The sequence below is a fragment of the Citrobacter sp. wls708 genome (assembly GCF_005281255.1).
GTDB lineage: Bacteria > Pseudomonadota > Gammaproteobacteria > Enterobacterales > Enterobacteriaceae > Citrobacter > Citrobacter werkmanii.
The window spans coordinates 690,233-747,903 of sequence record NZ_SZXE01000016.1 but is presented as its reverse complement, the minus strand read 5'-3'; the positions used below and the strand labels follow the sequence as shown (position 1 = coordinate 747,903).

The 57,671-nt window shown below is 48.2% G+C and carries 59 protein-coding genes and 1 pseudogene (2 of these 60 running past the window's edge); 41 read left to right on the top strand and 19 right to left on the bottom strand.

Features of this window, described 5'->3' with window-relative positions:
- Window positions 1–139 carry the 5' end (the start) of an amidohydrolase gene (locus FDW97_RS13230; RefSeq protein WP_137351141.1) on the bottom strand. It extends 629 nt beyond the left edge of the window, so the window shows 139 of its 768 coding nt (coding positions 1–139); its start codon is at window positions 137–139; its stop codon lies off the left edge, out of view.
- A 110-nt stretch (window positions 140–249) separates the two neighbouring features.
- Window positions 250–2,694, bottom strand: coding sequence for an acyl-CoA dehydrogenase FadE (gene fadE / locus FDW97_RS13225; RefSeq protein WP_038637538.1), 2,445 nt, complete (start codon window positions 2,692–2,694; stop codon window positions 250–252).
- A 239-nt stretch (window positions 2,695–2,933) separates the two neighbouring features.
- Between fadE and lpcA the strand changes: the two genes are divergently transcribed.
- Together lpcA and FDW97_RS13215 are read left to right on the top strand one after the other, a co-directional pair.
- Window positions 2,934–3,515 carry a D-sedoheptulose 7-phosphate isomerase gene (lpcA, locus tag FDW97_RS13220; protein ID WP_016149592.1) on the top strand — a complete coding sequence of 194 codons (582 nt, stop codon included), beginning with the start codon at window positions 2,934–2,936 and terminating at the stop codon, window positions 3,513–3,515.
- Window positions 3,516–3,626: 111 nt separating this feature from the next.
- On the top strand, window positions 3,627–4,394 hold the full coding sequence (locus FDW97_RS13215; RefSeq protein WP_069323846.1) for a class II glutamine amidotransferase: 768 nt from the start codon (window positions 3,627–3,629) through the stop codon (window positions 4,392–4,394).
- On the opposite strand, the gene dpaA is transcribed toward FDW97_RS13215, so the two are convergent.
- Complete coding sequence (gene dpaA / locus FDW97_RS13210) at window positions 4,365–5,105, bottom strand: peptidoglycan meso-diaminopimelic acid protein amidase (protein ID WP_038637546.1); 741 nt, start codon at window positions 5,103–5,105, stop codon at window positions 4,365–4,367. The genes FDW97_RS13215 and dpaA overlap by 30 nt on opposite strands.
- Window positions 5,106–5,454: 349 nt before the next feature.
- On the opposite strand from dpaA, the gene FDW97_RS13205 reads away from it, so the two are divergent.
- Window positions 5,455–6,216 carry a C40 family peptidase gene (locus FDW97_RS13205; protein WP_038637549.1) on the top strand — a complete coding sequence of 254 codons (762 nt, stop codon included), beginning with the start codon at window positions 5,455–5,457 and terminating at the stop codon, window positions 6,214–6,216.
- A gap of 36 nt (window positions 6,217–6,252) precedes the next feature.
- Here the strand turns inward: FDW97_RS13205 and flhA are convergent, their stop codons facing one another.
- From flhA to FDW97_RS13170, 7 genes are read right to left on the bottom strand one after another with little or no spacing between them, the layout of a single operon-like run.
- Complete coding sequence (gene flhA, locus FDW97_RS13200) at window positions 6,253–8,346, bottom strand: flagellar biosynthesis protein FlhA (RefSeq protein WP_038637552.1); 2,094 nt, start codon at window positions 8,344–8,346, stop codon at window positions 6,253–6,255.
- Complete coding sequence (gene flhB, locus FDW97_RS13195) at window positions 8,330–9,469, bottom strand: flagellar biosynthesis protein FlhB (RefSeq protein WP_069323849.1); 1,140 nt, start codon at window positions 9,467–9,469, stop codon at window positions 8,330–8,332. The genes flhA and flhB overlap by 17 nt, the downstream gene beginning before the upstream one ends.
- A complete protein-coding gene (locus FDW97_RS13190) occupies window positions 9,459–10,241 on the bottom strand; it encodes a flagellar biosynthetic protein FliR (protein ID WP_038637559.1) in 783 nt (260 codons plus the stop codon). Before FDW97_RS13190 ends, flhB begins: the two co-directional genes overlap by 11 nt.
- 1 nt (window position 10,242) lies before the next feature.
- Window positions 10,243–10,515: a flagellar biosynthetic protein FliQ gene (locus FDW97_RS13185; RefSeq protein ID WP_038637561.1), complete on the bottom strand. Its 273-nt coding sequence runs from the start codon at window positions 10,513–10,515 to the stop codon at window positions 10,243–10,245.
- Between the two features lie 12 nt (window positions 10,516–10,527).
- A complete protein-coding gene (gene fliP / locus FDW97_RS13180) occupies window positions 10,528–11,286 on the bottom strand; it encodes a flagellar type III secretion system pore protein FliP (protein ID WP_038637565.1) in 759 nt (252 codons plus the stop codon).
- Complete coding sequence (locus FDW97_RS13175) at window positions 11,283–11,654, bottom strand: FliM/FliN family flagellar motor switch protein (RefSeq protein ID WP_003838856.1); 372 nt, start codon at window positions 11,652–11,654, stop codon at window positions 11,283–11,285. The genes fliP and FDW97_RS13175 overlap by 4 nt, the downstream gene beginning before the upstream one ends.
- A complete protein-coding gene (locus FDW97_RS13170) occupies window positions 11,647–12,510 on the bottom strand; it encodes a FliM/FliN family flagellar motor switch protein (protein WP_038637570.1) in 864 nt (287 codons plus the stop codon). The genes FDW97_RS13175 and FDW97_RS13170 overlap by 8 nt, the downstream gene beginning before the upstream one ends.
- A gap of 593 nt (window positions 12,511–13,103) precedes the next feature.
- Between FDW97_RS13170 and FDW97_RS13165 the strand changes: the two genes are divergently transcribed.
- The 18 genes and pseudogenes from FDW97_RS13165 (at window position 13,104) to FDW97_RS13080 (ending at window position 30,204) form a co-directional block, all read left to right on the top strand.
- Window positions 13,104–14,090 carry a sigma-54-dependent Fis family transcriptional regulator gene (locus tag FDW97_RS13165; protein WP_038637572.1) on the top strand — a complete coding sequence of 329 codons (987 nt, stop codon included), beginning with the start codon at window positions 13,104–13,106 and terminating at the stop codon, window positions 14,088–14,090.
- 47 nt (window positions 14,091–14,137) lie between these two features.
- Window positions 14,138–14,491, top strand: coding sequence for a flagellar hook-basal body complex protein FliE (locus FDW97_RS13160; protein ID WP_038637576.1), 354 nt, complete (start codon window positions 14,138–14,140; stop codon window positions 14,489–14,491).
- Window positions 14,492–14,495: 4 nt separating this feature from the next.
- Window positions 14,496–16,147, top strand: a pseudogene (gene fliF, locus FDW97_RS13155) (flagellar basal-body MS-ring/collar protein FliF).
- A complete protein-coding gene (locus FDW97_RS13150) occupies window positions 16,125–17,141 on the top strand; it encodes a flagellar motor switch protein FliG (protein WP_038637583.1) in 1,017 nt (338 codons plus the stop codon). Before fliF ends, FDW97_RS13150 begins: the two are co-directional and overlap by 23 nt.
- A gap of 3 nt (window positions 17,142–17,144) precedes the next feature.
- The gene (gene fliH / locus FDW97_RS13145) at window positions 17,145–17,855 is read left to right on the top strand and encodes a flagellar assembly protein FliH (protein WP_137351140.1); all 711 of its coding nucleotides are present in this window, start codon (window positions 17,145–17,147) and stop codon (window positions 17,853–17,855) included.
- On the top strand, window positions 17,848–19,188 hold the full coding sequence (fliI, locus tag FDW97_RS13140) for a flagellar protein export ATPase FliI (RefSeq protein ID WP_038637588.1): 1,341 nt from the start codon (window positions 17,848–17,850) through the stop codon (window positions 19,186–19,188). The genes fliH and fliI overlap by 8 nt, the downstream gene beginning before the upstream one ends.
- Window positions 19,189–19,190: 2 nt before the next feature.
- Window positions 19,191–19,634, top strand: coding sequence for a flagellar export protein FliJ (gene fliJ / locus FDW97_RS13135; RefSeq protein WP_137351139.1), 444 nt, complete (start codon window positions 19,191–19,193; stop codon window positions 19,632–19,634).
- 126 nt (window positions 19,635–19,760) lie between these two features.
- A complete protein-coding gene (locus FDW97_RS13130; protein ID WP_233638876.1) occupies window positions 19,761–20,606 on the top strand; it encodes a class I SAM-dependent methyltransferase in 846 nt (281 codons plus the stop codon).
- A gap of 439 nt (window positions 20,607–21,045) precedes the next feature.
- Complete coding sequence (locus tag FDW97_RS13125; RefSeq protein ID WP_085047746.1) at window positions 21,046–22,209, top strand: DegT/DnrJ/EryC1/StrS aminotransferase family protein; 1,164 nt, start codon at window positions 21,046–21,048, stop codon at window positions 22,207–22,209.
- A gap of 75 nt (window positions 22,210–22,284) precedes the next feature.
- Entirely contained in the window at window positions 22,285–22,929 is a 645-nt protein-coding gene (locus FDW97_RS13120; protein ID WP_085047745.1) for an acetyltransferase, read from the top strand.
- Between the two features lie 115 nt (window positions 22,930–23,044).
- Window positions 23,045–23,287 carry an acyl carrier protein gene (locus FDW97_RS13115; protein WP_137351157.1) on the top strand — a complete coding sequence of 81 codons (243 nt, stop codon included), beginning with the start codon at window positions 23,045–23,047 and terminating at the stop codon, window positions 23,285–23,287.
- Window positions 23,288–23,290: 3 nt separating this feature from the next.
- Window positions 23,291–24,034, top strand: coding sequence for an SDR family NAD(P)-dependent oxidoreductase (locus FDW97_RS13110; RefSeq protein ID WP_137351156.1), 744 nt, complete (start codon window positions 23,291–23,293; stop codon window positions 24,032–24,034).
- Window positions 24,035–24,048: 14 nt separating this feature from the next.
- Window positions 24,049–24,792 (top strand): SDR family NAD(P)-dependent oxidoreductase, encoded by a 744-nt coding sequence (locus FDW97_RS13105; RefSeq protein ID WP_085047775.1) that lies wholly within the window; start codon window positions 24,049–24,051, stop codon window positions 24,790–24,792.
- Window positions 24,789–25,616, top strand: coding sequence for a transketolase (locus FDW97_RS13100; RefSeq protein ID WP_085047744.1), 828 nt, complete (start codon window positions 24,789–24,791; stop codon window positions 25,614–25,616). Before FDW97_RS13105 ends, FDW97_RS13100 begins: the two co-directional genes overlap by 4 nt.
- Complete coding sequence (locus FDW97_RS13095; RefSeq protein WP_085047743.1) at window positions 25,610–26,572, top strand: transketolase family protein; 963 nt, start codon at window positions 25,610–25,612, stop codon at window positions 26,570–26,572. Before FDW97_RS13100 ends, FDW97_RS13095 begins: the two co-directional genes overlap by 7 nt.
- Window positions 26,573–26,575: 3 nt before the next feature.
- Window positions 26,576–27,955 (top strand): AMP-binding protein, encoded by a 1,380-nt coding sequence (locus FDW97_RS13090; RefSeq protein WP_085047742.1) that lies wholly within the window; start codon window positions 26,576–26,578, stop codon window positions 27,953–27,955.
- Window positions 27,939–29,024: an acyl-protein synthetase gene (locus FDW97_RS13085; RefSeq protein WP_137351138.1), complete on the top strand. Its 1,086-nt coding sequence runs from the start codon at window positions 27,939–27,941 to the stop codon at window positions 29,022–29,024. Before FDW97_RS13090 ends, FDW97_RS13085 begins: the two co-directional genes overlap by 17 nt.
- Window positions 29,008–30,204, top strand: coding sequence for an acyl-CoA reductase (locus tag FDW97_RS13080; RefSeq protein WP_085047740.1), 1,197 nt, complete (start codon window positions 29,008–29,010; stop codon window positions 30,202–30,204). The genes FDW97_RS13085 and FDW97_RS13080 overlap by 17 nt, the downstream gene beginning before the upstream one ends.
- Window positions 30,205–30,866: 662 nt before the next feature.
- Here FDW97_RS13080 and FDW97_RS13075 read toward each other — a convergent pair.
- The 7 genes from FDW97_RS13075 to flgA form a co-directional block, all read right to left on the bottom strand.
- Window positions 30,867–33,290, bottom strand: a complete 2,424-nt coding sequence (locus FDW97_RS13075) for a glycosyltransferase family 2 protein (protein WP_085047739.1) — start codon at window positions 33,288–33,290, stop codon at window positions 30,867–30,869.
- A 232-nt stretch (window positions 33,291–33,522) separates the two neighbouring features.
- Window positions 33,523–34,566, bottom strand: a complete 1,044-nt coding sequence (locus tag FDW97_RS13070) for a glycosyltransferase family 2 protein (protein ID WP_170973678.1) — start codon at window positions 34,564–34,566, stop codon at window positions 33,523–33,525.
- Between the two features lie 67 nt (window positions 34,567–34,633).
- Entirely contained in the window at window positions 34,634–37,189 is a 2,556-nt protein-coding gene (locus FDW97_RS13065) for a glycosyltransferase family 2 protein (protein ID WP_137351137.1), read from the bottom strand.
- A gap of 56 nt (window positions 37,190–37,245) precedes the next feature.
- On the bottom strand, window positions 37,246–38,190 hold the full coding sequence (locus tag FDW97_RS13060; RefSeq protein ID WP_137351136.1) for a lysine-N-methylase: 945 nt from the start codon (window positions 38,188–38,190) through the stop codon (window positions 37,246–37,248).
- Between the two features lie 135 nt (window positions 38,191–38,325).
- Window positions 38,326–38,754 (bottom strand): flagellar protein FlgN, encoded by a 429-nt coding sequence (gene flgN / locus FDW97_RS13055; RefSeq protein WP_038637617.1) that lies wholly within the window; start codon window positions 38,752–38,754, stop codon window positions 38,326–38,328.
- 12 nt (window positions 38,755–38,766) lie between these two features.
- Window positions 38,767–39,054 (bottom strand): flagellar biosynthesis anti-sigma factor FlgM, encoded by a 288-nt coding sequence (gene flgM / locus FDW97_RS13050; RefSeq protein WP_038643000.1) that lies wholly within the window; start codon window positions 39,052–39,054, stop codon window positions 38,767–38,769.
- A 99-nt stretch (window positions 39,055–39,153) separates the two neighbouring features.
- Window positions 39,154–39,921 (bottom strand): flagellar basal body P-ring formation chaperone FlgA, encoded by a 768-nt coding sequence (gene flgA / locus FDW97_RS13045; protein ID WP_170973676.1) that lies wholly within the window; start codon window positions 39,919–39,921, stop codon window positions 39,154–39,156.
- Between the two features lie 82 nt (window positions 39,922–40,003).
- Here flgA and flgB point away from each other — a divergent pair, with 82 nt between their 5' ends.
- The 12 genes from flgB (at window position 40,004) to FDW97_RS12985 (ending at window position 50,082) form a co-directional block, all read left to right on the top strand.
- Window positions 40,004–40,351 carry a flagellar biosynthesis protein FlgB gene (gene flgB / locus FDW97_RS13040; protein ID WP_042310529.1) on the top strand — a complete coding sequence of 116 codons (348 nt, stop codon included), beginning with the start codon at window positions 40,004–40,006 and terminating at the stop codon, window positions 40,349–40,351.
- A gap of 2 nt (window positions 40,352–40,353) precedes the next feature.
- Complete coding sequence (gene flgC, locus FDW97_RS13035) at window positions 40,354–40,785, top strand: flagellar basal body rod protein FlgC (protein ID WP_006685942.1); 432 nt, start codon at window positions 40,354–40,356, stop codon at window positions 40,783–40,785.
- Window positions 40,785–41,672, top strand: a complete 888-nt coding sequence (locus tag FDW97_RS13030; RefSeq protein WP_085047734.1) for a flagellar hook capping FlgD N-terminal domain-containing protein — start codon at window positions 40,785–40,787, stop codon at window positions 41,670–41,672. Before flgC ends, FDW97_RS13030 begins: the two co-directional genes overlap by 1 nt.
- Before the next feature lie 26 nt (window positions 41,673–41,698).
- A complete protein-coding gene (gene flgE / locus FDW97_RS13025) occupies window positions 41,699–42,901 on the top strand; it encodes a flagellar hook protein FlgE (RefSeq protein ID WP_137351134.1) in 1,203 nt (400 codons plus the stop codon).
- 9 nt (window positions 42,902–42,910) lie between these two features.
- Complete coding sequence (locus FDW97_RS13020) at window positions 42,911–43,648, top strand: flagellar basal body rod protein FlgF (RefSeq protein ID WP_038637629.1); 738 nt, start codon at window positions 42,911–42,913, stop codon at window positions 43,646–43,648.
- Between the two features lie 30 nt (window positions 43,649–43,678).
- Entirely contained in the window at window positions 43,679–44,464 is a 786-nt protein-coding gene (gene flgG / locus FDW97_RS13015) for a flagellar basal-body rod protein FlgG (RefSeq protein WP_038637632.1), read from the top strand.
- Between the two features lie 56 nt (window positions 44,465–44,520).
- Entirely contained in the window at window positions 44,521–45,186 is a 666-nt protein-coding gene (gene flgH / locus FDW97_RS13010; RefSeq protein WP_038643004.1) for a flagellar basal body L-ring protein FlgH, read from the top strand.
- Window positions 45,187–45,199: 13 nt separating this feature from the next.
- Window positions 45,200–46,321, top strand: a complete 1,122-nt coding sequence (locus tag FDW97_RS13005; protein ID WP_087856483.1) for a flagellar basal body P-ring protein FlgI — start codon at window positions 45,200–45,202, stop codon at window positions 46,319–46,321.
- A gap of 8 nt (window positions 46,322–46,329) precedes the next feature.
- On the top strand, window positions 46,330–46,632 hold the full coding sequence (locus tag FDW97_RS13000; protein ID WP_110498852.1) for a rod-binding protein: 303 nt from the start codon (window positions 46,330–46,332) through the stop codon (window positions 46,630–46,632).
- A 98-nt stretch (window positions 46,633–46,730) separates the two neighbouring features.
- The gene (gene flgK, locus FDW97_RS12995) at window positions 46,731–48,107 is read left to right on the top strand and encodes a flagellar hook-associated protein FlgK (RefSeq protein WP_087856482.1); all 1,377 of its coding nucleotides are present in this window, start codon (window positions 46,731–46,733) and stop codon (window positions 48,105–48,107) included.
- Between the two features lie 18 nt (window positions 48,108–48,125).
- Window positions 48,126–49,055 (top strand): flagellar hook-associated protein FlgL, encoded by a 930-nt coding sequence (gene flgL, locus FDW97_RS12990; RefSeq protein ID WP_085047730.1) that lies wholly within the window; start codon window positions 48,126–48,128, stop codon window positions 49,053–49,055.
- A 25-nt stretch (window positions 49,056–49,080) separates the two neighbouring features.
- A complete protein-coding gene (locus FDW97_RS12985; protein WP_085047729.1) occupies window positions 49,081–50,082 on the top strand; it encodes a flagellar hook-associated protein in 1,002 nt (333 codons plus the stop codon).
- On the opposite strand, the gene FDW97_RS12980 is transcribed toward FDW97_RS12985, so the two are convergent.
- The gene (locus FDW97_RS12980) at window positions 50,079–50,558 is read right to left on the bottom strand and encodes a hypothetical protein (protein ID WP_137351133.1); all 480 of its coding nucleotides are present in this window, start codon (window positions 50,556–50,558) and stop codon (window positions 50,079–50,081) included. The genes FDW97_RS12985 and FDW97_RS12980 overlap by 4 nt on opposite strands.
- Window positions 50,536–51,486 (bottom strand): transcriptional regulator, encoded by a 951-nt coding sequence (locus FDW97_RS12975; RefSeq protein WP_137351132.1) that lies wholly within the window; start codon window positions 51,484–51,486, stop codon window positions 50,536–50,538. Before FDW97_RS12975 ends, FDW97_RS12980 begins: the two co-directional genes overlap by 23 nt.
- 552 nt (window positions 51,487–52,038) lie before the next feature.
- Between FDW97_RS12975 and lafA the strand changes: the two genes are divergently transcribed.
- The 8 genes from lafA to motA form a co-directional block, all read left to right on the top strand.
- A complete protein-coding gene (lafA, locus tag FDW97_RS12970; protein WP_085047726.1) occupies window positions 52,039–52,956 on the top strand; it encodes a lateral flagellin LafA in 918 nt (305 codons plus the stop codon).
- A 205-nt stretch (window positions 52,957–53,161) separates the two neighbouring features.
- Window positions 53,162–54,487 (top strand): flagellar filament capping protein FliD, encoded by a 1,326-nt coding sequence (gene fliD / locus FDW97_RS12965; protein WP_085047725.1) that lies wholly within the window; start codon window positions 53,162–53,164, stop codon window positions 54,485–54,487.
- 33 nt (window positions 54,488–54,520) lie between these two features.
- Window positions 54,521–54,913, top strand: a complete 393-nt coding sequence (gene fliS / locus FDW97_RS12960) for a flagellar export chaperone FliS (RefSeq protein ID WP_085047724.1) — start codon at window positions 54,521–54,523, stop codon at window positions 54,911–54,913.
- A gap of 4 nt (window positions 54,914–54,917) precedes the next feature.
- Complete coding sequence (locus FDW97_RS12955) at window positions 54,918–55,235, top strand: flagellar protein FliT (RefSeq protein ID WP_087856476.1); 318 nt, start codon at window positions 54,918–54,920, stop codon at window positions 55,233–55,235.
- On the top strand, window positions 55,232–56,404 hold the full coding sequence (locus FDW97_RS12950) for a flagellar hook-length control protein FliK (RefSeq protein ID WP_085047722.1): 1,173 nt from the start codon (window positions 55,232–55,234) through the stop codon (window positions 56,402–56,404). Before FDW97_RS12955 ends, FDW97_RS12950 begins: the two co-directional genes overlap by 4 nt.
- Window positions 56,405–56,411: 7 nt before the next feature.
- Window positions 56,412–56,882 (top strand): flagellar basal body-associated protein FliL, encoded by a 471-nt coding sequence (gene fliL, locus FDW97_RS12945; RefSeq protein WP_038637667.1) that lies wholly within the window; start codon window positions 56,412–56,414, stop codon window positions 56,880–56,882.
- A 20-nt stretch (window positions 56,883–56,902) separates the two neighbouring features.
- Window positions 56,903–57,619 carry a FliA/WhiG family RNA polymerase sigma factor gene (locus FDW97_RS12940; RefSeq protein ID WP_038637670.1) on the top strand — a complete coding sequence of 239 codons (717 nt, stop codon included), beginning with the start codon at window positions 56,903–56,905 and terminating at the stop codon, window positions 57,617–57,619.
- Between the two features lie 29 nt (window positions 57,620–57,648).
- On the top strand, window positions 57,649–57,671 hold the start of the coding sequence (gene motA / locus FDW97_RS12935) for a flagellar motor stator protein MotA (RefSeq protein WP_006685923.1). It continues 841 nt past the right edge of the window; only the first 23 of its 864 coding nucleotides appear in the window; its start codon is at window positions 57,649–57,651; its stop codon lies off the right edge, out of view.

The following is a 57,671-nucleotide window of genomic DNA, read 5'->3' as shown; positions in this document are numbered from 1 at the left end:
CGCTGGTAAACATCTCGGGCAACACAATCACATCACGTCCGGTGACGGTTTCCAGTTGTCGGTCGAAATGGCGCAGGTTGGCCGGGCCATCCATCCAAATCAACGGTTGTTGCAGCAGAGTAATTTTCAAACCAGGCACGATCGAGGCTCCTCGTTGAACAACATTTTGACACTGTAGCATGAGCTTTAACGAAAATGTGGCAATAAAAAGCCCCGCATTAAGCGGGGCTAAATGTTATGCGTGTGTCGTTATGCCGCTTCGACTTTACGCACTTTCTCTGGCAGCTTTACCGGCTGCGTCGCCAGCTCCTCGGGTTCGAAGTCATCCACGTTAATGCTGCGCAGACGGCTCGCTTCGGCTTTCACCAGAATCGCGGCTTCGTCTTTATCAATCAACCCTTTGGCCAGCGCGTTATGCGCCAGTTCGTCCAGGCGGGTAAACGGCAGATTTTTACCCAATTCTTTGCAGATCCGCTGGTGGATAGGGTCGGCTGCAATCACGTCCAGCAGAGCCTCTTCCAGCAAACCGACCGGGTTATGCTCGCTTGGCGTCAGGTATTGACCGCGACCAAGGCGAGAACGGGTGGCGCTCGGAACCTGCAAAATCTTCGCGACCTTATGATCCAGCTTGTCGGACGGTGCATGATAGTGGCGACCGGTCGGGAAGATAACCACACTCAGCAAACCGGCAACTAAACGGTTCGGGAAGTTTTTCAGCAGATCGTCCATCGCCTGTTCGGCTTTGTACAACGCATCCTGGACGCCCCAGTGAACCAACGGCAGGTCGGCTTCATTACGGCCTTCATCGTCATAACGCTTCAGCACCGCGGAGGCCAGGTACAGCTGACTTAACACATCCCCTAGTCGCGCCGAGATACGCTCACGACGCTTCAGGCTACCGCCCAGAACGGCCATGGACACATCCGAAAGCAGTGCCAGGTTGGCGCTCAGACGGTTCAGGTGCTGATAGTAACGTTTGGTCGCATCGGCGGTTGGCGTGCTGCTGGTTAAGCCACGCGTCAGGCCCAGCCAGAAACTGCGTACTTTATTGCTGCCAACGTGACCGATATGTTTGAACAGCAACTTATCGAACGCATTCACATCGTTATTCTGCGCTGCAGCCATCTCTTCCAGCACATACGGATGGCAGCGAATCGCACCCTGACCGAAGATCATCATGCTACGGGTCAGAATGTTAGCGCCTTCAACGGTAATGGCGATAGGCGCCCCCTGATAAGCACGGGCGAGGAAGTTGCTTTCGCCAAGCATGATGCCTTTACCGCCAGTAATATCCATGGCATCGATGATTGATTGCTGTCCACGGTGAGTACAGTGATACTTCACGATAGCCGACAGTACCGCCGGTTTTTCACCCAGCATAATGCCGTAGGTAATCAGCGACGCCGCAGCATCCATTACGTAGGCGTTACCGGCAATACGCGCCAACGGCTCTTCAATACCTTCCATCTTGCCGATAGAGATTTTGAACTGGCGACGAATATGCGCATACGCGCCGGTTGCCATTGCGACCGACTTCACGCCGCCCGTGGAGTTAGACGGCAGGGTAATACCGCGCCCCACAGACAAACATTCCACCAGCATACGCCAGCCCTGACCGGCCATTTTTGGGCCACCGATAATGTAATCAATCGGCACAAAGACATCTTTACCCAGTGTCGGACCGTTCTGGAACGGCACGTTCAGCGGGAAGTGGCGGCGACCAATCTGTACGCCCGGCGTTGAGGTTGGGATCAGCGCACAGGTAATACCGAGATCTTCTTCCCCACCCAGCAGTTTTTCCGGGTCGGAGAGTTTAAATGCCAGACCCAGTACGGTAGCGATAGGCGCCAGCGTGATATAACGTTTGTTCCAGGTCAGGCGCATCCCCAGCACCTGCTGGCCCTGCCAGTCGCCCATACAAACCACGCCGGTATCAGGGATCGCGCCTGCGTCGGAGCCTGCTTCCGGGCTGGTCAGAGCGAAACATGGGATCTCCTGACCGCGTGCCAGACGCGGCAGGTAATGATTCTTTTGCTCTTCGGTGCCGTAATGCTGCAGCAGTTCGCCTGGGCCTAATGAGTTAGGTACGCCGACGGTGATCGCGAGGATCCCGGAGACGCCGGAGAGTTTCTGCAATACGCGAGCCTGAGCATACGCGGAGAATTCCAGCCCGCCGTACTCTTTCTTAATGATCATCGCAAAGAAGCGGTGTTCTTTCAGATACGCCCACAGTTCCGGCGGCAGATCCGCGAGTTCGTGGGTGATCTGGAAGTCATTCGCCATGCGGCATGCTTCTTCCACCGGACCATCAATAAACGCTTGTTCTTCAGCTGTCAGGTGCGGCTGAGGATAGTTATGCAGTTTTTTCCAGTCTGGTTTCCCCTGGAACAGGTCGCCTTCCCACCAGGTTGTACCGGCATCAATCGCCTCTTTCTCTGTACGCGACATGGGCGGCATGACTTTACGGAAACCGCGGAACACCGGCGCAGAGATCATGGATTTGCGCATCGGCGTCAAGTTAAACGGTACGAGAATAATGGCCAGAGGAACCAGCAACCAGACTGACCACAGACCAGCCACGCCAAGCGCAGCCGTCCAGGCGAGCAAAATTAAGCTGCTGAGGAATAAGCTCACGCGGTGATAGAACAATACGCCGAGCAGAACAACCGTAGCGATAATACTCAAAATCATCATAACGAAAAGCTCCCTTGCTTGTAGGAGGTCTGACCACTTGTGATGATATGGTTGTAGTGGATGTAAATTCTTTTAGCAATGTGTTTACAAAATAATTACAACAAAGCTCACATTGTTGGTGTTTTAACCGGCACAAAAAATCAAAAGCCGCGGCCATTCCTGTGGCTTGTACTTCTCGCTGGTAGCGCTATCCGGTACACTGCATCCTGTCATTTACATTCATGCTGAAGGATATCCTCATGTACCAGGATCTTATTCGTAACGAACTGAGCGAAGCGGCGGAAACGCTGGCTAATTTTCTTAAAGATGACGCCAATATTCACGCCATTCAGCGCGCGGCGGTCCTGTTGGCAGACAGCTTTAAAGCCGGTGGTAAGGTACTTTCTTGCGGTAACGGCGGTTCCCATTGCGATGCGATGCACTTCGCCGAAGAGCTGACCGGGCGCTATCGTGAAAACCGCCCAGGTTATCCGGCTATCGCTATCTCTGACGTTAGCCACATCTCCTGCGTCAGCAACGATTTCGGTTACGATTATGTGTTCTCCCGTTACGTTGAAGCCGTGGGACGCGAGGGCGATGTCCTGTTAGGCATCTCTACTTCGGGTAACTCTGGTAACGTGATTAAAGCGATTGCCGCAGCGCGTGAGAAGGGGATGAAAGTCATCACCCTGACCGGTAAAGATGGCGGCAAGATGGCGGGCAGCGCGGATATCGAAATTCGTGTGCCGCACTTTGGCTACGCTGATCGTATTCAGGAAATTCATATCAAAGTGATCCATATCCTGATTCAACTGATCGAAAAAGAGATGGTTAAATCATAAGAAGGCGATTGCCGGATGGCGGCTGAAGCCTTATCCGGCCTACATGAGCTCCACGTAGGCCTGATAAGCGCAGCGCCATCAGGCAGTTCACGGTTTTAAGGTAGGTGATGTATGTGCGAACTGCTCGGGATGAGCGCCAATGTGCCAACCGATATCTGCTTTAGCTTCACCGGGCTGGTTCAGCGCGGCGGAGGGACCGGGCCGCACAAAGACGGCTGGGGTATTACGTTTTATGAGGGTAAGGGTTGCCGTACGTTTAAAGATCCGCAACCCAGCTTTAATTCGCCTATCGCCAAACTGGTACAAGACTATCCCATCAAATCCTGTTCCGTGATTGCCCACATTCGTCAGGCGAATCGTGGGGAAGTGGCGCTGGAAAATACCCATCCATTTACCCGTGAACTATGGGGACGTAACTGGACGTATGCCCATAACGGACAGCTCAGCGGTTATAAATCGCTGGAGACCGGTAATTTCCGCCCGGTCGGTGAAACTGACAGCGAAAAAGCCTTCTGCTGGCTGCTGCACAAGCTGACAGAGCGTTATCCACGCACGCCAGGTAATATGACAGCGGTGTTTAAATATATCGCGGCGCTGGCAGGAGAACTGCGGGAGAAGGGCGTCTTCAACATGCTGTTGTCTGACGGTCGTTATGTGATGGCTTTCTGCTCGACCAACCTGTTTTGGATCACCCGTCGAGCGCCATTTGGCGTAGCGACGCTGCTGGATCAGGATGTGGAAATTGATTTTAGCTCAGAGACCACACCCAATGATGTGGTCACCGTGATTGCCACTCAGCCGTTAACCGGCAATGAAACCTGGCAAAAGATTATGCCAGGCGAATGGGCATTATTTTGTCTCGGGGAGCGAGTAGTTTGATGCCAGCTGCGGTTGAACGACTTCGTGACTCAACGGCTTGCTGATAACGTAACGGCCATCGACGACGGAAACGGTCGGTGGCTTACGCGTTTGTTCAAAGTAATCGTATCCTGGCTTTAACTGGGCCCAGAAATCTTTGTAATACGAAAACTTATGGCGCTGCATATTGGCATCGGTCATGCGGAACGGGTAAATGCTAACCTGTACGCTGGATTGCCCGAACACCAGAGCGCCGGTGACAAACTGGAAAATCTCATCAATACCGTTGTCGGTCATCGCATAGCAGCCGACGGAAACGCAGGCGCCGTGGATCATCAGGTATTTACCTTCATAACCGTGTGCACGGTCGTAGGCGTTAGGGAAACCGATGTTAATCGCTTTATAGAAGCGGCTATCCGGTTTGAGCTGTCCGCGTTGTACGCTGTAAAAACCTTCCGGGCTTTTGAAATCACCCTGACGCTGTTTCGGCCCTAAGCCGCCGGAATAATTGCAGATCTTATAACTGTCGAGCAATTGATACTGTTCGCCCATCTTGACGTACAGATCGAGCGTTCGCTCTTCTTTGAAGATCTGGATATAGACAGGGGAGCCCATTAACTGCTGCTTATATTCTTTGCTGACAGGCGTGGTCGGGCTGCTGCTGCTCAGCAAACCAGCAAATGAAACGCACGGCAATAAAAGCATCGCAAGAAAAAATGCGATTTTACGCATACTGCTTATTCCTTGATAAAACGATTACACACGCCAGGACGGCAAAAAGAGTCCCCAAATCGGATAAATCTGGATCTGGAGCGCTCACATTAGCACCAAGAGAGTTTTTCGCAAGTCTCTCGTGCGGCGTTTACACTTTAGTTTTTCTTTATACGAAAAATTGCGCTTAAAGGCTGTCAGACACGGGCCTATTTTGCGGGCTACTGCTCTGCATTTCGTCTTATTAATAAAGAATGTCTAATGTATTGAATTTAAAAAATTAATTATTTAATAATCGAATATTAACCCGGAATGACGGGCAATAGCGCTAGACTGCGGCGAACGTGTTTGACCAGGTATTCTTCTTTTCATGTTTTTTGTCTCTGCGCCCCGTTGCTTCTTGCCGGGCCTGCTGTCTTTGTGTGTTGTGCTGTCATTACCGTCTGTCGCCAAAGTTCAGCCCCACTTATCTGACGCCCAGTTAAGCTATGCGGCGCAATTGCGTATGCGTAACCGCGCCCGGCTGCTGAAGCAGTATCACGCCCAGGTAAAAAAACAGGCAAGCTACGTGGTGGAAGGCAACGCAGAAAGTAAACGCGCGCTGCGCCAGCAGAATCGGACGCTGATTAAACAGCACCCTGAGTGGTTCCCGGGGCCGCTAAAAGCCAGCGACCATCGCTGGCAGGAGCTGGCTGAGAATGACCATTTTCTCAGTAGCGATCATCTGCACAATATCACCGAAGTGGCTATCCACCGACTTGAGCAGCAGTTAGGCAAACCTTATTTGTGGGGCGGTACCAGTCCGGATGAAGGGTTTGACTGTAGCGGACTGATTTTTTATGCCTACAACAAAATCCTGGCGGCAAAATTGCCCCGTACGGCGAATGAAATGTATCACTACCGACGGGCAACGATTGTCTCTAACCGCGATCTTCGCCGTGGTGATTTAGTGTTCTTTCATATTCACAGCCGGGATATTGCCGATCATATGGGCGTCTATTTGGGGCAGGGGCAATTTATTGAATCACCGCGGACGGGAGAAACCATTCGGGTAAGCAATTTATCCGATGACTTCTGGCAGGATCATTATCTTGGCGCCCGTCGTATTCTTACGGAAAATACGATTCTGTAATCAAAAGGCGGTGCAATCACACCGCCGCGCCAGGCGTTAACTCAACGCCCCCATGATCTTTAATTCCAGCTCATCCGGAACTTCGTTATAAGACAACACCTGTAGGCCCGGGGCAAACAGGCGCGCATAGCGCGCGAGCAGAGGACGTAACTGCGGCGCGACCAATAGCACTGGCTCTTTCCCCGCCGCTTTCATCTGCTCTTTTATCTGCGGCATATTGGTCTGAAACTGATTCAGCATATTGGGATCGACCGGCACGCTATCCAGCACCACTTTTCCACTTTGCTGAGCCTGATTCACCACATTCGCCAGCAGATTCTCCAGGTCACTATTCAGCGTATATACCGCCAGCTCATCTTTACGCACAAACGGATGGGTAATGCTGCGACGTAGCGCCAGACGCACATCCGCCGTTAACAGAATATGATCTTTGGTCACAGCGCTACTGGCGACCAGTACGGTGGCTATGGTGACGATATCGCGCAATGACACGCCTTCGATAAGCAGCGCCCGGTAGACTTTCAACAGTTGGCTGTAATTCAGCGCTGCGCTCAAATCTTCCGCCAGACGCGGCGCCATAGAAGAGAGACGGTTATGCAACTGCGTAATGTCATCGTAATTAAACAGCTCTGGAATATAGTTGCGAATGATCTTATTCACATGCGTCGCAATAACGCTGGCGCTATCGATAACCTGATACCCCATATTTAACGCTTTAGCTTTTTGCGCCGGAACAATCCAGGTGACCGGCATACCGTAGGCCGGATCGTGGCCTAAAACACCGTCGATCTCGCCATAGGTTTCACTGGAGGGCAGCGCCATCAGCTTATCTGCGGGAATGTCGGCCTCATCGGCCTTGATCCCATTGATAAAAATCGCGTACTGGGTCGGTTTGAGGCGGAAGTTTTCGCGAATGCGAATTTCCGGTAACAACACGCCGTTGCTGTCTGAGATCACCTGCCGCACACCGCGAATACGCTGAGTGAGCGGATTCCCTTTGGATTTATCGACCAACGACACCAGCTTGTATCCCAGACTCAGGCTGATAGGTTCAATTAAAGGGATGGTTTCCCAACTGACCTGCTGCTCGGTGGTTTCTGCGATGGTTTTGGTCAGCGTTTCGAGATTTTTCTCTTCGGTCTCTGCAACCTTGGGGCGCTTGCTCATGCGCCAGGCGGTGAATCCCAGCAGGGCGCTGAAAATCAGGAAGGGGAAATGCGGCATCCCCGGCACCACTGCCAGCACAAACATAATGCTGGTGGCGGTATACAGCACCGAGGGGCTGGCCAGTAGTTGGCTACGCACGTCTGTGGCAATATCGCCGCTGTCGCTTACGCGGGTGACGATGATCGCTGCCGCTGTCGACAACAGCAGAGAAGGGATCTGGGCGACCAGACCGTCACCGATGGTCATCAGTACGTATTGCTGGAATGCGGCTTCGGCGCTTAAATCGTATTTAAAGATCCCGATACAGACGCCGCCGATCAGGTTGATAGCCAGGATCATCATCCCGGCGATGGCATCGCCGCGCACAAACTTTGACGCACCATCCATCGCGCCATAGAAATCCGCTTCGCCCGCCACGTCTTTACGTCGCGCTTGCGCCTGCGCCTGATTAATCAGTCCTGCATTCAGATCGGCGTCGATCGCCATCTGCTTACCGGGCATGGCGTCAAGCGTAAAGCGAGCAGAAACTTCGGAGATACGCTCCGCGCCTTTGGTCACCACGATAAAGTTAATGATCATCAGAATGATGAACACCACGAAACCAACGACAAAGTTACCGCCGATCACCACCTGACCGAAGGACTCAATCACCTTACCGGCAGCGCCTGCGCCCATGTGACCGTGCAGTAATACCACGCGCGTTGACGCCACGTTCAGCGTCAATCGCATCAGGGTGGTGATCAGCAGAATGGTTGGGAACAAGCTGAATTCGAGCGGGCGTTTTGCAGAAACGGCCACCAACAGCACCATCACCGCCAGCACGATGTTAAAGGTGAACAGAATATCCAGCAGGGCCGGTGGTAACGGCAGGATCACCATGGCCAGGATACACAGTATAACCAGCGGAATGCCGATGTTACCGTTACGCAGCAGCGCCAGGAATTGTTTAGTTGTTTTCGGCATCCAGTTTAAGAACCTCTTTTGGAATGGAAATATGTCTGTTCAGCGAAGGACGTGCTTGTGAACCGTCACGCCAGTGCTTCATTTGCAGTACATAGGTCAGGACGTGTGCAATCGCCCGATACAGTTGAAATGGGATCTGTTGATTCACTTGGGTGGTGTAATAAACGGAGCGTGCCAGCTTAGGAAACTCAACGACTTCAATATTGCTTTCTGCCGCTACCTGCCGGATATACAGCGCGATTTCATCGGTGCCTTTGGCAACCACGAAAGGCGCGGCGGCGCGTGACTGGTCGTATTGTAGCGCCACGGCATAGTGGGTTGGGTTGGTGATTACCACATCGGCTTTTGGCACAACTTTACGAATTTGCCCCATCGCCATTTGCCGTTGCAAGCGACGTATTCTGGCCTTAACCTCGGGTTTACCTTCCTGATTTTTATACTCTTCCTTCACTTCCTGTTTCGTCATTTTCAGCCCTTTGGTGAACATTTTTTTCGCCAGAGGGACATCGATCAACGCAAAGAAAACAAACAGGATGACAAAGTTGCGCATGATGCTGCTGTACAGCGCCAGACCATCGCTGACGGCCTGTTTGAAATGAAGCTCTTGTAAGCCGAGAAATGCGGCAACGTTATTGCGTACGCTGATCCATAGCATCACCAGCAGCACTATCGCTTTGAGCGTCATCTTGCCGGTATCCACCAGATGGTCGGTGGAAAACAGGCGACCAATCCCTTTGAGCGGGCTTAATTTGCTAAAGTCCGGCAATATTTTTTTCGGCAGGAATAGCCAGCCTCCCGGAACCAGTGAGGCAAACAGCGCGGCAACCGGCATGGGTAACAGCGTCAGGATGAATTTCCCCAGAATCAGCAGATGGTGTTCAAGGAACTGACCGATGATGTCCGGGTCATTAATGTTCTGCGCGTACTGATGCACGCTGGTAAAGCTTTCGCGCACGAAATCTTCGTACCAGGGAAAGCTGCTGGAGATCACCATAAATGCGGCAAACAGACTGGCGGCAAGCCCCATATCTTTTGAACGCGGTATTTGTCCCTCTTGTCTGGCCTTGCGAAGTTTTTGCGCCGAGGGTTTTTCTGTTTTTTCTTCGCTACTGCTATCCGCCATAGTGTCCCTTCAACGCGTCAAGCTGCTGTAAGACGAAATTCGCCAGGTGCAAATAGTGGTCGGGCAGGTTGTAAAGCAGGGTTGCAAAGCAGAACAGACCCGCCAGCATGTTGATGGGAAAACCTAATGAGTACAGGTTGAGCGGTGGTGCAATACGGTTTAGCAGACCAAAGCAGCCCTGAACAATCAGCATGATAAAGGTCGTCGGCAGCGCCAGCAGCGTGGCGGCGGCGAATACCCAGCCCAGCGCCAGAGAAATCGTGCGCAGAGATTGCGGATGCAACGCATTGCCAATCGGCCAGTAAGTAAAGCCTTTAAATAAAATACTCACCAGCAGCAGATGCCCGTCCATGGCAAAAAACAGTATCACCGCGTAGATGTTGATCATTTCCGCCAGCACCGTCGTTGACGCGCCGCTGCTGGGGTCGTTCATCACCGCCATGCTCATCCCCATATTAAAAGAGAGGATTTGGCCCGCCAGTTGTAGCGCTAAAAATAAAAACTGCAGCATCAGGCCGAAAAGCATTCCCCACAGAAACTGCTCTGCGGTCAAAATAATGCTGTTGATCGACAGCAGGCTGGTGGGTACCGGGTGGGGGATAAGCGGCGTAATGATAAAGGCCAACGCCAGGGACAAAATAATGCGTATACGTATGGTCAGCGCGGCATTATCCAGTACCGGCGCGTAGTGAATAAACGCCATAATGCGCACGAAGGGAAACCACATGCCCAGTATCAGATTACTTAACTGTGTAATATCTGTTTCGCGCATGTCAGTGCACCAGAATGGCAGCCTGAGAGAACAGATGCACGCAGAGATCGCTCAACTGGACGATCATCCATTTTCCGCAAATACCTAATACCGCGAGGGTGACGATCAGCCTGGGTAAAAAACTAAGCGTTTGTTCGTTAATCTGCGTCACAGCCTGAAAAATGCTGACCAACATACCGACCAGCAGGCTGGGAACGACTAACACGCAGACTAAAATGATCACGACTTTTATACCGCTGGCGACGATGTCTGCGGCTACATCAATGGTTAGCATGTCAGCTCTCCGTTAGCCCAGTCCCAGACCGCGAATGCTGGAGGTCAGCGTACCAACGGTCAGCGCCCAGCCATCAATAAGCACAAACAGCATCAGCTTAAAGGGCAGCGAAACGATCAGCGGTGACAGCATCATCATCCCCATCGCCATCAGTACGCTGGCGACGATCAGATCGATCACGAGGAACGGAATGTAAATCATAAAACCTATCTGGAAGGCGGTTTTGAGTTCGCTTAGCACATAGGCGGGAACGATAATAGAAAGATCCTGATCGACTGCATTCCCTTTCGCGTTGGCGATCGTCATTATCTGCGCAATCGCTTTTTTATTGGTTTGCGCCAACATAAAACGTTTCAATGGCGAAGCGGCTGTACTCAGGGCGTCGGGGAGCGTGATTTGATCGTTTTCAAAAGGGACTACGGCATGATCGTAAATGTTGATCCAGATTGGGCGCATCACCAGCATGGTTAACGACAGGGCAATGCCAATCAGTATGCGGTTCGGCGGCGTTTGCTGCAGCCCTAATGCCTGACGCAGCAGGGAAAGAACAATAATAAAACGGGTAAAACAGGTCATCATCAGCACCAGGGTAGGCAGAATGCCCACCAGGGTCATCAGGATTAGGACCTGGATTTTTACGCTGTATTCCTGGCTATTTCCGTGTGAAACCACATTCAGCAACGGGATATCTCCCCCTTGCGCGCAGGCAAAGGGAGAAAGGATGAGTAACGAGATACCCAGTAAGAGCGTGAGTGTTGGCGCGCGTTTCATGGTGCCAGGTCGTTAATTTCATGCGTGTTGAATTCAAGGACGCGCAGGCCATATTTTTCGTTGACCACAACCACTTCAGCCTTACCTAGCAGGATATTATTGACCTTAATATCCAGCGGTTCACCGGCGAGTTTATCCATCTCGATGACGGTGTCGTCATCAATGTTTAGCAGATCGGCCAGCATCACCTCCACGGAGGAGACTTCCAGCGTTAGCGTGACTGGAATACGTTTGAGTAATGACATCGACTCGGAAAAACGGTCTTCTAAACGCGCTACCAGCTTTTCAGTGACAGACGGCGCGGGTGGCGTAGTTGCTTCGGGGGCTAACTCGAAGCCTTGCTCTAAAATATCTTCTGGCTTACTCATAGGATTTCTCCGTCTTGCTCGTTAATTCGGACAAAAACAGTTTGTCTTTATCCTCTACGATCAGGGCATTAAATAATTCGGATTTCCCGATATAAACAGGGAAAGTATCAGGCATCGCAATCGGTAAAATATCGCCGGGTTTAATCGTCGTCAGATCGGCAACATTCAGAGGAATTTCTGCAATCTTCACGTTCATGGTTAGCGGCAGCGTATGAATGATTTCTTTGATCAGCGTTTTTTTACGCGTTTCAGCGCTGGCTTTATCAATCTGCTTTTTTTTCTCTCCATGCTCGCTACGGCGAATCAAATTCAGAATATAATCGGTATGCGAATCATCCAGTAAGATGCGGAAACTGCAATTCTCATCATCACCTAATACAAATGTAAGCTGATAAGCCCAGTGGGTTTGTATGGTGCTGCTGTCGGGTTTGAGCGTCAGTGGAATACCAGATATATTTTTATTAAAAATGATATTGCAAATATCCAGCGCCAGTCTGCTTCGCAAGCGGATTTCCGTTTTGGTTGGTAAATCATCCTGCGACTTCTCGTCGGCGAGAGATGATGCCAGACCATAAAAGTTACCTAATAACATTAACAATAATGCGCGGTCGATATCAAAGGCCAGATGCCCAACCTGAGAAACTAATAACTCCGCACTTTTATTGATAACATCCATCTCACACTGTATTTTTTTTAGTGTTATATTTGTGCGGTGTTTTTTCAGGAAATAGTTTCCAAGATGTGATTCAATTGTATCAAAACTTCCCGTAAACATAGTCGGCAGACGATGATATGGACGTCCAAGCCGGTTTCCTTCAAGTTTAAAGATTCCGGGCGTTTGACTATATTTCAGCATGGTGCGCTTTCTCAGCTGTAATTTCTGGGGCGGATGAGTTGATATCAAATCCCGCGGTTATCAAAGAAAATACAAATCCATTTAATTTATTACTCATCCTTGACGCTATTCTCATAGTGTTGAAGTCCATTAGATATGAAATGCAGTACCTGGGCTCTTCACTGATCCAGGGCTGGATATTAGATATTTTACCCCTCCCTTCTGCAAGTTATTAATGGTGATGAACTATAATTAAAAAATAATTAATTACATATCCGTGATGTTGCCCGCCTACAGTCTGTCGCTGCGTAGGGTTATCTTGTTGTCTGTTTTTTATGCTGATTTTCTTGTAGTGCGTTGTTTTTCAAGGAATAATATTTTTATTATCTTTTAATTTAAGATTGTTAATGATACCGGTGATAGTATTTTTTTAGGAAAAACCCTATTTGAAAATAGTCTCCGATAGGGCTGCCCTGTGAAAGGGCGGTAAAACATGAGCAAGGATGGGATTAAGACATGGCACGGGTGATATCTATTATTCGATGATTGTGCTTTGGAATGATTTGTATATTTCTCGTAACGGATGTTAACTTTACTTCTAAGTGTAAATAATCATGTTTGAACTTATTGCCGAAGCAGCCTCCAGCATTAACGTTTTTTCAATGGCAAGACGTATTGCTGCTTTTAATGTTCCAGTACTTATCCATGGCGAAACCGGTACGGGTAAAGAATGTATCGCCAAATTTATCCACTCGATTGCATTTGCGCAGGAGGCGTCGGCGCCTTATATCGGTGTGAATTGCGCTGCTATTCCTGAAAATATGCTGGAAGCAACGCTTTTTGGTTATGATAAAGGGGCATTTACCGGGGCAGTGGCCACCGTACCGGGAAAGATGGAATTAGCTAATAACGGTACATTGTTGCTGGATGAGATCGGTGATATGCCGTTGGCGCTACAGGCCAAGATACTGCGCGTATTACAGGAACAACAGGTTGAGCGTTTAGGCAGTAACCGTCTCATCAAATTAAATTTTCGTTTAATTGCCTGCACCAATAAAAACCTTGAAGAAGAGGTTGCGGCAGGACGCTTCAGAGAAGATCTCTATTATCGCATGTCAGTGATTCCGTTGACGATGCCGCCCTTGCGCGAGCGTATGGAAGATATTATCCCGTTGGCGGAATCCTTTATTAAAAAATACTCCACGGTGCTGGTAAAAAATATCAAGCTTTCTGAATCGTCACGCCGGGCATTACTCAGCTATGCGTGGCCGGGTAACGTACGCCAACTGGAGAACGCGATTCAACGAGGAATGATCCTTAATCGTGATGGCGTTATTTATCCAGATACGTTAGGTCTGCCATCTATTGAGTCCGATTCCTGGAGCGAGCCGCAATGGCAACCTAAACCCAGCGCGCAAATCACCACCAGCGCCAATCTGGGCCAGCATGGTCGTAGCGCGCAGTATCAATATATCGCTGACCTGATGCGCAAATATCAGGGTAATAAAACCAAAATCGCTGATTTATTAGGAATCACCCCACGTGCGCTTCGTTATCGTCTGGCATCAATGCGAAAACAGGGAATAGAGATATTTTCCTGAATCAGTCTGTGGTACCGAGAACGCTTTTCTAATTTTAAGAGTAGGTCATGAGCATAAATACGATAGCCCCAGCCAGTACGATGCAGACGCAAATGATGCAGGACATGCAGCAGATGAAAGCGGTCGCGCAAGCGCCCGTCCTTTCGCCGATGCAGGTTAACGCCCAGCAGGCATCATCTCCGGTTTCGTTCGACCGCGTTATGCAAGGGGCGCTGAATCATGTTGATCGGTTCCAGCAGGTTGCGGAACAAAAACAAACGGCCATTGAGATGGGGAAAAGCGACGACCTGGCGGGGGCGATGATCGCCAGCCAGCAGGCATCGTTATCGTTTTCCGCGCTGGTGCAGGTACGTAATAAAGTCGCTTCCGGATTCAATGACCTGATGAGCATGTCAGTCTAACGCTATGAATGAACTAATAAAAAAAGTTACTCAGTTTTTACCATCCTTCTCTTTCAGGCTGGATGGTAATAAACGTCTGCTACCGCCATTATTGTCAGCGTGCTATGGAATGGCAACCACGGCTATGTTTCGCTGTACGGTAGCCAGGAGAATATCCCGGTTTCGCAGATCGTCACCGTACTGGATGGTGAAAAGCTGGAATACCGGATCGATCCGCAAAGCGGACAAATTCTGGTTCCGGAAGAGGCCTTGTCCAAAACGCGAATGACGCTGGCGGCGAAAGGCGTTCAGGCCATGCTGCCCAGCGGCTATGAACTGATGGATAAAGATGAAGTGCTGGGCGCCAGTCAGTTTGTGCAAAACGTCCGCTACAAGCGGAGTCTGGAAGGCGAACTGGCGCAGAGCATCATGACGCTGGACGCCGTCGAGAGCGCCCGAGTGCATCTGGCGCTGAATGAAGAGAGTTCCTTTGTCGTCAGCGACGAACCGCAAAACAGCGCCTCGGTGGTGGTACGTCTGCATTATGGCAGCAAGCTGGATCTGGACCAGGTGAATGCTATCGTGCACCTGGTGTCCGGCAGCGTGCCTGATTTGAAAGCTTCGCAGGTCAGCGTTGTCGACCAGGCGGGGAATTTATTGTCCGATGGTATTGGCGCGGGTGAAGCGGTTTCTGCGGCGACGCGTAAGCGCGACCAGATCCTCAAAGATATTCAGGATAAGACCCGCGCCAGCCTCGCAAATGTTCTCGACTCGCTGGTCGGCACTGGCAACTACCGGGTGAGCGTGATGCCGGATCTCGATCTGAGCAATATCGACGAAACCCAGGAGCATTACGGCGACACGCCAAAAGTTAACCGTGAAGAGACGGTACTCGATAGCGATACCAGCCAAATCGCCATGGGGATCCCCGGCTCGCTGAGTAATCGTCCTCCAGTGGCGGCAAATCAAGTGACGAATGGCGCCAATGGAAGCGCGCCAGAGGAATCTAACCAGCCCGCTGCGTTGTCAAAGCATAGCGAGAACAAACGCGACTACTCCTGGGACCGTAGCGTTGAACATATCCAGCATCCCGGTTTCGACATTAAACGTTTAAATGTGGCTGTGGTACTTAACCAGAGCGCGCCTGCGTTGAAGAACTGGAAACCGGAGCAAACCACGCAATTGACGGCGCTGTTGAATAACGCCGCCGGGATTGATGCCAGGCGTGGCGACAATCTGTCTTTATCGCTGCTTAATTTTGTGCCGCAGTCGATCCCCGTCGAGCCGGTGGTCCCCTTTTGGAAGGATGACGACATTCTGGCCTGGGTGCGTCTGATTGGCTGCGGTCTGTTGGCTCTGCTGTTACTGGTGTTTGTTGTTCGCCCGGTCATGAAACGGTTGACCGCCGAACGTCGCCGGACGTCGGCGCCAGAGCTGGCGCTGGACGCCGCACCGATCGCGATTCCTGCGGACAAACCCCATTTTGCGGCCGCTGAAGATGAACGTAAAAATATCGAACTGCCTTCTTTCCCTGGTGACGATAGCCTGCCTTCGCAGAGCTCCGGTCTGGAAGTGAAGCTGGAGTTCCTGCAAAAACTGGCGATGAGCGACACCGATCGCGTAGCTGAAGTTCTCAGACAATGGATTACCAGCAATGAGCGAATTGACAATAAATAACGGCAGCAACAATAGCTATCTGGAACAGGCCGCAATTTTATTGCTGTGTCTGGGCGAGGAGGCGGCAGCCACGGTGATGCAAAAACTCAGCCGCGAAGAGGTGGTTCGCCTGAGTGAAAACATGGCGCGTCTGTCTGGGGTAAAAACCAGCATAGCTAAAAAAGTGATCAATAACTTTTTTGATGAATTCCGCGAACAAAGCGGTATCAACGGCGCATCGCGTTCCATGCTGCAAGGGATCCTCAATAAAGCGCTGGGCACAGAAATCGCCAGCAGCGTGATCAACGGTATTTATGGCGATGAGATCCGTTCGCGGATGGCGCGTTTACAGTGGGTGGAGCCGCGCCAGTTGGCGATACTGATCTCAGAAGAGCATTTGCAGCTACAGGCCGTATTTCTTGCCTTCCTGACGCCAGAGATCTCGGCCACGGTACTGTCTTACATGAATGAGTCAGTGCAAAACGAGATCCTCTATCGCGTAGCTAAACTGAACGATGTGAACAGGGACGTGGTGGATGAGCTGGATCGTTTGATCGAGCGTGGGCTGTCGGTACTTTCTGAACATGGCTCGAAAGTGAAAGGGATCAAGCAGGCTGCGGATATCGTGAACCGCTTCCAGGGGAATCAACAGGTGATTCTCGATCAGCTGCGCGAACGCGATGAAAATGTGCTCGAACAGTTGCAGGATGAAATGTACGACTTCTTTATTCTGAGCCGCCAAACTGACGAAGTGCGTCGTCGTCTGCTGGACGAAGTACCGATGGAAGATTGGGCGGTGGCGCTGAAAGGTACTGAAGCGCTGTTACGCCGTTCGATTTATGCCGTGATGCCTAAGCGTCAGGTACAACAACTGGAGGCGATAACCTCACGTCTTGGTCCGGTTCCGGTGAGCCGTATTGAGCAGATACGCCGTGAAATCATGGGAATTGCCCGCGAACTTGAGGAAGCGGGTGAAATACAGCTACAGCTGTTTGCTGAACAGACGGCGGAGTAACCTATGGCGATTGAAACTATTCGTGGTCGTTACCGGCTGCATCGTTTTCCTCCTCGCCAGCGCCATCTACAGGCTGAACAGCTCACGCCGGGGATTACTCCGGCGGATTATCAGCGCCAACTGATGGACGGCTTCCAGGAAGGGCTGCAAAAAGGTTTTGAGCAGGGGATGACCGAAGGCCAGGAGCAGGGTTTTCAGGAAGGTCATCAGAAGGGGCACGATGAAGGCCGTCGTCAGGGATACACTGAAGGCAGCCTGGCCGGACAGCAGGAAGGGCGCAAGCAGTTTGAACGCGCCGCCCAGCCGCTGGAGGCTATCTCCGGCAAAGTGAATGACTATCTGGCGCACGTCCAGCGTAAACAGCGGGAAGACCTGTTGCAGCTGGTTGAAAAGGTGACCCGCCAGGTGATTCGCTGTGAGCTGGCGCTGCAACCGACGCAGCTATTATCGTTGGTCGAAGAGGCAATTTCGGCCTTTCCGGCGATGCCTGAGTCGCTACAGGTGCTGCTGAGTAACGAAGAATTTAACCGCATCAAAGATGTCGCGCCTGAGAAGGTCACAGCCTGGGGACTGACTCCCTCTCCCGATCTACAGGCGGGCGAGTGTCGGGTGATTACCGATAAATCCGAGCTGGATATTGGCTGCGAGCATCGCCTCGAGCAATGTATGTCGGCTCTTAAAGAGTCGCTGCTGCCGGAGCCGATGGGTGAGTGATCTTTCCAGCTTCGACAACGCGCTGCGTTCTATTGAGTCGATTCCTTTAGCCCGGGTTGCCGGGCGACTGGTTCGCGTGAACGGTATTTTGCTGGAGAGCGTGGGCTGCCCGTTGGTAACCGGCCAATTGTGCCGTGTTGAAAGCGCAAACCATACGCTGATCGACGCGCAGGCGGTAGGATTTAATCGTGATATCACCTACCTGATGCCCTTCAAACACCCCGTCGGACTGATGGCGGGGGCGCGCGTATTCCCCGAAGAAAAAGCCCAGGAGATCCTGATCAGCGAAAGCTGGCTGGGGCGGGTGGTCAATGGCCTGGGCGAACCGCTGGATGCCAAAGGCCGTCTGACCGGCAATGATGTGCTGCCACCTCAGGCGCCGTCTATCAACCCCCTTACGCGTCGGTCGGTGAACCAACCGCTGGATGTTGGTGTAAAAGCAATCAACGGGTTATTAACTATCGGCAAAGGCCAGCGCGTGGGGTTGATGGCTGGCAGCGGCGTGGGAAAAAGTGTGCTGCTGGGGATGATCACCCGCCAGACCAAGGCCGACATCGTGGTGGTGGGGTTAATTGGCGAGCGTGGCCGCGAGGTGAAAGAGTTTATCGATCACTCGCTGGGCGCGGAAGGGTTGGCAAAATCCATTATCGTGGCGGCTCCGGCGGATGAGTCGCCGTTGATGCGTTTGAAAGCCACCGAGCTGTGCCACTCTATCGCCGCCTGGTTTCGCGATCGTGGGCATCACGTTTTATTGCTGGTGGATTCGTTAACCCGTTATGCCATGGCGCAGCGCGAGATCGCGTTGTCATTAGGAGAACCTCCGGCGACGAAAGGCTATCCGCCCTCGGCGTTCGGTATGATCCCTAAGCTTGTGGAAAGCGCCGGCAACAGTGAAAGTGAAGGATCAATGACCGCCATTTACACGGTGCTGGCGGAAGGGGACGACCAACAGGATCCAATCGTTGACTGCGCGCGCGCGGTGTTGGATGGGCATATCGTACTGACCCGTAAGCTGGCGGAAGCCGGGCATTATCCAGCCATTGATATTGGGCAGTCGATCAGTCGATGCATGACCCAGGTTACGCCCTACGAGCATCAGCAATCGGCCCGTCTGTTGAAGCAAAACTATGCCGCCTATATGGAAATTAAGCCGCTGATCCCGTTGGGGGGCTATGTTGCCGGAGCCGATCCCAGCGTTGATAAAGCCGTCAAAGTGTTCCCCGCCATCGAGCGTTTCCTGCGTCAGGAGGTAAGTGAACCCGCGTCACTTGAACTGGTGCAAAGTCGTTTACAGGCCCTTTTCCCCCAGGCAAAGAAAACGGAAGGTAAATAATCATGCGGCAAATTATTGATACCCTGGCGCAGTTGCAGCGTCTGCGGGATAAATCAGTCAAAGACATGACGGTCCAGTTGGCTAAACAGCAGCAGGTCTGTACCGGCTTTGACAATAACATCAAAGCGCTGGGTTACCTTATTCAAAAAACCGGCCCAGGCGTTGACGCCCCTTCCGTTGAATCACTCAAAAACGTGACCGGATACAAAGGCACGCTACGCACGGTGATTGCCTGGCAGGAACAGGAAAAAACGCTGGCTAAAATCAAAGAGCAGCGTATTCAAAAAAATCTGGTCGCCGCGGCTTGTGAAGAGAAAATTGTCGCCATGACGTTGGCAGATAAGCGTTACGCGCTGAGCAATGAGGCGCAGGTAAAAGAGCAAAAAGCCGTAGATGAAATCGCCGCGCAATGTTGGCTAAGACAGAAGACGCTGGGACTGGTATGAAAACGATCATTACTTTCGGCACATTTGATGTTTTTCATTCGATAAATATGCATTCTGGTGTAATTAAAATAAGCTATATCGAGTTCTCTTATCCACGATGATTCAATTAATTTATTATGGGATGGTGTGATGCAAGAAAAGTGTATTATTTGTGGTTCTGATATGAGGTTTTATTTTAAAAAGGATGGTTTTTACAATCCGGAAATGTCTGAGCCAATAGTGAAAAAACTAACTCGTAATTTGTTGCCGATTACTTATTTGGAATGCTCTTGCTGTGGTTTTTCACTTTCAGAAACACATCGGAATCTTTCCCCCCAGGAATGGGAGGAACTAAATAATAACTATCATCACTATAATGAAAGTGCAGCGGGCAGAAACTTAGGGAATCAACCACCCTATTTAGAACAAGCTATGATGGTTGAGTTGCTTATAAGAAATAATATTGTAGATGGTAGTGATATTTTAGATTACGCGGCTGGGTATGGAACATTGCGTAATATTTTTCAGAAGTATTATGATAGAAACATAAAATGTTATGATAAGTATGTGAAAAATGAATTGTTGCAATATGAATGTAATATCTATAATAAGACTTGGCCGATTGTGATAAATTCGGCAATGTTTGAACATGTATTGACAAGAAAAGATCTTGATGAAGTGAATAATTTGGTTTCAGAAGATGGAGCGTTATTAGTTCATACCGTTGTAGTAGAACGAGTACCTCATGATCCTAATTGGTTCTATATTGATATTCCGGTTCATACTGCAGTGCATACCAATAAAAGTATGAGCATGCTTATGGAACAATGGGGATACCAATCTTCTATTTATAGCCCACATAGTAAAACATGGGCATTGCTACGTAAACCTTACAAAGAAATAAAACCATTGGTCGATAAAATAAACAAAGAGTTACAAGTTTTTTGGTTGTACGGTAAAGATGGGTTTATGGACTATTGGAAAACGAGATGAGTCCATCATCTAGATGTTGAATTGACACGGACATGATTTTTCACCACCGATGTGAGTACATGATTCCAATCATTAATTATGTATGTTTGGAAGAATAATATTAATTTGATGTTGTTCGTAACCTGTTGTTTTTAATGGTTAATTAAATTTTAATGTTTTAATATTATTTTTATTTTGCAAGGGGTGATAATGTTTCAACCACCTTAGTGGTTATTGTTGATGAGCGTTGATATTATAACTATAATCCACTTTATAAAATCCATAAAGTGGATTGTGTCATTATCTTTATAGATGTATTACATCGGATATTTTAATGCTCTGGCTCGGCACGGCTTGGTTCTTGTCTACTTATTAAAGAGATTTGAATTACCAAAAATTAACTGACACTGGATTAGTGTCTTGGATAGAATGGTAAGATTAATAGGGGGTTAAGTATAATATGAAGGATATTTTTGTCACTAGTCCGCTATTACCTCCTTTGGATGAATTTGTTCCATTTCTTGAGAGAATATGGAGTAATAAGATACTCACTAATGGTGGAGAGTTTCACCAGGAGTTGGAACGGGCATTGGCAGAATATCTTGGCGTAAAATACGTTTGTTTATTTGCCAATGGTACACTTGCATTGTTGACTGCGATGCAGACGCTGAGAATCAGTGGTGAAGTCATTACCACGCCATATTCATTTGTTGCGACGTCTCATAGTTTGTTATGGAATGGACTAACGCCTGTTTTTGCTGATATCGATCCAGTTACATTTAATATTAATCCAAAAAGTATCGAAGCACTTATTACCCCACAAACGACCGCTATACTACCCGTACATTGCTACGGTGTTCCCTGTGATGTAGATAGTATTGAACGTATCGCCGATATATATGGACTAAAGGTTATTTATGATGCTGCCCACGCGTTTGGGGTGAAGTTACGAAAAAACAGTATATTGAACTTTGGAGACCTCTCTATACTCAGTTTTCATGCGACAAAAGTTTTCAACACGTTTGAAGGTGGAGCAATTATTTGTCATGACGTCCGCACCAAAGAGCGGATTGATTATCTTAAAAACTTCGGCTTTGCGGGGGAAACTCGTATTGTTGCACCTGGTATTAATGCAAAAATGCATGAAGTTGAGGCTGCATTTGGTCTTCTGCAGTTAAAATATATCGACACTGCTCTTGCTGAACGTGCTGCTATTTATCAACGTTACAGCAAAATGCTTGCTACGATACCGGGTGTCGCTTTTATTCAACCCCCAGAAGATACTATCTGGAATTATGCATATTGCCCTGTTTTAATTACAAAAAAATGTTCGTGCACACGTGATGAAATATATGAAGGGCTTAAAGACGAAGGTATTTTTACTCGTCGTTACTTCTATCCGCTGATTACCTCTTTTGCTATGTATCGGGGATTACCCAGTGCTTCACCAGATAAATTACCTAATGCGAACACTATTGCAGATACAGTGCTTTGTCTGCCTATTTATCCTGGGCTTACGATTACAGATCAGGAACGAATTGTCAGTATTATCTATAAAATGACAACGACTGGAAAAGAGAGTAGGTGGGTAAAAGAAGACCGCCTGGTGGGTGTGGGTGAATAAACATTTTCCCATTAAGGCTATATTTTATGATGGGACTTAATATTTTGACCTTGTAGCAAGAAAATTGAGATAAAAATGAAACTAGCTATCTATGGTGCGGGTGGTCTCGGTAGGGAAACGCTTCAGCTCGCACAACAAATACATGCTTCAAATTACTGTTGGGAAGAGATTTGTTTTATTGATGACATAAATAGCAATCGACAGGTTAAGAAATATCCTGTTCTAAAACTGGACTCAATTACACCTGATGAATTCGAGATTGTTATTGCGGTTGGAGAACCATCGCTGCGTGACTCATTATTGCAAAAAGTTTTAGAGCGAAATTTCACGCTTGCTACATTGGTACATCCTCAAGCGAAAATTAGTGATGATGTTTTTGTGGGCGTAGGAAGCATTATTTTTCATGGTGTGTTTATTTCCTGTGATAGCGTCATTGGTCAGAATGTCCTCCTGCAACCAAATGCTAGCATAGGGCATGACTGTTTCATCGGGAAAAATAGTGTTGTTTCATCTTTCGCCAACTTTGCCGGCAATGTTAAGGTTGGTGAGCGTGTCTTTATTGGGATGAATGCTGTCATTCGGGAGCATACTGATATTGGTGATGATTCAGTGATTAGTATGGGAGCAGCAGTTTTCTCGGACATAACCTCTGCAGTTATTGTCGTTGGAAATCCAGCGAGAATTGTTCGCCATAATGAGTCAAAAAGGGTATTCAAATAATTTATATTGGATATTGTTGATGGTTTTTTGTTATTAAATGGTTTGTCCTGATATATGTTATTGTCATGGGTGGCCGCAAACAATGATAATTTTACACATGCTTAGGAGCGAGATGATGTCTAATATAGAAACTTATAATCGTATTTTTATTGAAACTTTTGAAATCTCAGAGGATATGCTTTCAGGCTATAAATATCAGGATACCCCAGCTTGGGATTCCGTTGGCCATATGACAATGATTGCTGCACTTGAAGATGCCTTCGATATTATGATGGATACTGATGATATCATTGAATTTTCATCTTGGGAGAAAGGTAAAGATATTTTAATGAATTATGATATCAAACTTCAGGATTAAGTGATTATGCTTAGCGCGAAAACTGTAGTCATTACAGGCTGTCTACAAGGGATTGGTAAAACCACTCTTGAAACCTTCGCGAGATCCGGCGCAACAGTATTTGCCTGTTGCCAGTTCCCTGATCCTGACTTCATGGATTTTATCGGTGATCTTAGCGAAAAATATCAGGCAACTATTATACCAGTATATTTTGATTTGCTGGATGGCAATGCGATTAAGCAAGCAGCTATGTCTATTCAGAAAACTAAAAAACCAGTTGATGTGCTGGTTAATATTGCTGGTGTTAACTTTGATGCTAATTTTCAGATGGTCACACAGGAGCAATTGCAAAAGACATTTGCTATTAACTTCTTCGCGCAGATAGCGTTTACACAATATATTGTTCGGATAATGTTACGTCAGAAAAAAGGTAGCATTATTAATGTATCCAGTATATCTGCTCTTGATGGTAATCCGGGGCAGCTTGCTTATGCTAGTGCTAAAGCAGCATGGATTGCAGCGACCAAAACGATGTCTGCAGAGCTGGGGCCACAGGGGATTCGTGTTAATGCTGTTGCGCCGGGAATTATCAGTACTGCAATGACAGCATCGTTGTCAAATGAAGTAATGACACGTCAAATGGCGCGTTGCAAATTAAAACGCCTGGGAAGACCAGAGGATGTTGCTAGCGCATTACTCTGGTTGGCATCTGATATATCGAGCTACACCACAGGGCAAATTATTCGCATTGATGGCGGTATGGGGTGAGGATGTTACCAATGATGTTAATGCAAGGAAAAACAGTATTAATTACAGGTTGTCGGCGTGGTATAGGACTGGCTATGGTCGAAGTTTTTGCTGCCAGTGGCGCGAATATCTATGCGCATGTGCGTAACATCGATAATGCTTTTATCGAGTGTATGGATGAGATCAGTCATCGCAATAATGTCGAAATCTGGCCAATTAGTTTTGATATGACTGATTATAACGCCATGAAACTGGCCGTTAAAAAGATCATGGCTGACAAACGCTCTCTGGACGCTGTGATAAATAATGCAGGGATTACATTAAACAGCCTGTTTCAAATGACTAGCGAATCGCAGTTGCGGGAGCAGTTTGAGGTCAATTTCTTCTCCGTCTATATCTTTACGCAATATATAGCTAAATTGATGACCCGGAATCAACATGGCAGCATTATTAATATAGCTTCCACAGCGGGTGAAGATGGAAATCCGGGAAAATCGGCTTATGGCGCATCAAAGGCTGCGATTATTGCTATGACTAAATCTATCGCTGCAGAGCTTGGTGAAAAGGGGATCCGTGCTAACTGTATAGCACCTGGTATTACTGATACTGAAATGTTGTTGACGATGCCCGCTCAGGTGGTAGAGGATGCGAAAAATAGCACCGATCTGGGGCGAGTTGGCATGCCTACCGAAATAGCTCGGGCAGCTCTGTTCCTGGCAAGCGAGCTTTCTTGTTATATCACCGGTCAGACGATTCGTGTTGATGGTGGTCTTAGATGACCAAAAATCTCTCACAGCTTCATGGTGCCGCGCGGCGTATACGTACGCGTATTTTGACCGTAGCTCATCATGCACCAGGTGATGGTGTTCATGTTTCACCAGCCTTATCAATAGTCGATATTCTGAGCGCCCTATACGGTAGCGTAATGCACTACGATGCAAGAACTATCACTGATATGCATCGTGATGTATTTATTCTCAGCAAGGGACATGCCGCGTTGGGGCTTTATGCGACGCTCTCTGAGTTTGGTATTATCACTTCCGAACAACTTGAAACCTTCGAGCTAAATGGGTCAGTACTGCAGGTACATCCCACAAAATACGCCGAGTATGGCATTGATTTTTCAGGTGGTAGTCTGGCTCAAGGCCTATCTTTCGCTACGGGACTCGCTTTGGGACGGCATCTGAAAAACGAGGTTTGGCACACCTATGTACTTGTGGGTGATGGTGAATGTAATGAAGGCGCTATATGGGAATGCGCTTTTATGGCTGCACATTATAAAGTAGATAACCTGACGCTGATTGTTGATCGTAACGGCTTACAATCCGATGGTCATACTGACGATATCATGCAGATGGATCTTGAGGCCCTGTGGAGAGCCTGTCATTGGGAGACAATAGTGTGTGACGGTCATAACCTGCGAGCACTGCTTGATGCTTTTGCTGCACCGTCCAACGGTAAACCTAAAGTCATTATAGCCAATACGGTAAAAGGCAAAGGCGTCTCTTTTATGGAAAATAATAAAGAATTTCATCGTAATCGCATTTCGGCACAGCAATTAAATGACGCACTATCTGAGCTTGACGGGAGTTCGTCATGCTAGATATTAAACCTTCTGCTATTCGCGCATGGTCGATGTTGGGATCGCGTGGAACATTTGGTCTGGCGTTGTTGGAAATGGCGCGTGAAAATCATCAGATAGTGGCGCTTTCTGGCGACCTGTGCAAATCTTCTGGTCTTGACCGTTTTAGTAATACCTGGCCTGAGCGTTTCTTTAACACCGGCATTGCAGAACAGAATATGGTGGGTATCGCATCGGGTCTGGCTGCAAGTGGATTTGTACCATTTGTCACGTCGTTTCCTAACTTCCTCACTTTGCGTGCAGCTGAACAGATTCGCTTGAATCTGGGCTATATGCAGGAGAATGTGAAGCTGGTGGGGCTCGCTTCTGGGCTTGCAACCGGTATGTTTGGTGCCACGCATCATGGCATTGAAGAACTGGCTATGCTGCGTTCGGTGTCCAATATTGCCATTTTCTCTCCAGCAGATTGCACTGCAACAGTGAAGATGACGCAGCTTGCTTTTGAACATCAAGGCCCCGTTTACTTGCGGCTGACAGGAGGGATGCGGGCACCAATTGTATATAAAGACGACTTTGAACTGGTGCCAGGTAAAGCGATTCATCTCAAAGATGGTAAAGATATTGCTATCGTTGCAACGGGCAGCATGGTGCATGTTGCGCTGACTGTCGCCAGGCAACTGGCGGATCATGAGGTCGATGCTGCGGTTATTGATATGCATACCCTTAAACCACTTGATGAAGCACTGCTTGCCTTACATCTTGATAAAAAATTATTGGTAACAGTTGAGGAACATAGCGTTATTGGTGGATTAGGAAGTGCGGTTGCTGAGTATGTTGGCGGAGTTGAGGTGCGACCAAAATTGCTTAACATTGGTATCCCACAAGGGTACCCCCCAGCAGGTGACTATAGTTGGATGCTGGAGCAAAGCGGGCTTACTGCAGAGAAAGTTACTTCAAGGATTCTGGGAGCTCTGTAAATTATGGCATTCTGGCACACTGAAAATATTTCATCTACGCAGCCTGCCTTAGTGGACTCTTCCGGCATCAATTTAACCTATGGTGAGCTTACTGACTGTGTACAGGCAGTTGCTAAGGATATACCTGAGCGAGCATTAGTATTTATTTTTTGCAATAACGACTGTGAGACTGTTATCGGTTATCTGGCATGCCTTAGAAAAAATGCTGTCGCATTAATGCTCGATAGTGATCTTGATAATGAACTTCTTTCTAAGCTGATTGATACGTACCGGCCAACGCTGCTTTGGTGCGCTGATGGAGAACATTATCGATTACAACCAACTGGGCTAACACCATGGCCAATGCATGAATCACTTGCACTATTGGTGACAACATCAGGCTCAACAGGTAGCCCAAAACTGGTTCGTCTGAGCCAACGTAATCTGGAAAGTAATGCCAGTAGCATCAAGCGTTATCTGGAAATTGAAAGCAGAGAACGTGGTCTGGTAAACCTACCTGTGAATTATGTGTACGGGCTATCGATTATAAACAGTCATCTGAGCGCTGGCGCAACTCTGCTGCTGACTCGGGACAGTGTTATGCAGCGTGAATTCTGGCAATTTGTGCACACTGAGCAAGCAAGCTCCTTAAGTGGGGTTCCATACACATGGGAGTTGTTGAAAAGACTACGTTTTATGCAAATGAACCTCCCGTATTTGCGCACTTTGACGCAAGCTGGTGGAAAACTTGCGCCTGCTACACAGCAGGAATATACCGATTACGCTGAGCAGTGCGGCAAGAAATTTATTGTGATGTATGGTGCTGCTGAGGCGACCTCTCGTATGGCCTGGCTGGCACCCGAACATGCTCGGTGTAAATATGGATCTATTGGCCGTGCGATTCCTGGTGGCGAGTTTCTACTGCTTGATGCGAATGGTCAGGTTATTACCACACCGGATACTGAGGGTGAATTACTCTATTGTGGTGAAAACGTGGCTCTCGGCTATGCGCAGTGTGGTGAGGATCTGGCGCTCGGCGACATCTTCGGCGGTACATTGCACACTGGTGATATTGCTCGTTTTGATAGTGAAGGTTTCTATACCATTGTTGGGCGTAAGAAACGATTTTTGAAAATATTTGGTAACCGCGTTGGGTTAGATGAGATGGAAGCGTTGCTCAAAACCGCATTTCCAGGGGTGGCTTGTGCATGCGAGGGCCGTGATGATCTTTTGTGCATCTTCATTACCGAAACTTCTTTAGTTCGGGCAGTGAAACAATATGCAAGCAAGATCAGCAAAATACATCATTCTGCATTCCGAGTAATCGTGCTTGAAGAAATTCCTAAAAATGCTGCTGGCAAAACGCTTTATCACAGGCTGAAAGATCATGTGCTGTTCGTTTGAAGATCTCTTATCATTGGGGCCGTACTCGCTTGCGCATAATGAAAAGCAATCAATATTGTTTAATCAATTGCGGTTGCTAACTGAACACCATTATGCACAATGTGAACCCTATCGTCGTATGTTGGATGCCCAGTCATTTATACCTGCCACAATGGATGACGTTGCAAAACTGCCATTTTTACCTGTGTCGCTTTTTAAATTGCTTAATTTGAAAAGTATATCTGATAGTGAGGTAGTTAAAACTATGACCTCCTCAGGGACCACAGGACAACACGTATCACGAATTTATCTGGATAAAATGACTGCCTCCCGTCAGCAAAAAACACTGGTTAAAATTGTTAGCCAGTTTACTGGTGCAGGGCGTTTACCATTGCTGATTATTGATTCGCCAGAAGTATTAAAAAACAGATTTCAATTTTCTGCTCGTGGGGCTGGTATCTTGGGATTTTCGCTTTTTGGCAGCGATCGCGCTTGGGCATTAGATGAGAAAATGTCATTGAATTTTAATCTGGTTCAGGCGTTTCTGCAGAAACATCAAGGGAAACGGATCCTGCTCTTTGGTTTTACCTTTATGGTATGGCAGCATTTTTATAAAGCACTTATTAACAGTAACTGCAAACTGGATTTAAGCAATGCGTTGCTGATCCATGGTGGGGGGTGGAAAAAGCTGCAAAATGAAGCAGTGTCACCTGAAGAATTTATTGAAAAACTTTATTATACCTGCTCGTTATCATCAGTACATGATTATTACGGTATGGTTGAACAAACCGGTTGTATCTACATGCAATGTGAACATGGTCATCTGCATACTTCTATTTTCTCAGATATTATTATCCGTGACCCTCAGGATTTTTCTATTTCAGCTGTTGGTCAACCTGGAATTATTCAGGTGCTATCAATATTGCCCAATTCCTACCCAGGTCATTCACTATTGACCGAAGATGAAGGAGTTTTGCTGGGCGAAGATGACTGTCTATGCGGGCGTAAAGGTAAGTATTTTCGAATTATGGGACGTCTCAAGCAGGCTGAATTACGAGGATGTAGCGATATATATGCCGCACAGTTTTGAAGATTTAACATTTACCCTTGGTAATGAGGCATTGCTACGTGTAATGCCAAACCTTAATTCTCTACCTCCTTTTTCTCCAGAGGTTAAAGCCTTTCTGGACAGTTTTTCACGCTTGGTATTAAGGAGTAGAGAAGCGAAAGTTTGGCCAGACGTGATAAGTCTGGGGTTTTGGTGCCGTTTGGCCTCAGTTGCGTTTATGCAAGCTAACTGTGGTTCACTGGAACATCGCTTTGGGCGTGGTATGGTGTTTCATATTGCTCCGGGGAATGTTGCGGTTAACTTTGCATATTCGCTTTTTACTGGTCTGCTGGCGGGTAATGCAAATGTCGTACGTTTACCTGGGCGTGACTATCCACAGGTTGTTATTATCATCAAGTTGATGGCAGCTGCACTGGAAATTCATCCTGCAATAAAATCAAGAGTTTGTTTGGTTCGTTATGATAAGCAAAAAAATATCAACGATATCCTCTCTGCGATGTGCGATACGCGTATCATTTGGGGAGGGGACGAAACGATTGCCCAGATACGGCTCTCTCCTCTCACAGCGCGTGCGTTCGATATTACTTTTGCTGATCGTTACTCTATCGCATTAATCAATGCGGAACACTATCTTGCGCACGATGAAAAATATCAGCTGGCACAGTCATTTTATAATGACACGTTGCTAAACGACCAAAATGCGTGTTCTTCCCCGTCTTTGGTTGTGTGGCTCGGTAAAGAAACCGAGCGTGCCAGGGAAATATTTTGGCATCACTTCGATGCTCTGGCGACAGCGCGCTACGAGTTTGAACCTATTTATGCAGTTAACAAATTGGCTCAACTCTACATGATAAGTGCTCAATTTTCAGGGGTGAAAAAAATAGGAGGGGAAAACAATAGAATCGTGCGCGTCGAATTGCCATCACTTACAGTTGATACGCTGAATTGGCGTGGTAACTGTGGCTTCTTTCTGGAGTATATAGCAGGCTCGATTGATGATATCAACCCAATTTGTCATTCACGTTGCCAGACATTGGCTGTGTTTGGTATTGAAGATGATATACTTAATGACTGGCTTGCCAGTGGCCACCGAGGAATTGACCGAGTGGTAGGTCTGGGACATACACTTGATTTCTCTCTAAAATGGGACGGCTATGATTTAATATCAATGCTGACGAGGACGATTAATATCAGTGCATAATCGACCCTCTCACTTTTTAATGGGGCATCTTATGGTTTAATCTCGCTAGTACAGAAAATTAGATAAGGGTAACCTTTATTATGAGCCAGTCCCTATGGTTTTTAACTTATCTGATATTTATGGCAACTCTACATATGAATGGTTTTTAATATTTACTCAATGCTTCAATTAAAAAGTTTAAGCGAGAAGTTCTGTATGAGTAATGAAATTTCACTGAAATCCATGTTGGTAGAATAAATTAACAATATCAATACATAAATGATGAATATGAGCAGCTTTATAACAAAATTCAATATGGATATTTCTTGATGATACTCAGTAACAATTTGATCTTATAAAAAACAATAGACATAAAATAGAGGGATAAGTGTCGTACGCGATCTATTCATCTACATATTCTACACCAAAAATTATTTACGAAAGATCCAGTGCTATCAAGTGGTTTTTTTAATTAGAGTGATAGATGTGAAGTCGTTATCAGATAATAATGTCATTCTATCGTAGATGAATGTTAACTATGAACCTACATTTTGTCTGCATATAATACAATGCTTCATTTGTTTCTTCCGGTTTCGTCAGGTGATAATAATATATATTATTTCAATCGTTTTGAGTTTCTCCTGCCTTCTGTGAAGGCAGGGGGAAGAATATGAATGCGTAATTTATTTTTTATTTTTAAACAAAATAGATAACACTTTGACACCAACTTTAGGGTGTTTTTTATGTAGCATACCTAGGATAGTCAGGGCGAGTTCGTAGCTATTACTTTTTATAATATTGGGTAAGCGCCACCAACAAAAATATGTAGAAGAAACTCTGGTAAACCATTCATCAAGCTGATAGCGAGTGAGCCCATTTTTATGGGCTAATTCAATTGTTTCCTCTAGATGGCACATGAAAAGCTCATCTATATATATGTCAGTAGGTGCATTCATATTGAAAGTTATACTTTTTTCATGTATGCGGTATATTGAGGAAATACGGTTTATAAAACCGACATTCCCTGCTAACATTAATCGTGAAAAAAGATGAAAATCACTTACCCCTTCATGTACAATTGCTTTTGTTTTTATTGCAGCAGAACGTCGAAATACTGTAGTTAGAAACATAATGCCTGGGAAACCTGATTTTTGAATGTCTAAAAAATATTTTTTTCCATTAGTTATATTATTTGTTGTGGCATAGTAGTTTGCATTTGATATCATGTTTTTTGCTTCATGCAATTCAAGGTAACGAGCAAAAACAAATGCTAGGCTTTTATCTTTCTCCATTAATAAAACAGCATCCATTAAATAATCTCTATCGAGCAGAAGATCATCATGATCGATAATGAAAATATATTCACCCTTTGTATGTAGATTTAACCCCGACCTGAGATTACCAGCTCCTTTTTGATTTGTCTTATTTCGTATAATTGTCAAGCGCGGATCATCGATTTCAGCTAAACGCGCTGCTGTATGATCAGTAGAAGCATCATCAATTACTACAACTTCTATATTTGGGTAGCGCTGACGAAGAACGCTACTAAGTGTTTTCATCAGGACGTCTACTTGATTATAGGTCGTAATAATGACTGATAATAATGGCCAGTTGGTATCTTGCTGAATTTTTTCATTTTCACCAGTGTACTGATGGTGGAAATAATCAGCTATCTCATACATTCCATGAGAGCGATAAAGTTTCGATAATTCATGATAATCTTCTGCAAGTGCAGTTCCATTATTAAATTTGGCGATAAGTCTTTTTTCCAATTTATTACGTTCTTCAGGAAGGGTTGACAACAACGGATGGAAAAAAGAATATATATTGTTTTCGATTGTTTTATTAGATTTATTGCTATTATTTTTCTTAAAAGCAGCACATGGCCAAATCCCAAGCCATCGATGCTGAGGCATTAATTTATTCCAATAGATATCTATAGGATATTCATGCTTGATTATATTTTTAGCGTTTTTATCAAAATCCTGGACATAATTACCAATTAGTGTTTCATAATAATTTTCATTAACAGCATAAGCTCCCATCATTTGCGCCGCATCAATCTTCAGACAGCAACTGTTTTCTAGAAGCGATGAAGTCTTCTGGTAGTTAGCTGAAAGTATTGCAACATCCCATTTTATATTTTTGAGTAATAGAAAGAAATGATTGCATTGTTTATCTGTTTCAATACTTTGCACAAATGAAACATTATCTTCAATAATGAGTACGTTTTTCCATTTTTGCTCACGAGCCATATGCAATACTGCTATATGAGGTAGCATATGATCTGCACCAATAATATCAGTCTGGATAGCATTGAAGTTGATGATTTTATCTTCTGGTATTTTTAGTCTATCTATATTAAAAGAAAATAGTTCTTCTTCATTGGGGGTGTCTGGTGTTTTAATATATACTATTTTTTCGAAAATAGACCAGTCGATTTTGTGTTGAAAATTAAGTGTGGGTATTTGTACAGAAATATCGTTCCTGGCAAGTTCTGTTGAACGGTAAAATAACCCGGTATTTGTCGCGTATTCCAGGTTATCAATGACGGTTACTGGGCAATTATTTTTGTTCAATTGAATAAAAGGTTTTCCCAGAGATGCTTCATCGCCTTGGGTATTGAACCATATACCCAGTGTTTCATAATGGTGGCGGTGGAAACAGAGTGAGGCTAAATGGCTGAAATGATCAGCCCGGGAATTTATACAGCATAAATAGTCAATAGTAGGAATATAGACTGGTTTTAGTGTTGAACCCAGGATTTTATCGGGAGATTGAGTTGAGAAGTTATTAAAATATTTCTCTGGATACAAAACATCTGGCATAATAAAATGCCAGATATCGCCACGTGCATGTCGATTTAGCAGCGCTACTTTTTCCTCTGGTGTTGAGCATTCAGGTGCATAGAAATAGTGAATTTTCAACATTATTTCTTTATTTATTTTTAGATTTGCGAAGAAATCTTTGCGGTCAATATTTCCTGAGTCAACAAAGAAAAGTTCCCCCGAATTAACTACATTCTTAACAAATGTCATAATGATATTAAGGTATTGCTTTTCACTGCATGGTGTTATACATAACAAATTGATCGTGCGACTGGACATAGTGTTAAGCTCTTTTTTTGATAAAGGGTGACTTAGCTAATACTTCGGAGTTAATAAAGCGCTAAGCGTCTTACGGGTTAGGAACCAAAATTGCAGTATTTTAAAATTTATTCCATGTTTTTCTCTATGCGCATCATGGTATCCCCTCAGTGTTAATATTAACCTTGCATTGTTAAATGGTGGCTATCTAAAGTGGTTAATACCTCCATGTCGGACGGGGTTAATAAATAATTTAACTATCCAGTATCTTGTTAACCATCATTAAAATGGGTGCTGCATTTTGATCGCTATGTAACTTGTATATTTTTACAATGTCGTTAATGATTGTTTTAAGTAAGGCTCGATATATTGGGCCTATAGTTTTTACGTTTTTTCCTGAATCCGGTTTAAGTAATAGGCCAATTATTTTTATTGGGCTAAGTTTCTGGGTGTTTAATGATTGATTCCTGATGAGAAATATATTTAGTATATGTCTGATGTTAATGTACATGCTTTTTATCGTATCGGGATTTGTTAATTTGTCCGATAATTCTAAGAGTGAGTTGATAGCATCGAGACAACACCTTATCGACTGTACCTGCATAGGAGAAGTCGTGATAGCACCATTTCTTATATAATGAATATGAAGGTTTTTATTTATATGTTTTATTTTTTGTGTTGGGTTTAATAATAAAAGAGCCGTGGTAAAGTATTCATCTTCGAATGTTTTTTGCAAAAAACGTAGGTCGCTATTTGTTTGTCGCTTATAAGCATATGCCCATACAACTGCGGGATAACCGTAGCCATACTTAACCATATATTGTATCGATTTATTATAGAAATCCTCCGTTGTGAATGTCTTGTTATTAATAGGCTCAGGTCTTTTATAATACATTAACATTTTTTTGTCTGGTTTTTTCTCATCGGAAAATATTATTTTTGATGAAAAAGCAACTATATCAGTTTTGTTTTTATTAATCTCATTGCAGATTTCATACAAACAATTTGGCAGCAATTCATCATCAGAATCGAGAAAAAGAATGTAATCACCAGTTGCATTATTTAACAGATGGTTTCGAGCATTACCTAATCCTTGATTAGGTAATGTACTGAGGCGGATTTGTTTATATTTATCGTTATATTCAGCCAGAATAAATGGTGTTCTGTCCGTTGATCCATCATCAATTATATCTAGCTCATAATTACTATAGGTCTGATTTATAACAGATTTTAGGCATCTCTCAATATGCTTTTCGTCGTTGTATACCGATACGATGATACTTATTTTAATTTCCACATTGAATTCCGTTAATTTCTTGTTATTTAATCTTTCTGAGATGACGGTTTTTTAAAATATTTAGTGACTAATTAAATATTTTCTTTCTTAAATTCAACCATAGACTATTAGTTGGTGAGGGTTCATCTAATGAAGTAGCAATCTCATGCGCTGCCCTTTCCCCGGCATTACCATCCATAAAGGCATCGCAATATTGATGGCGAATTTCATTTAGACGCGTCTCTAACGAGGTCCAGTCAAAAGTATTCGCTAACACAAGACGTAACGTTTGAATATTATTGGCTACAGGGAGAATCTTGCGAATATGGCATTCGGCATTTTGCGGAGTAGCCAATTCTCGTTGTTCTTCCGGGTGCGAGTTAGTTTCTGTGCCGCAAAGTAAAATAACGCGCTTATTCATATGAAGAGCGTCAAAAGCAAACTCACTGCTCTCAGTCAAGACGTAATCAACTTGTGCAAGAAGTGCCAGCAGCAGTTGAGGGCTATCGATTCTTCTCTTTAAATGTCGTTGTGCCAGCGCCAGTGAAGGGGCTTCACTTGGGTTATAACAAGTTTCGTGATGGAGCATGGTGACAATATTATACTCATGGCAGAGCCGTCCTAACTGTTCTGCCCACTGTGGGAGCGAGCTTAGGGTGCCATATGTTGGAAGATAAAGAATAGTCTGCTTTTTAGCATTCAACTTAAGACTTGTCGGGAGCATTTTTACGTAAGTGTCGTTGTGCCACTCATCAAAGCGTGGATTTCCTACCAGTTTCGCTTTTCCTCCGATATCCAGTGCCTGCTGACTGTAAGGGCTATGACAAAGGATACGATGATAAAAAATATTCCACCAGGCGTGATTTCGCTCTTCTTCCATCTGACCATGTATTGCCCGGATGTGTATATCAGAAAGGTTGTTGAGCAATGGCGTGTAATAGGGGCTAACAACACATTTATAACGCTGATGTCGTTCCAACACTCCAGAAAGACGAGCGCCTCCTAATGCTGGGTCATCAATGGTTGCTATCATTGCCAGCATCTCGTCCATGAATGACTTATGGACCCGGTCGTTTATCAGTAGTGAGCAGGGATGGCCCATTTTCTGTAGAGCGGCAATAATTGGACGGTACGTCGTGTAATGCGAAGCCTTCTCCAGATAGAAACCGATGGTATTTACCGCTGCAACATTACGTGGATAAGGCGTATTCGCAAGCGTGGTATGGTTTGTCGGTGATTTATTAACTTTATTAAAGTAAAAACCAATGTTATCGGTTACTTTTTTCTCAATATCACTGTACCCAACCCGCTGGTAGCAGATACTTGGGTAACAGGCTAGCCATTTTCCTGTGTGCAGCAACGGTTGCCATTGTTCTTCGGGCGTAGCAGAAAGATCATCTGCCATTTGTTGCGCCAGCGTGGCGTAATATTGACTGTTAACCAGATACGCGCAGACCTTATGGCAGTCCCGGGCATGAACCAGCCCTTCCAGGCTTTTTAGCACCGAACCTTGTTTAATCTGTCCGCCCAGAATAATCACTTCCCAGGGAAGCTTAGTTAACGTTCCCAGAAGAGTACTCAAGACGCGGGTATGTTTTTCCTGTTTCAGGATAACGCAGTCATCCTCTAACAACAGGTAATTCTTCCAGCCTTTTAGCTGTGCCATTTGCAGCGCCTGCAAGTGCGAATGACGGCGGCCCAACAGGCCATTGGTTTCTTCGCAGGCGGCAAGACGGGTGATCTTATCTGTCGGAACGTTCAGTTGCGCCAGTTCCTGTTGGATCTGACTCAGACGATCGATTCGTTTATCCAGGTTGATGACGATGATCTGATCGATGGCCTCCCACTGCATCGGTGAGTTGTGCGTGGCATTATGCAGGCTTTGATACCAATTTTTGAGCATGGGATCGGCAACCCACTGCTCAATGTTCCCTTCTAAAGGTTCACTTGAACCAAGGACAAAATCTTTATCAAAGGTGTTCTGGCTGTGCGATACACAGATAATTGTCCGTTCTCCGGGTAACTGGAGCGGCTCAACGGTGAATTTATTGGTGAACCCTTCTTCCTCGCCTAAATTGCATTCATCAACGTAGCGGTGTTTTTTCAAATAATTGCGGTGATAGCAAAATGTCCCGTTCAAAATATGTCTTTTGCCGAAAGAATGCGTCTTAAAGATGCGGTTGATATGGCTATACCAGATGGGGATCTGATCCGAACCAGAAATTAACGCCCGGTGGCGCAGCATCATGTCGATGGTGTAAGAGATTTTATCTGATGGGTAATAGTCGTCGTCATCCATGCAAAGAATATACTCACCTAACGCCAGCTCATTGAGCATATTGCGTTTTCTGCCCAGGTCGAGCTTTTCCGGATGATAGATATAACGAATATTAAATTTCTCCGGGTGATTCTGCGTCAGCCTGTCAATGACCGACTGATGGCTTTGCGGGGAATCATCGAGGATCACTAGCTCCCGGCGGTCGGCAGGGTAATCCTGGTAGCGGAACATATACAGTAAATAGGGTAAGAAAGCGGCGCGGTTCCACGTTGGGGTAATGACGCTGACAAACGGTTTTTCACGGCCAGTTTCCAGCGTTTTGACAATGCCGGTCAGGGCGGAACGAGCTTTAGAGGTTTCAGGCATGGTGATGTGTATTCGCGGTTCGAAAAAGGACCGGGCATTCACCCGGTCAACAGGTGCTAACGTGTAATCAGGGAAAACGCCGAGAGCAGAGGGTCTCCCGGCAATATGTTCACAATATGCTGGCGCAGCGAGATGGCATGCTCGCTATTGCGCCACGCTTCAAACAGCGCGAAAAGGGCATAAATTTCGTCGTGGCTTAATGCGGAACCGTCCAGTGTCCACAGGCAAAACAGTGTACGAATCATAAAGAGGTCAGCGACCAGCCAGAAGAAACGCTGGAGCGCGCTTTCATCGTCATGCTGCGGGAAGGTATCGTGATAAAGGCGATAAATCAGATAGTTACTGAAAATCCAGGCATCCTGCGCGAAATAGCGCTCCCAGGTCATTAACCACTGATCATGCAATTGCTGTTGGAGCAAGGCTTCACTGTTAGCATCTTGCAGCATCAGCAGGCTTACCTGCAGGGGCAAGGTCAGCTTACGCGCGCTTTCCGGCAACAGTTCCCAATTGAAATCGCAGTTGCCCATTTGGGTGATCATTTCCCGCTGCAACTGGGGCAGACTGGGCAGTTGTGCGAATTGCTCCTGCAGTTTTCCACTTTGCGCATGGTCAGCCAGCACCTGCGGTAGCGAAGCCAGCTTTTCCAGTGTCTCGTCGCTACTGTCTGGGCATTTCTCACAAAAAGAGAGCATGATGCCCAGCGCATAGAGGCGCAGCTCCGGTGACAAGCCTGGCAGGGTAATGGTATTCAGAGCAGATTGATTCAATACCTGAGCGCGTGGGGATAACGTCGGGCTGTCAGGGGCGGCCGCACATTTTGAATGATGCAAGACAAAGGCATTGGGATCGCCTAATGCAGCCTGGCAGCTGGCCGGATCGGTTAAGATCAGACTCTGACGAACTTCCGTTTTCCAGCGCACGTTGACCAGTAAAGCGGAATCCGGATGGTGGGATAAAAACAACCGGACAAAGTCAGGCTCGTAACAATCAATCATACTCATAATGTGTTCTCAGTAATCCCAATGTTCAAAATCTGGCTATAACAGTGCAATATCCATGCCTGAATTTTAATTGTATTTATATCAATTGGTTAGATGAGGCGCGGAAAGCCGGTTTCCGCGTCAGGGAAGGAAGTTTTAGCGCTGGTAAATAAAATCGGGCTCAGTACCTAAAAAAGCCTGAATAAATTCATACTGACGGATCAGCAGATCGCCGTTTTTTTCGTTGTACATCTTGCAGCGTTTCGCTTTTTGCTCAAGGCTTTGCCACCAGCCCTCTGCGGCAGTTTTCTGCACGCCCGGCAGCCAGCTAAAGACCTGTTCTATCCCTGCACGATTGACGCTTACGCCCAGCAGTTGCAGGAGCGACCGGCGCTGTTGGCTGCTGTTTTGCAACTGCTCATAATGCTGTTGAATAAGTTCATTGACGGCCAGTAGTTCGTCGCTGTCGCGACGGATCATACACAGACGTTGTTGTTCCAACTGGTGTCTGAGCGCGTCATACCGCGTCCCGTCCTCGCGGATGCCCTGAAGCAGAGTTTTCACCTGCTGTAGCCTGGTACTCACTGTTGTAGCCTCTTATTTCTGGAAAAAGCTGAGCATGTCCCCAGCCAGTTGATCGGTATCAACCTGCAAATCGCCTGAGGCCAGCATGGCCTGCATTTGCGCCACTTTGTCGTAATCAACGTCACTTTGCGTATCACTGTTCAGCGTTTGCTGCGCCGTTTGTAATCCCGCCTGAGTAATATCGTCGGCGGAAAGTGATGCGGAACTAGACGCGCTCGTCTGCACGCTGCTCTTGTCTGCACGCGCCTGTTCGGTTGTCGATGCAGGGCGATTGCCTGGCAGAGTTGGGGTAATTTTCATAGCAACCTCGTACATATTCCGTTGGGTTGGTTATCTGTTATTGGCTAAAAGCGACGGCAATAGAGGAAAACTTTAATCCCATCACAAAAAATCCCCGCACTATTCCGCCGTCAGCGTGGTGACCACGCCGGTATCGTCCACCATCCCGCTAATGATCCGCTGGCTGCTGCTGTTGCGAATTTTTATCACATCCCCTTTACGACCATTCTTCAACGCCACGCCCGGCATTGAGGCGGTGATCCCGGCCATGTGGGAGACGATCATCACCGGCTGGTCGCGTTTGACCAGTACGGGCAGTACCAGCTCGCTACGGGTAATCGGTTTGCCCGGTTGCAGGGCGCGCTTGCTGGTGAGACCAATCGCCTCATCGATATTCGTCATCAACCCTTCGCGCTGGTTGCTGATATTGAATTTTTTAAGCTGCAGGTCGTCGGTGGTGATTACCGTATCTCGCGCAATCAACGACTTTGGCATGACCACCGGAATCGACACATCGGGGCGTACCGCCACGTTAAATTGCCAGCCATTGCTGCCCGGACAACTGACCACAAAGTTCATTCGTGACAGGACCATCTCCGGTGATGTGCTTGAGGTAACCTGCGGCGCCGACGCGCATAGCGCGCTGGTACTCACGGCGGAGGGAATATAAATATTGAACGTGTAGCGATAGTCCTGCCACTGCTGTTTGCGCGCCAGCGCGTCAATTTCATGACTGGCGGCATTGAGAACCTGCGCGTTGATCTGTTCCCGGGCGCTGTGCTGAATGGGATGGACGGCGGCATATACGGGTAAGCCACAGCATATAGCCAGCATCATTTCCACGGCAAAGAGGAAAGAGGGCTTCCTTCTGTGAGGGTGTCTTTTCATAAAGTCATTTCTCATCAATCACTTAAAAGTTGGCATACATATTGCTAATAACAGCGATATCTACGCAGGAGTGATGCAAGAAATGGGAATCAGTTTTCAGCAGGCATTGGGTGTACATCCGCTGGCAGTGAAGTTACGTCTTGAGAGGACCGAGCTACTGACTGCGAATCTGGCAAACGTCGATACACCAAATTTCAAAGCCAAAGATATTGATTTTGCCGCTGAGATGCAACGGGCAAGTCGTACAAATGTTCCGCCCGAGGTTGACGTGAAATACCGCGTGCCGATGCAGCCTTCAGAGGATGGCAATACCGTAGAGCTGAATACCGAGCAGGCCCGGTTTTCACAAAATAGTATGGATTATCAAAGCAGTCTGACTTTTTTGAATCTGCAACTTAGCGGCATCAAAGAGGCCATTGAAGGGAAATAACCATGTCGTTTACTGATATTTACCAGATTTCCGGTTCGGCGATGACGGCGCAAACCATCCGTCTGAATACCGTCGCCAGCAACATGGCGAATGCGGAATCTCCTGCCAGCAGCGAGGCGCAGGCCTATAAGGCGCGCAGCCCGGTTTTTGCCGCGGTTTACAACAATAGCCTGATAGGGGGACATAACCGCCACGCCATTGATGGCGCCAGCGTACAAGTGCAGGACGTCATGCAAAGCGGCGGGGCGGTGAAGCGTTATGAGCCGCATCACCCAATGGCGGATCAGAACGGTTTTGTCTGGTACCCGGACGTCAACGTGGTCGAGCAAATGGCTGACATGATGTCCGCATCACGTGATTTTGAAACCGACGTTGATGTGCTGAATAACGTCAAAAGTATGCAGCAAAGCTTACTCAAACTGGGAGAAGTGTAATGAATACCCTGGCTCTGTATGCCCAATCTCAGGCGCTGGCTTCTTCTCAGGAGAAGACGACGGCGGTTGCGGAAAATAACGTCGGCGCCACGGCGCAAAGCACTAATGTGGGAGACAGCAGTTCTTCGACAACGTCGTCAACGACGGATACCAGCGACACCAGCAGCACCACAACAACCACCACGTCCACCGAAACCTCGGCGGTCGACACGTTTCTGACGCTGTTTGTGGCTGAAATTGAAAACCAGGATCCGACCGATCCCACCGATCCTACGGCCTATATCGATCAGCTCTCCTCAATGGCGCAGGTGGCGATGATGGAAGAGATGAGCGTCCAGGCCAACACCAATGCCGTGCTGATGAGCAACATCCAGGTGATGGCGCTGGGAAATATGGTCGGCGACGACATCATGGTGCAAACCACCTCGCTGGATATCGAAGACAACAGCAAGGCGATCCAGGGGCGCGTCACGTTGGATGACAGCTGTACCGATGTGGATCTGCACTTTACCGATGAAGCGGGTGATGACTACACCGTGTCGCTGATTCCGGAAGGTGAAACCTCCGTCGGACCCGGCCAGGTGGACTTCGACATCAATCCTGCGGATTACGGCATCCCGCCGGGCGATTACAGCGTTTCCGTGGTGACCAATACCGGGGAAGAGGAAGTGCCGATCGAGGTGACGGGCCAGGTGGAAGATGTGCGTATTCCGCTTGATGGCAGCACGCCGGTGCTCAACGTTGACGGCGTTGGCGAAGTGCCATTCACCATGATCACCCAGTTTGGCGTACCGGACAGCACCGACGGAACCAGCGGTTCCGATGACACCACGCCGCCAGATACTGACGACGGAAGCGATAACGCCAACAGCAATATGGTGCTCTGATTTAGTTAATCTTACAGGAAGAAACAATGAGTTATGAAATTGCAGCGACGGGGCTAAACGCCGTCAACGAACAACTGGACGGCATCAGTAACAACATCGCTAACTCCGGTACGGTGGGTTATAAATCAATGACCACCCAGTTCTCCGCCATGTACGCCGGGACGCAGGCGATGGGCGTGAGCGTGGCCGGTTCCGCACAGAGTATCTCCACCGGCGGCTCGATGGTTTCAACCGGCAACGCGCTGGATTTAGCCATTAACGATGATGGTTTTTTCGTCATGTGCGATAGCGCAGGGAATATTTCCTATACGCGTGCCGGTTCTTTCGTGACCGATAAAAACGGCTATATCGTCAATGCGTCCGGTGATTACCTGCAAGGTTATCCGGTTGATGAGAGCGGCACGCTGCAAACCGGTACCGTCACTGATATCCAGATTAAAACCGGCAACATCCCGGCACAGGCCACTGACAGCATGACCTTCACGGCAAACTTTGACGCCAGTGATGAAACAATCGATCGCACCAGCGTACCGTTTGACGCGAACAACAGCGATACCTATACCGACAGCTACACCACCACTGTGTATGACTCGCTGGGTAACGAACACTCGGTTAGCCAGTATTTTACCAAAACCGCCGATAACACCTGGGAAGTACAGTACACCTTTGATGGTGAGGCGCAGAGCGGCGTCCCACCGACCACGCTGACCTTCGACTCAAATACCGGCAAGCTGACATCGCCAACAACACCGCAAACCATCACGTTCACTACTGATGACGCTGCGCCGATTTCGATGACCATTGATTACTCAGACTGTACTCAGTATGGCTCTGATTTCTCGGTGACAACCAACTCCGCAACCGGTTATGCCTCGGCAACGCAGAACGGCGTGCAGGTGGATGATGACGGTAAAGTTTACGCCACCTACAGCAACGGCGAACGTATGCTGCAGGGGCAGGTCGTGCTCGCTACCTTCCCGAATGAGAACGGACTGGAAGCGGTAAGCGGCACAGCCTGGGTACAGACGGGCGAATCCGGCACGCCGCTAATTGGCACGCCTGGCTCCGGCTCTTGCGGCACGCTCTCCTCCGGCATGCTCGAAAGCTCCAATGTGGATATTACCAACGAACTGGTCAATCTCATGACCGCCCAGCGTAATTACCAGGCGAACACCAAGGTGATTTCGACCAGTACGCAGTTGGATCAGGCTCTCTTCCAGGCGATGTAAGGCTAAGAAATGGATCGGTTGATTTATACCGCACTCAGCGGAGCCACCCAGACGCTGCTCGAGCAGCAAATTAGCGCCAATAACCTCGCCAACGTTAACACCAATGGTTTTCGCGCGGATATGGCGATGGCGAGCAACGACAAAGTAAAAGGCGGTGGTTTTGATACGCGTTTTATGGCGAAGGAGAGTCCCAGCGGCGTCAATGACAGCACTGGCGTGGCGGAAAAAACCGAACGTCCGCTTGATGTTGCTATTCAGGGACCCGGTTATATCGCCGTGCAGGATAAAGCGGGAAACGAGGTGTACACCCGTAACGGCAATATTCAGCAGGACGATCAGGGGCAACTGACCATCGACGGTAACGTGGTGCTCGGGGATAACGGCCCGATTATTTTACCGCCAAACGCGATTGCCTCTTTCGGCAGCGACGGCACGCTCTCCGTCACGCCTGACGATGGCGATGTTACTGCAACGATGGATATCGATCGCCTGAAGCTGGTGGATATTCCGGTCGCCAATCTGGCGAAAAATAGCGAGGGGATGCTGGTCACGGCGGACGGCGTACCGGCGCAGCGCGATGAGAACATCAAAGTGAGCGGCGGCTTTCTGGAAGGCAGTAACGTGTCTGCGGTGAGCGAAATGATGTCATCTATCGCGATGAACCGTCAGTTTGAAGCGCAAATCAAGATGATGAAAACGGCTGAAGATCTCAGCGACTCAGGCAACAGGCTGCTACGCGGCTCCTGAGTCGTAGCCTTTAATCAGGGATAAAGTTTTATGAATGCAGCGTTATGGATCAGTAAAACCGGCCTGTCGGCGCAGGATGCTGAGATGAGTGCGATTGCCAACAACATCGCCAACGTCAATACCACGGGCTTTAAGCGCGACCGCGTGATGTTCCAGGATCTGTTTTATCAGACTCAGGAAGCGCCGGGCGCCATGCTCGATCAAAATAACATCATGCCGACCGGAATGCAGTTCGGTAGCGGTGTTCGTATTGTGGGAACGCAAAAAACCTTCACCGAAGGGAATGTAGAAACCACCGACAATACGATGAACGTGGCCATCATGGGGCAGGGGTTCTGGCAGGTGCAAAAAGCCAATGGGGATATCGCTTATACCCGTGACGGCAATATGCAGGTTAACGCTGATGGCGTGTTGACCAACTCCCAGGGGTTGCCGTTACAGCCGGAAATTGATGTGCCAGCGGGTTCAACCAGCGTGTCATTTGCTTCCGATGGCACGGTGAGCGCGATTTTACCCGGCGACAGCGATCCTACCGAGCTGGGACAGCTAACGCTGGTGAATTTCGCCAACCCGGCCGGGCTTTCAGCCGAAGGCGACAACCTGTATCTGGAAACGGCGGCCAGCGGTCAACCGACGGAAGGTATTCCCGGGGAAGATGGTCTGGGAACGTTACAGGATAAAGCACTGGAAGGCTCGAACGTTGACATCGTCAACGAAATGGTGGCGATGATCACCGTACAGCGCGCCTATGAGATGAACGCCAAAATGGTCTCTGCGGCAGACGATATGCTGCAGTTTATTAGTCAGACACTGTAACTCAAGAATGTGAAATGCCGGATGGTACAACGCCATCCGGCAGAAATAGGCAGAACGTGAAAAATTATCTCTGGCTGATGGTACTGCTTCCCCTGTTAAGCGGGTGCGAATCGCAGGCCCTCCTGGTCAAAAAAAATGACGAATTCTTTGCTCCTCCCAAAACGGAAGCGCCGCCAACGGCGGATGGTCGTGCGGGGGGCGTGTTTGAAACGGGGTATAACTGGTCGCTGACGGCGGACCGCCGCGCCTATCGCGTGGGCGATATCCTGACCGTGATGCTGGAAGAATCCACCCAGTCGAGCAAACAGGCGAAAACCAATTTCGGTAAGAACAATACCGTCGACATCGGCGCGCCGACGCTGTTCGGACATACCAAAGATAACCTTTCCGCTTCCGTAGACGCCAATCGTGACTTCAACGGGACGGCGACCTCGCAGCAGCAAAACAGTTTGCGCGGTGAAATTACGGTATCGGTACACTCGGTACAGTCGAACGGTATCCTGGAAATTCGCGGTGAAAAATGGCTCACCCTTAACCAGGGCGATGAGTATATTCGCCTGAGTGGCCTGGTGCGCGCCGATGACATTCAGAACGACAACTCCGTCTCATCGCAGCGTATTGCGGATGCACGCATCTCCTACGCGGGCCGTGGCGCATTGAGCGATGCCAATGCGGCGGGCTGGCTGACGCGTCTGTTTAACCATCCTCTCTTCCCGATCTAAGCAGGATTTTGATATGCAACACTTAAGCGGGCGCTGGATGAACGCGTTAAACGGCATCGTTATCGCCCTGAGCCTGGCGCTGCCAGGCGCGGCGCAGTCGCAATCTCTGGAATCGCTGGTTAACGTCCAGGGGGTCAGGGAAAACCAACTCGTCGGCTACAGTCTGGTGGTCGGTCTGGACGGAACCGGGGATAAAAACCAGGTCAAATTCACCAACCAGACAATTACCAACATGCTGCGCCAGTTTGGCGTACAACTGCCGAGCAAAATCGATCCGAAGGTGAAGAACGTTGCGGCGGTGGCGGTCAGCGCGACGCTACCGCCCATGTACTCGCGTGGGCAGACCATTGACGTCACGGTCTCGTCGATCGGCGATGCCAAAAGCCTGCGCGGCGGCACATTATTGCTCACCCAATTACACGGCGCGGATGGCGAGGTTTATGCCCTTGCGCAAGGGAGCGTGGTGGTCGGCGGGATGAACGCGACCGGAGCCAGCGGCTCCAGCGTCACCGTGAATACCCCCACCGCTGGGCTGATACCGAACGGCGCGTCGGTAGAACGTGAAATTCCCAGCGACTTCCAGATGGGGGACACCATTACGCTCAATCTGAAACGCCCCTCCTTTAAAGATGCCAATAACATTGCCGCGGCGATCAACGCGTCGTTTGGCGGCATTGCGACGGCACAAAGCTCGACCAACGTTATCGTCCGCGCGCCAACCAGCCCCGGCGCGCGCGTGGCCTTTATGTCTCAGTTAGATGACGTCCAGGTGCAGGCGGAAAAAGTCCGGGCTCGGGTGGTGTTTAACTCGCGTACCGGTACGGTCGTTATGGGCGATGGTATCGCCCTGCATGCGGCGGCGGTATCGCATGGCAGTCTGACGGTTTCCATCAATGAAAGCAGCAACGTCAGCCAGCCGAACGCTTTTGCCGGTGGCCGTACGGCAGTGACGCCGCAAAGCAATATTTCGGTGAATCATGCCCGTCCGGGGATGATCAGTCTGCCAGAGTCCAGCAGTCTGAAAACGTTGGTCAACGCGCTCAATAGCCTGGGGGCAACGCCGGACGACATTATGTCTATTTTACAGGCCCTGCATGAAGCTGGTGCGCTGGATGCCGATCTGGAGGTGATTTAATGGCCGACATCAAGGTGAATCATAGCGGGGGCATTGACGGTAGCGATGCGTTAATGGGCCCCAAAATCAAAGATAACGATTTGCAGAAAGCTGCCCAGCAATTCGAAGCCATCTTCTTACGCAACATGCTGAAAGAGATGCGTAAAACCAATGAGATCTTCGACTCAAAAGATAACCCGTTTAACAGCGACTCGGTACGCATGATGCAGGGATTTTATGACGATCAGCTGTGCAACAGTCTTGCCCAACAGCACGGCATTGGCATTGCGGAGATGATCGTCAAACAGCTCTCCCCTCATCACCAAGGATAAAGGTTGCGCGGCGGCTTAAGAACTGCGGTTTTTTCGCCGCTCTTAATCGGCAAGGTTGTTAATGACAGACCGGGTAACTGACCGGCGAGGACGCTTTGATGGATATGATTAACATTGGCTACAGCGGCGCATCGACTGCGCAGGTGGAGCTTAACGTAACGGCGCAGAACACCGCCAACGCGATGACTGACGGTTATACCCGGCAGGTTGCCATCACCAGTACCATTGGCGCGAGTTCCGGTTCAGCGAACAGTGCGGGTAACGGTGTGCAGGTTGACAGTATTCGCCGGGTCTCAAACCAGTATCAGGTTAACCAGGTCTGGTATGCCGCCAGCGATTATGGCTATTACAACACCCAGCAAGAGTATTTAACGCAGTTGGAAACCGTCCTCAGCGATGATAACAGCAGCCTAAGCGGGGGATTTGATAACTTTTTTGCCGCGCTAAACGAAGCCACCACCAGCCCGGATGATTCCGCCCTGCGTGAGCAGGTGATCAGCGAGTCCGGCGCGCTGGCGCTGCGCGTGGATAACACCCTCGATTACATCGACTCGCAAAGCAGTGAGATCGTCAGCCAGGAGCAGGCGATGGTGGCGCAGGTGAACACCCTGACTACCGGTATTGCCAGTTATAACCAGCAAATTGCTGAAGCTGAAGCCAACGGCGATAACGCTTCGGCGCTGTATGACGCCCGCGATCAGATGGTGGAAGAGTTGAGCGGCATTATGGACGTTCAGGTCAATATCGATGATGAAGGCAACTATAACGTCACGCTGCAAAACGGTCAGCCATTGGTCAGCGGGCAGGAGAGTTCCACCATCGAACTGGATACCAACGCCGATGGCACGCAGAGTATGTCGTTAACGTTTGCCGGAACCACCTCATCCATGAACACCGATACCGGCGGCTCGCTGGGCGCGCTGTTTGATTATCAGAATGAGGTGCTGACGCCGCTGACGGGAACGATTAACAGCATGGCGGAGCAATTTGCCGATGCGGTTAACACCCAACTGGCGCAGGGCTACGATTTGAACGGAAATCCCGGTGAACCGCTGTTTATTTATGATGAAAACTCATCGGATGGCCCGCTGGAGGTAAACCCTGATATCACCGCCGATGAACTGGCGTTTTCCAGCTCGCCGGACGAAAGCGGCAACAGCGATAACCTGCAGGCGCTGATCAACATCTCAACCGAACCGCTGGAAATTGAAGGACTCGGTAGCGTAACCGTGGGCGAAGCCTGTTCATCGATCATCAGCAATATTGGTATCTACAGCCAGCAAAACCAGACGGAAGCCGAAGCCGCAGCGAACGTGTACTCCGAGGCACAGAACCAGCAGAGCAGCGTGAGCGGCGTCAGCATGGATGAAGAAGCGGTCAACCTCATTACCTATCAGCAGATTTATGAGGCTAACCTGAAAGTCATCTCAACAGGCGCAGATATTTTCGACTCTGTGCTGGAAATGTGTAGCTAACCGGAAGGGGAATGAAAAATGCGAGTCACTGCCCAGCAGTCTTATGTGTCTATGACGCAGAGTTTTAACGACCTTTCCAGCGATCTTTCTCATGTCGTCACGCAGATGGCGACGGGGAAAAGCATTCTGTTACCGTCTGACGATCCGATTGCGGCGACCCGTATCACCCAGCTTAACCGCCAGCAATCGGCCCTCGACCAATATCAAACGAATATTGATTCCGCTTCGGCAGGGATGAGCCAGCAGGAATCTATTCTCGACGGCGTCAATAACGATCTGTTGGCGATTCGCGACGATCTGCTGGAAGCCGCGAACGGCACCAATACCGCCGGCTCGCTATCCAGTCTGGGGCAGGATATCCAGTCAATGACTGAAGCGATGGTGGCGGCGTTAAATTACCAGGATGAAGACGGGCACTATGTGTTTGGTGGGACGGTGAACGATCGGCCGCCGATTGTCGCGGTGGATGAGGACGGCGACGGCGTGACCGACAGCTATACCTACCAGGGGAATAGCGAGCATCGCCAGACCACGGTTTCCAATGGCGTCGAGGTTGACACCAATGTGGCCGTCAGCGACTTTTTCGGCGATAGCCTGGATGTGCTGAATAACTTAACGTCATTATCGAAAGAGCTACAGGATCCGTTGGTTGACCCTACCGATCCGCAGGTGCAAAGCGATATTCAGAATGCCATCGACACGGTAGACGTGGCCTCTGATGAGCTCAACGCCTCCATCGCCACCATTGGTGAAACGCAGAATACAATGACCATGCTCAGCGATGCTCAGACGGATATCTCAACGTCCAACGATCAGCTTATCAGCCAGTTGAGCGATCTGGATTACGGCCCAGCCTCCATTACCTTTACCGGACTGGAAATGGCGATGGAAGCCACCTTAAAAACCTACTCTAAAGTGAGTGAGTTGAACCTTTTCAGTGTGATTTAACAGCGAGCAGTAGCTCAGGAATAGTATGCAGGTCGGTTTAAATACAACGTCACTCTCCGGTAGCGGAGCGCTTAATCCTTCTGTGCAGCAGCATACCGTTGCGCAGAATGCCCCTGTCCGTCAAAAGTTACCCGCAACGGCGAGTGATTATCCGGCCTCACCGCTTATTACCACCCGGCCTCAGCGTTATAGCGTGCAGCTTAACGATCAGCTCACCACGCTGCAGCAGGCCGATCACTATCTGGGACAACTGGAACAGCATTTGCTGGATTATCGCCATGCCTCGCGCCGTGGCGGGCAGGCGCAGCAGCAAAAGGGCGCCGAACTTACCCAGTGGCTGGATAAAAGAACGGCGTTATCCGGCGGCGCGGTGGACAGGCAACTGCGTCCGGTTTTGCAGGGCGAGGCGCGAGTGACCTTTCACGCGCCTGAACTGGCGCAGATGCTGCAAAAAGATGCCATAAGCTCGCGCATGTTTAGTGTTTCCGATGGGCGGCAAACGCAGCACTCGGCGGTGGTGGTGGGAGAGGATATGGATCCAGGCCAGTACAAGATAATGATGAGCAACGCGCTGCGTCGCGTCGGCGTACAGGTGCACGATCGGCAGGGCACGTTAACGTTCTCCACCACGGAAAAGCAGTGGTCACAGATCCAGCAAACCCTGAGCGTACGCGATGTCGGTGCGAAGTCATCAGCGTTTACCCCGCTGAAAACATTTGCCGATCCCTCACGTTCAGAGGAGCTTCAACAGTATGTAGCACAGGGCGGAGCCCGAACTCAGGACGGATTACAGCAGGCGTTGGATATTATTGGCGATCAACGTGCGCAAATGGCTGCCCAGCAGGAGAAGGCCCGGCAGCTCATTGACGGTATGGCGCGTTTTCCACAGGCAGAAAGTGCGGTAAAAGCCTCTGAATCATTGGGTGGGGTTTTGGATCATGCTAATCACAATTATCAGGTATTAGCACAGGCGGTGAATGGACAAGCCCGACTTTCCAGCCAGACTGTCCGCAGTTTATTAAGTTAATTCTGCTGGCATGCTTTGGTTGAAAAGTTAAATACAGAGGGGTCTGTGATTAACAGACCTCCGACATCCCGAGTAAAAATCAAATTTTGCTGCGGAGTTATATGGAGCCACCATGTATGCAGGTTGTGCTCAGTGACAAATGCCCCGAAATTAGCCATACGAGAATCGTTTTGATCGGTTTTGGTGGTACTAAAGTGAAACTCACCCTGTTTATATGAGCCGGTATAATGATTAATACACAACGCTACTTTAAACGTAGAGGGCATTTTATTATTTTGCTCCAAAGGGACGAGAGTGATCGTGGTGCTTTTATCCAGAGAACTTGCGATAAGTTCATAATGTACGTTTTTGCCAGTAGTAAGGTCGTAATTGGCAATGACCGTATTTTCAATGCGGGCATGGGCCGTAAATGTGAAAAATAGCGTGAAAGCAGACAGGGCAGGGAAAAAGAAATTATTTGCATTTTGGCATTTCATTTAACATTTTCTCCACTTCTTTAATTAAAATACCATTCATTTCATTATCTTTATTTAGCCAGTTGTCAAAGCTTAGCGCTAACTGCCACTTATCATTGCATTGATTGCTAAGTACAATATCAAGGGCGAGTTTGTTCAGTGAGACCCGATAATACAAGGTCATCGAGGCGTTATGGCTTACCAACAGTGGATTGAGCTGCTCGATACCGGGAAGAATATGCGTTGAAACAAGCGATGATGATTTCTTATTCTCACCCGGGTCGTAAAGTTGATATACCGTAACATGGTTGGCATTTTCAAGCGTCTCTTTAACCAATTGCGGAGCTTCTTCCATTTTAGTGACAGACGGTGCTTTAAAATAAGAGATTAAAATAAACAACGACAGCGCGATAACGATAACGGGTAAGGTAATCAGAACGGCTCGATAAGGATGCCGCCTGATGGCCGTTTTTCTCTGGTTTCTTGACGATAGTTGACTGTTAAGTAAGGGTATTCCCCCATGATTTGTTGATGGAAGCATTTCATCAAGCGCAGGGGGCTCAACAATCTCGGTACGTTTCTCGACCTCATCAATGGTGCTGTCATCAGCCACAGTTTCATTAAGGTCAATAGTTTCAGTTAGGTAGTTCTTATTAAATAAATACCCTTTTTTAGGTATGGTTTTTATAATTTCTTGCTGTTTACCGTCATCATCGATCGCAACGCGCAGCGCATGAACGGCTGTCGGCAGGCTATTTCCACCGACGATGCGATTCTTCCATACTGCGCTCATTAAATATGACCGAGATAAAACGACATCGGCATTTTTAGCTAATGTCTCTAACAGAATAAAATGGTATTCGCCCAGGCGACGTATCTCGCCTGTTTCACAATGGATTAACGCATTAAGCGAGGAATCCATCCGCCAGTTGTTGACTACGATACTCATCGATTTGTATACCCGTGCAAGATTTTATATCCCTGGTGTCACACCGTTAAAAATCAGTGCATTAAAATTCTGGAGAAATTGAAATTTCTTTGTGCTGTGAAGCTGCAGCTGAATCGCTATTGAGTGTTTTTTATGCTGTCCAAAAAAGGATTTGAAATGTAGCGAAAGTGCCCGAGACTCACAATATAAAAGTAAAGGGTATTTGCAACTAAATGTAAAACATGGCTATAACCAGGCTTTTAAAAGTGATTTCATCTAGGGATAATCTTATTCTTATCAAAAAGTTAACCCGTATGGCGCGTAAGCAACCAAGCCGTTATTAGATATTTCTAATAATCTTTTAATTAAATCTTGATTGAGATCTTCCTTAGACGGTGGTTTTTGGGGGAGGTAGCACGCAAAGCTAAAATAGAGGTGGAAGCGTTTTTTATCTCGCTAATGATGTTGTGTAACGCGTCAAAAAAAATTTCTGCAGCGCTTTAAGTTTTCCAAACGGGTGGTCGTTTTTACAGAGTATCGAAACGAAAACGATTATTCCCAAGGAGCAGTACCATGTTATCGATTAATACCAATACCGCATCAATGTCAGCTGTTAATGCTATCAACAAAAGCAGCACTTCACTGTCTACCTCTATGGAACGTCTGGCGACAGGTAACCGTATTAACTCTTCTGCCGATGATGCTGCGGGCAAACAAATTGCCAGTCGTATGACCTCCCAGTCCGATGGTATGACCGTCGCGCTGCGTAACATCCAGGACGCAACGGCGATGCTGCAAACTGCAGACAGCATGTTTGACGAAATGACCGACGTGCTGGGTCGTATGAAAGATCTGTCCACGCAGGCTGCGAACGGAACCTACAGCACCGATGACCTGCAGGCGATGCAGGACGAATATGATGAACTCGGCAAGCAGATGTCCGATATGCTGGAAAACACCACTTACGGCGGTACTAACCTGTTTGGTAATGCAAGCAACAGCAATACCGGTACTTCTGGTCTGTTCACTGGTTCTGTTCAATTCCAGGTGGGAGCAGAAGCTTCCGATAAAATGACGGTGAACATTTCCGACCAGCTGGATAAAGTGGTTCAAGATCTGTCCGGTCTGAGCGCTACCTTTGATGACGACTGGAGTGCAAGTGGCGGCGTAGGGAGTGATACCGCAACCGGAACTGAATTGATGTCAACGGCTAGTGCGAACAGCAACATTACTGCGGTTCAGACTGCGATGGATGATGTTGCTACAATCCAGTCCAAACTGGGTGCATCTATCAACCGCCTGAACGACACCGCCGCCAACCTGACCAGCATGCAGGACAACACGGAAGTCGCCATCGGTAACATTATGGATACCGACTACGCGACGGAAGCCTCGAACATGACCCAGCAACAGGTGTTGATGCAAACCGGTATCACCATGCTGAAACAGTCCAACAGCATGTCCAGCATGGTTTCCAGCCTGCTACAGTAATTTCGTTAAGTGGTGAAATGACGCTATTCACAACACCGCCGACTGGCGGTGTTGTGCTTTCCGCCGCAAAGAATATGTCTGAAATCCTTCCTTAATGGAGGAAAATCGGTTTCCGTTGTTCTGGTAATGCATTGAATTTAAATAACAAATATATTGGCACGAATTTTGCTAATGGCATGAATAACATTGCACGAGGTCACTCATTATGAGCTATACGAGTCCCATCCAAAAATTAGCCCAAAAATTTGCCTATGCTGATATTGCCACGCAGGCAGCAAACCTACAGAACGAGCAGGCTGATCTGGACGCCGAGAGTAATGGCCTGGACTCGCTTAGTACCGCGCTCACAGACTTTCAGACGGCAATTGATGCACTGAACAGCGATACCGACGGTCCGCTGACGTTTTCTGCCACCTCGAATAATGAGGCGAATACGGTGTCAGCAAACTCACAGGCGCAGCCAGGGACCTATTCATTTTATGTCACTAAACTGGCGCAGGCGCAGCAGACGACCTTTAGCATGGGCGATGACACGTTTAGCGCATCCGGTACGTTTGAGCTAACGATGGATGATGGCACGACCATGGATATCGATCTCGCGGCTGCCGATGAGGATGGCGACAGCTTTATTGATGCCAGCGAACTGGTTGATGCGATTAATAACTCGGATGACAACCCTGGCGTGTCGGCGGCACTGGTTAAAACCGATGGGACAACCACCATCATGCTGACTTCCGATACCACGGGAGCGCAAAGCAAATTCTCAGTAAGCGTAACGGGAAATACCTCTTTCTCTGATCAGATTACAGGCAGCAAAAATAACGTCACAGAGGCGCAGGACGCAGAAATTCATCTGGGGAGTCAAACGGGTCCTGCAATCACCAGCAGTAGCAACACTTTTGACGATGTGATCCCCGGCGTAACGATGACGTTTTCCGAGGTCAGCGATCCTGATGACCCTTCCGATCTGACGACCTTTACGGTTGCGGAAGACTCTGGCGGCTCACAGGAAAAGGTACAGACCTTTGTCGATGCTTATAACACGCTGATCGACACCATTGACTCTCTCACCAGCTACGGCGATGACGACACCGCGGCCGGGGTTTTTGCCGGTGATGCCGGGATGAATTCGCTGGCAAACCAAATGGATGATATCGCTCACGCTTCATACGGCGGCGTATCGATTGTCGACTATGGCATCACGCTGGATTCCGACGGCCACTTACAAATCGACTCCACCCAGTTCAGCGAAGAAATGGAAGAAAATCCGGACGGTTTGACCTCTATTTTTGTTGGGGAAGACAGCATGGTCGCGCAAATGGACGACCTGATGGACAGCTATCTGGATTCCAGTAACGGCATCATTGCCATGCGCCAGGAAAACATTGACGACCAGCAGAGCAAAATCCAGGACGAAAGCGATCAACTGACTGAAACCTATAACACCAACTACGAGCGCTATGTGGAAGAGTACACCAATACGCTGGTTGAGGTGTACACCATGAAAGTGAGTATGGCCGCGTTTATGTAACCGGCCGATTTAAGTGAAGGATTAAGAACCAATATGTACGACACACAGGATGGTTATGCGCAATACAAAGAGATGGATCTTGCTGCGCGTACGGCAGCAGCATCGCCGTTAGAGCTGGTGCTGGTGCTGTTTTCGGGACTGATGGACGAACTGGAACGCGCGAAAAGCCACATTGAGAACAAACGCTACGAGCGTAAAGCGCAAAGCATCAATAAATGCATCGATATTCTCAACGCCTTAACCAGCTCGCTGGAGTTTGAAACCGGCGGTGAGCTGGTGGTGAATCTCTCCCGGCTGTATGACCACTGCGTCTACCGCCTGTATGAAGCCAGCGGCGAATTGTCGTTAGAAAAAATTGATGAAGTGATCCTCATCCTGACGAATCTGCGTACAGGCTGGGAAGGTCTGTCAGCAAAACTTGGATAAGGCGATGGAAAGAGAGCGTCAGCAACAGCAGCTTTATGCCCTGGTGGCGGCGATGAACGATGCCCTGGATCAAAAACGGTGGCGTCGATTACCAGGTCTGCATCAGCAGGTGATGCGTGACTTTCATGCCTATGCTGCCTGGGAAACTGACGCCGAGGCGCTACGGGAAGTGAAAAGCAGACTGCTGGTCGCGTTTGAGACATTAATTGCGCGGCGAACGCAGCGTGCGGAAGAACTCAAAACGCGGATGGAGAAACATCAGCAAAACCAGGAAGGAATGTTGGCGTATTCAATGGTTAATTTAATTTCGGAGAAGGCATGAATCCTGTATTACTGGCCTCGGTCAGTGCGTCGGCAGAGGCCACACCGGAAAAGGCGACGATTTCGGCGCCGTCAACCCCTGAGGGCGGCAGCGCATTTTCTTTATCCCAGTCGGGGCTGAACGCCGCGGCTGAGCGGTTGATTGGCGCAAAACTGAGTCATCAGCAGACATCGGCGGCTGCGCATAAACAAGACGACGCGAATCCGGCAGCCATGCAGGCATTGCTGGCTATGCTATTGGCGCAACCGACTCAGGCAGCCCCGGCCGATGTACAAAAGCAGCCTGATGGCGACATGTTGAGAATGCTGGCGCAGGTGCAAACCACCCATTCGGGGTCATCATTGCTGCGCCAACTGGCGAGCGCCATGGCCCAGCCGGAAAAAACATCCACGCCATCGGCTGATCAGCACACAACCGACTTATCGTCACTGCCGCCTAAGCTGCAAACGTTACTGGCGTCACTCAGCGAGGATTTGCCGCCAGCAACCCCGGATCAACAGGCTAAGCTGGCGACGTTTTCCGCCCAGGATCTGCGAGCGATTGCGCCGGAGCCTGCGTCACTCTCGACCTCCCAACAAATTTCTGCTCGGGTGAAATCAACCCAGAACCCCAGTCCTCGCCCGGTGGTGGAGAGAAAAACCGCTGGCGTGACGGTCAATCCTGCGCTCTCTACGCAGAATTTGCTCAATACCGCGGCGCAGGGAAATCAGCCAGTGAATCCACTGACCGAGCATAACATCGTGTCGACGCCAGTTTCCGCACCAGTGACGATGTCCACGGAGGAACTCGGGGAGAAACTCACTGCGCTGCTTAAAGACAGAATTCAGTTCCAGATAGGTCAGCAACAGCAAATTTCGACCATTCGTCTTGATCCTCCGTCGCTGGGCAAGCTTGAAATTGCCGTGCAACTGGATGCTGGGAAGCTGATGGTACACATCGGCGCAAATCAGAGCGATGTCTGCCGCTCATTGCAGCAGTTTAGCGAAAACCTACGTCAGCACCTGACGGCGCAGAACTTCATGGAAGTCAATGTTCAGGTCTCTTCCGAGGGGCAATCGCAGCAGCAAAAACAGCAGTCAGGTCATCAACAGGATGAGGTGGCGTCAGCATTAGTGCTCAATGATGAACCTCAATTTCAACGGAATGAATCCGTTCTGATCAAAGTGTAAAAGCAAAATGAAGAAAATCGTTATCGCGTGTGTGATCAGTTCCGTCGTCGCTTTGGGTATTGCGGGGGGGGCCGGATGGGGCATTTATCATGCTATGAATAAGGGAACCACGGCTGCGGCAGCGACTCCCGCTCACGAAGCGGAAGATAGCCAGGATGAGTCCAACAATATTTTTGTCTCCCTGCCAGAAACGGTGGTTACGCTGCATGATGATGAAGGCGGCGATCGCTATATGGTCGCTGAGCTGGTGATGGTTGTTGATTCAGAGAAAGACGCTGAAAAAATTAAGCAGGACGAACCGCTTTATCAAAGTATTACCGTAGATGAGCTTTCGAATATGAAGTATGAAGATATTCGGGCGCTGAAGATCTCCGAAATCAGAAAGAAAATATTTGAAAATCTGAAAGTTGAATTAGCGAAACGCAAAATGGCGACACCTTATAAGGAGATATTGGTGAAAAAAGTCGTTTTCCAATAAGCGACAAGCCAGGAAATAACATGATACAGGATGCTTACGAGTCAGAAGACTTTAATGCGACGCCCATGCTTACGCCAAAGCAAGAGAGCCATTATTTACAGGCTTATCTGCCGTTGGTGCGCAAAGTGGTGCGTCAACTTGCGCCGCAATGTACCTGCGTTATGGACAGGCAGGATATGGAACAAACGGCGTTGATGGGATTGCTGAATGCGATTCGACGCTACGGTCAACCAGACGAAGGTTTTGCCGGTTATGCCGTTCACCGCATACGCGGCGCAATTCTGGATGAGCTGCGCAGCCTCGACTGGCGGCCTCGCCAGCTACGCCAAAAATACCATCAGATTAAAGATTTGATTCGTGATGCGCGCACACAGCTTGGGCATGAACCCTCATGGGAGGAGTTGTCCCGACGGGGATTATCGTCTGAGGATTATCAGGAATACCAACAGCTGGAAGGTGCGGAAACGCTGGCCAGCCTGGATGAATTACTGAATGGCGATATGCCGATAGCACCGCTCGAAGGGCGGGGGCTGGAAGAGCAATTCGTCACGCAGGAAATGTTGAGTTACGCCCTGAGCCAACTCAGCGAAAAAGAGGGCCTCGTGCTCTCAATGTATTACCAACACGATATGAATTTAAAAGAGATCGCGCTGGTATTAGGGCTGACCGAAGCCCGAATCTGTCAAATGAATAAAAAAATCACGCACAAGATTCGTGATTGTTTATATCCAGACTAACAATTCCGAATCAACATGCGGAGGACATAATGCAAAAGATTTTTGGCTTATT

Excerpts from the sequence above, each read along its gene's own strand:
- fadE (WP_038637538.1), bottom strand. The coding sequence starts at position 2,694 with ATGATGATTTTGAGTATTATCGCTACGGTTGTTCTGCTCGGCGTATTG.
- lpcA (WP_016149592.1), top strand. The coding sequence starts at position 2,934 with ATGTACCAGGATCTTATTCGTAACGAACTGAGCGAAGCGGCGGAAACG.
- FDW97_RS13215 (WP_069323846.1), top strand. The coding sequence starts at position 3,627 with ATGTGCGAACTGCTCGGGATGAGCGCCAATGTGCCAACCGATATCTGC.
- dpaA (WP_038637546.1), bottom strand. The coding sequence starts at position 5,105 with ATGCGTAAAATCGCATTTTTTCTTGCGATGCTTTTATTGCCGTGCGTT.
- FDW97_RS13205 (WP_038637549.1), top strand. The coding sequence starts at position 5,455 with ATGTTTTTTGTCTCTGCGCCCCGTTGCTTCTTGCCGGGCCTGCTGTCT.
- flhA (WP_038637552.1), bottom strand. The coding sequence starts at position 8,346 with ATGCCGAAAACAACTAAACAATTCCTGGCGCTGCTGCGTAACGGTAAC.
- flhB (WP_069323849.1), bottom strand. The coding sequence starts at position 9,469 with ATGGCGGATAGCAGTAGCGAAGAAAAAACAGAAAAACCCTCGGCGCAA.
- FDW97_RS13190 (WP_038637559.1), bottom strand. The coding sequence starts at position 10,241 with ATGCGCGAAACAGATATTACACAGTTAAGTAATCTGATACTGGGCATG.
- FDW97_RS13185 (WP_038637561.1), bottom strand. The coding sequence starts at position 10,515 with ATGCTAACCATTGATGTAGCCGCAGACATCGTCGCCAGCGGTATAAAA.
- fliP (WP_038637565.1), bottom strand. The coding sequence starts at position 11,286 with ATGAAACGCGCGCCAACACTCACGCTCTTACTGGGTATCTCGTTACTC.
- FDW97_RS13175 (WP_003838856.1), bottom strand. The coding sequence starts at position 11,654 with ATGAGTAAGCCAGAAGATATTTTAGAGCAAGGCTTCGAGTTAGCCCCC.
- FDW97_RS13170 (WP_038637570.1), bottom strand. The coding sequence starts at position 12,510 with ATGCTGAAATATAGTCAAACGCCCGGAATCTTTAAACTTGAAGGAAAC.
- FDW97_RS13165 (WP_038637572.1), top strand. The coding sequence starts at position 13,104 with ATGTTTGAACTTATTGCCGAAGCAGCCTCCAGCATTAACGTTTTTTCA.
- FDW97_RS13160 (WP_038637576.1), top strand. The coding sequence starts at position 14,138 with ATGAGCATAAATACGATAGCCCCAGCCAGTACGATGCAGACGCAAATG.
- FDW97_RS13150 (WP_038637583.1), top strand. The coding sequence starts at position 16,125 with ATGAGCGAATTGACAATAAATAACGGCAGCAACAATAGCTATCTGGAA.
- fliH (WP_137351140.1), top strand. The coding sequence starts at position 17,145 with ATGGCGATTGAAACTATTCGTGGTCGTTACCGGCTGCATCGTTTTCCT.
- fliJ (WP_137351139.1), top strand. The coding sequence starts at position 19,191 with ATGCGGCAAATTATTGATACCCTGGCGCAGTTGCAGCGTCTGCGGGAT.
- FDW97_RS13125 (WP_085047746.1), top strand. The coding sequence starts at position 21,046 with ATGAAGGATATTTTTGTCACTAGTCCGCTATTACCTCCTTTGGATGAA.
- FDW97_RS13120 (WP_085047745.1), top strand. The coding sequence starts at position 22,285 with ATGAAACTAGCTATCTATGGTGCGGGTGGTCTCGGTAGGGAAACGCTT.
- FDW97_RS13115 (WP_137351157.1), top strand. The coding sequence starts at position 23,045 with ATGTCTAATATAGAAACTTATAATCGTATTTTTATTGAAACTTTTGAA.
- FDW97_RS13105 (WP_085047775.1), top strand. The coding sequence starts at position 24,049 with ATGTTAATGCAAGGAAAAACAGTATTAATTACAGGTTGTCGGCGTGGT.
- FDW97_RS13100 (WP_085047744.1), top strand. The coding sequence starts at position 24,789 with ATGACCAAAAATCTCTCACAGCTTCATGGTGCCGCGCGGCGTATACGT.
- FDW97_RS13095 (WP_085047743.1), top strand. The coding sequence starts at position 25,610 with ATGCTAGATATTAAACCTTCTGCTATTCGCGCATGGTCGATGTTGGGA.
- FDW97_RS13090 (WP_085047742.1), top strand. The coding sequence starts at position 26,576 with ATGGCATTCTGGCACACTGAAAATATTTCATCTACGCAGCCTGCCTTA.
- FDW97_RS13085 (WP_137351138.1), top strand. The coding sequence starts at position 27,939 with ATGTGCTGTTCGTTTGAAGATCTCTTATCATTGGGGCCGTACTCGCTT.
- FDW97_RS13080 (WP_085047740.1), top strand. The coding sequence starts at position 29,008 with ATGCCGCACAGTTTTGAAGATTTAACATTTACCCTTGGTAATGAGGCA.
- FDW97_RS13075 (WP_085047739.1), bottom strand. The coding sequence starts at position 33,290 with ATGTCCAGTCGCACGATCAATTTGTTATGTATAACACCATGCAGTGAA.
- FDW97_RS13065 (WP_137351137.1), bottom strand. The coding sequence starts at position 37,189 with ATGCCTGAAACCTCTAAAGCTCGTTCCGCCCTGACCGGCATTGTCAAA.
- FDW97_RS13060 (WP_137351136.1), bottom strand. The coding sequence starts at position 38,190 with ATGAGTATGATTGATTGTTACGAGCCTGACTTTGTCCGGTTGTTTTTA.
- flgM (WP_038643000.1), bottom strand. The coding sequence starts at position 39,054 with ATGAAAATTACCCCAACTCTGCCAGGCAATCGCCCTGCATCGACAACC.
- flgA (WP_170973676.1), bottom strand. The coding sequence starts at position 39,921 with ATGAAAAGACACCCTCACAGAAGGAAGCCCTCTTTCCTCTTTGCCGTG.
- flgB (WP_042310529.1), top strand. The coding sequence starts at position 40,004 with ATGGGAATCAGTTTTCAGCAGGCATTGGGTGTACATCCGCTGGCAGTG.
- flgC (WP_006685942.1), top strand. The coding sequence starts at position 40,354 with ATGTCGTTTACTGATATTTACCAGATTTCCGGTTCGGCGATGACGGCG.
- FDW97_RS13030 (WP_085047734.1), top strand. The coding sequence starts at position 40,785 with ATGAATACCCTGGCTCTGTATGCCCAATCTCAGGCGCTGGCTTCTTCT.
- flgE (WP_137351134.1), top strand. The coding sequence starts at position 41,699 with ATGAGTTATGAAATTGCAGCGACGGGGCTAAACGCCGTCAACGAACAA.
- FDW97_RS13020 (WP_038637629.1), top strand. The coding sequence starts at position 42,911 with ATGGATCGGTTGATTTATACCGCACTCAGCGGAGCCACCCAGACGCTG.
- flgG (WP_038637632.1), top strand. The coding sequence starts at position 43,679 with ATGAATGCAGCGTTATGGATCAGTAAAACCGGCCTGTCGGCGCAGGAT.
- FDW97_RS13005 (WP_087856483.1), top strand. The coding sequence starts at position 45,200 with ATGCAACACTTAAGCGGGCGCTGGATGAACGCGTTAAACGGCATCGTT.
- flgK (WP_087856482.1), top strand. The coding sequence starts at position 46,731 with ATGGATATGATTAACATTGGCTACAGCGGCGCATCGACTGCGCAGGTG.
- flgL (WP_085047730.1), top strand. The coding sequence starts at position 48,126 with ATGCGAGTCACTGCCCAGCAGTCTTATGTGTCTATGACGCAGAGTTTT.
- FDW97_RS12985 (WP_085047729.1), top strand. The coding sequence starts at position 49,081 with ATGCAGGTCGGTTTAAATACAACGTCACTCTCCGGTAGCGGAGCGCTT.
- FDW97_RS12980 (WP_137351133.1), bottom strand. The coding sequence starts at position 50,558 with ATGAAATGCCAAAATGCAAATAATTTCTTTTTCCCTGCCCTGTCTGCT.
- FDW97_RS12975 (WP_137351132.1), bottom strand. The coding sequence starts at position 51,486 with ATGAGTATCGTAGTCAACAACTGGCGGATGGATTCCTCGCTTAATGCG.
- lafA (WP_085047726.1), top strand. The coding sequence starts at position 52,039 with ATGTTATCGATTAATACCAATACCGCATCAATGTCAGCTGTTAATGCT.
- fliD (WP_085047725.1), top strand. The coding sequence starts at position 53,162 with ATGAGCTATACGAGTCCCATCCAAAAATTAGCCCAAAAATTTGCCTAT.
- fliS (WP_085047724.1), top strand. The coding sequence starts at position 54,521 with ATGTACGACACACAGGATGGTTATGCGCAATACAAAGAGATGGATCTT.
- FDW97_RS12955 (WP_087856476.1), top strand. The coding sequence starts at position 54,918 with ATGGAAAGAGAGCGTCAGCAACAGCAGCTTTATGCCCTGGTGGCGGCG.
- FDW97_RS12950 (WP_085047722.1), top strand. The coding sequence starts at position 55,232 with ATGAATCCTGTATTACTGGCCTCGGTCAGTGCGTCGGCAGAGGCCACA.
- fliL (WP_038637667.1), top strand. The coding sequence starts at position 56,412 with ATGAAGAAAATCGTTATCGCGTGTGTGATCAGTTCCGTCGTCGCTTTG.
- FDW97_RS12940 (WP_038637670.1), top strand. The coding sequence starts at position 56,903 with ATGATACAGGATGCTTACGAGTCAGAAGACTTTAATGCGACGCCCATG.